The organism is Pseudomonas sp. GW823-FHT06B06, assembly GCF_058795195.1.
Genome location: NZ_JBXAHO010000023.1, coordinates 1 through 55,405 on the forward strand (window position 1 = coordinate 1; position 55,405 = coordinate 55,405).

52 protein-coding genes, 1 other RNA gene, 1 pseudogene and 1 riboswitch (1 of these 55 cut by a window edge) are annotated in these 55,405 nt (G+C 60.2%); of the genes and pseudogenes, 14 read left to right on the plus strand and 40 right to left on the minus strand.

What is annotated here, in order from left to right; genetic code table 11:
- Positions 1-249 (minus strand): annotated as a pseudogene (locus tag AC1Q8Q_RS20325) (hypothetical protein); the annotation flags it as partial.
- An 82-nt stretch (positions 250-331) separates the two neighbouring features.
- Between AC1Q8Q_RS20325 and AC1Q8Q_RS20330 the strand changes: the two are divergent.
- The 3 genes from AC1Q8Q_RS20330 (at position 332) to AC1Q8Q_RS20340 (ending at position 3,712) form a co-directional block, all read left to right on the plus strand.
- Positions 332-553, plus strand: coding sequence for a hypothetical protein (locus AC1Q8Q_RS20330; protein ID WP_042955887.1), 222 nt, complete (start codon positions 332-334; stop codon positions 551-553).
- Positions 554-802: 249 nt separating this feature from the next.
- Positions 803-2,071: an OprD family porin gene (locus AC1Q8Q_RS20335; protein ID WP_093935845.1), complete on the plus strand. Its 1,269-nt coding sequence runs from the start codon at positions 803-805 to the stop codon at positions 2,069-2,071.
- Positions 2,072-2,218: 147 nt separating this feature from the next.
- Positions 2,219-3,712 (plus strand): sensor domain-containing diguanylate cyclase, encoded by a 1,494-nt coding sequence (locus AC1Q8Q_RS20340; RefSeq protein WP_033040313.1) that lies wholly within the window; start codon positions 2,219-2,221, stop codon positions 3,710-3,712.
- Between the two features lie 77 nt (positions 3,713-3,789).
- Here AC1Q8Q_RS20340 and lpxC read toward each other — a convergent pair whose 3' ends face one another.
- The 18 genes from lpxC to rsmI form a co-directional block, all read right to left on the minus strand.
- Positions 3,790-4,701 (minus strand): UDP-3-O-acyl-N-acetylglucosamine deacetylase, encoded by a 912-nt coding sequence (lpxC, locus tag AC1Q8Q_RS20345; RefSeq protein ID WP_008060300.1) that lies wholly within the window; start codon positions 4,699-4,701, stop codon positions 3,790-3,792.
- Positions 4,702-4,813: 112 nt separating this feature from the next.
- Positions 4,814-6,007, minus strand: coding sequence for a cell division protein FtsZ (gene ftsZ, locus AC1Q8Q_RS20350; protein ID WP_020800853.1), 1,194 nt, complete (start codon positions 6,005-6,007; stop codon positions 4,814-4,816).
- Positions 6,008-6,085: 78 nt separating this feature from the next.
- Positions 6,086-7,345 carry a cell division protein FtsA gene (ftsA, locus tag AC1Q8Q_RS20355; RefSeq protein WP_033040311.1) on the minus strand — a complete coding sequence of 420 codons (1,260 nt, stop codon included), beginning with the start codon at positions 7,343-7,345 and terminating at the stop codon, positions 6,086-6,088.
- 15 nt (positions 7,346-7,360) lie between these two features.
- A complete protein-coding gene (locus tag AC1Q8Q_RS20360) occupies positions 7,361-8,227 on the minus strand; it encodes a cell division protein FtsQ/DivIB (protein ID WP_033040309.1) in 867 nt (288 codons plus the stop codon).
- Positions 8,228-8,231: 4 nt separating this feature from the next.
- A complete protein-coding gene (locus AC1Q8Q_RS20365) occupies positions 8,232-9,197 on the minus strand; it encodes a D-alanine--D-alanine ligase (protein WP_020800851.1) in 966 nt (321 codons plus the stop codon).
- The gene (gene murC, locus AC1Q8Q_RS20370; protein WP_020800850.1) at positions 9,194-10,654 is read right to left on the minus strand and encodes a UDP-N-acetylmuramate--L-alanine ligase; all 1,461 of its coding nucleotides are present in this window, start codon (positions 10,652-10,654) and stop codon (positions 9,194-9,196) included. The genes AC1Q8Q_RS20365 and murC overlap by 4 nt, the downstream gene beginning before the upstream one ends.
- Positions 10,647-11,717 carry an undecaprenyldiphospho-muramoylpentapeptide beta-N-acetylglucosaminyltransferase gene (murG, locus tag AC1Q8Q_RS20375; RefSeq protein WP_020800849.1) on the minus strand — a complete coding sequence of 357 codons (1,071 nt, stop codon included), beginning with the start codon at positions 11,715-11,717 and terminating at the stop codon, positions 10,647-10,649. Before murG ends, murC begins: the two co-directional genes overlap by 8 nt.
- Positions 11,707-12,924, minus strand: coding sequence for a putative lipid II flippase FtsW (gene ftsW, locus AC1Q8Q_RS20380; protein ID WP_020800848.1), 1,218 nt, complete (start codon positions 12,922-12,924; stop codon positions 11,707-11,709). The genes murG and ftsW overlap by 11 nt, the downstream gene beginning before the upstream one ends.
- On the minus strand, positions 12,921-14,267 hold the full coding sequence (gene murD, locus AC1Q8Q_RS20385) for a UDP-N-acetylmuramoyl-L-alanine--D-glutamate ligase (RefSeq protein WP_492615448.1): 1,347 nt from the start codon (positions 14,265-14,267) through the stop codon (positions 12,921-12,923). The genes ftsW and murD overlap by 4 nt, the downstream gene beginning before the upstream one ends.
- A gap of 6 nt (positions 14,268-14,273) precedes the next feature.
- Positions 14,274-15,356: a phospho-N-acetylmuramoyl-pentapeptide-transferase gene (gene mraY, locus AC1Q8Q_RS20390; protein WP_008016698.1), complete on the minus strand. Its 1,083-nt coding sequence runs from the start codon at positions 15,354-15,356 to the stop codon at positions 14,274-14,276.
- A complete protein-coding gene (locus AC1Q8Q_RS20395) occupies positions 15,356-16,723 on the minus strand; it encodes a UDP-N-acetylmuramoyl-tripeptide--D-alanyl-D-alanine ligase (RefSeq protein WP_083349737.1) in 1,368 nt (455 codons plus the stop codon). Before AC1Q8Q_RS20395 ends, mraY begins: the two co-directional genes overlap by 1 nt.
- On the minus strand, positions 16,716-18,179 hold the full coding sequence (locus tag AC1Q8Q_RS20400; protein ID WP_168758932.1) for a UDP-N-acetylmuramoyl-L-alanyl-D-glutamate--2,6-diaminopimelate ligase: 1,464 nt from the start codon (positions 18,177-18,179) through the stop codon (positions 16,716-16,718). The genes AC1Q8Q_RS20395 and AC1Q8Q_RS20400 overlap by 8 nt, the downstream gene beginning before the upstream one ends.
- Entirely contained in the window at positions 18,179-19,918 is a 1,740-nt protein-coding gene (locus tag AC1Q8Q_RS20405) for a peptidoglycan D,D-transpeptidase FtsI family protein (RefSeq protein ID WP_173667183.1), read from the minus strand. Before AC1Q8Q_RS20405 ends, AC1Q8Q_RS20400 begins: the two co-directional genes overlap by 1 nt.
- Positions 19,918-20,211 carry a cell division protein FtsL gene (gene ftsL / locus AC1Q8Q_RS20410; protein WP_020800843.1) on the minus strand — a complete coding sequence of 98 codons (294 nt, stop codon included), beginning with the start codon at positions 20,209-20,211 and terminating at the stop codon, positions 19,918-19,920. The genes AC1Q8Q_RS20405 and ftsL overlap by 1 nt, the downstream gene beginning before the upstream one ends.
- On the minus strand, positions 20,208-21,155 hold the full coding sequence (gene rsmH, locus AC1Q8Q_RS20415; protein WP_008060265.1) for a 16S rRNA (cytosine(1402)-N(4))-methyltransferase RsmH: 948 nt from the start codon (positions 21,153-21,155) through the stop codon (positions 20,208-20,210). The genes ftsL and rsmH overlap by 4 nt, the downstream gene beginning before the upstream one ends.
- Positions 21,152-21,607, minus strand: a complete 456-nt coding sequence (mraZ, locus tag AC1Q8Q_RS20420; protein WP_033040298.1) for a division/cell wall cluster transcriptional repressor MraZ — start codon at positions 21,605-21,607, stop codon at positions 21,152-21,154. Before mraZ ends, rsmH begins: the two co-directional genes overlap by 4 nt.
- A gap of 356 nt (positions 21,608-21,963) precedes the next feature.
- An RNA gene (gene rnpB / locus AC1Q8Q_RS20425) (RNase P RNA component class A) lies at positions 21,964-22,317 on the minus strand.
- A 74-nt stretch (positions 22,318-22,391) separates the two neighbouring features.
- Positions 22,392-23,264, minus strand: a complete 873-nt coding sequence (gene rsmI, locus AC1Q8Q_RS20430) for a 16S rRNA (cytidine(1402)-2'-O)-methyltransferase (RefSeq protein WP_042955884.1) — start codon at positions 23,262-23,264, stop codon at positions 22,392-22,394.
- Positions 23,265-23,472: 208 nt separating this feature from the next.
- On the opposite strand from rsmI, the gene AC1Q8Q_RS20435 reads away from it, so the two are divergent.
- The 4 genes from AC1Q8Q_RS20435 to AC1Q8Q_RS20450 all read left to right on the plus strand — a co-directional run bounded on the left by AC1Q8Q_RS20435 (position 23,473) and on the right by AC1Q8Q_RS20450 (position 26,919).
- Positions 23,473-25,284 (plus strand): penicillin-binding protein activator, encoded by a 1,812-nt coding sequence (locus tag AC1Q8Q_RS20435; protein WP_020800839.1) that lies wholly within the window; start codon positions 23,473-23,475, stop codon positions 25,282-25,284.
- Complete coding sequence (locus AC1Q8Q_RS20440) at positions 25,284-25,646, plus strand: YraN family protein (protein WP_020800838.1); 363 nt, start codon at positions 25,284-25,286, stop codon at positions 25,644-25,646. The genes AC1Q8Q_RS20435 and AC1Q8Q_RS20440 overlap by 1 nt, the downstream gene beginning before the upstream one ends.
- 104 nt (positions 25,647-25,750) lie before the next feature.
- Entirely contained in the window at positions 25,751-26,344 is a 594-nt protein-coding gene (locus AC1Q8Q_RS20445; protein WP_007972584.1) for a phosphoheptose isomerase, read from the plus strand.
- The gene (locus tag AC1Q8Q_RS20450) at positions 26,341-26,919 is read left to right on the plus strand and encodes a BON domain-containing protein (protein ID WP_008147477.1); all 579 of its coding nucleotides are present in this window, start codon (positions 26,341-26,343) and stop codon (positions 26,917-26,919) included. The genes AC1Q8Q_RS20445 and AC1Q8Q_RS20450 overlap by 4 nt, the downstream gene beginning before the upstream one ends.
- Positions 26,920-27,068: 149 nt before the next feature.
- Here the strand turns inward: AC1Q8Q_RS20450 and AC1Q8Q_RS20455 are convergent, their stop codons facing one another.
- The 7 genes from AC1Q8Q_RS20455 to rplM all read right to left on the minus strand — a co-directional run bounded on the left by AC1Q8Q_RS20455 (position 27,069) and on the right by rplM (position 31,963).
- Positions 27,069-27,482 (minus strand): ClpXP protease specificity-enhancing factor, encoded by a 414-nt coding sequence (locus AC1Q8Q_RS20455; RefSeq protein ID WP_007943725.1) that lies wholly within the window; start codon positions 27,480-27,482, stop codon positions 27,069-27,071.
- Positions 27,483-27,498: 16 nt separating this feature from the next.
- Positions 27,499-28,116: a glutathione S-transferase N-terminal domain-containing protein gene (locus AC1Q8Q_RS20460; RefSeq protein ID WP_007972581.1), complete on the minus strand. Its 618-nt coding sequence runs from the start codon at positions 28,114-28,116 to the stop codon at positions 27,499-27,501.
- A gap of 155 nt (positions 28,117-28,271) precedes the next feature.
- Positions 28,272-29,054 carry a cytochrome c1 gene (locus AC1Q8Q_RS20465; RefSeq protein ID WP_020800905.1) on the minus strand — a complete coding sequence of 261 codons (783 nt, stop codon included), beginning with the start codon at positions 29,052-29,054 and terminating at the stop codon, positions 28,272-28,274.
- Complete coding sequence (locus AC1Q8Q_RS20470; protein ID WP_007943720.1) at positions 29,054-30,265, minus strand: cytochrome b; 1,212 nt, start codon at positions 30,263-30,265, stop codon at positions 29,054-29,056. Before AC1Q8Q_RS20470 ends, AC1Q8Q_RS20465 begins: the two co-directional genes overlap by 1 nt.
- Positions 30,265-30,858 carry a ubiquinol-cytochrome c reductase iron-sulfur subunit gene (gene petA, locus AC1Q8Q_RS20475; protein ID WP_008060255.1) on the minus strand — a complete coding sequence of 198 codons (594 nt, stop codon included), beginning with the start codon at positions 30,856-30,858 and terminating at the stop codon, positions 30,265-30,267. The genes AC1Q8Q_RS20470 and petA overlap by 1 nt, the downstream gene beginning before the upstream one ends.
- 269 nt (positions 30,859-31,127) lie before the next feature.
- Entirely contained in the window at positions 31,128-31,520 is a 393-nt protein-coding gene (gene rpsI / locus AC1Q8Q_RS20480) for a 30S ribosomal protein S9 (protein ID WP_003228056.1), read from the minus strand.
- A gap of 14 nt (positions 31,521-31,534) precedes the next feature.
- Entirely contained in the window at positions 31,535-31,963 is a 429-nt protein-coding gene (rplM, locus tag AC1Q8Q_RS20485) for a 50S ribosomal protein L13 (RefSeq protein ID WP_003228062.1), read from the minus strand.
- 246 nt (positions 31,964-32,209) lie between these two features.
- On the opposite strand from rplM, the gene AC1Q8Q_RS20490 reads away from it, so the two are divergent.
- Positions 32,210-33,250 carry an NADP(H)-dependent aldo-keto reductase gene (locus tag AC1Q8Q_RS20490; RefSeq protein ID WP_083349739.1) on the plus strand — a complete coding sequence of 347 codons (1,041 nt, stop codon included), beginning with the start codon at positions 32,210-32,212 and terminating at the stop codon, positions 33,248-33,250.
- A gap of 130 nt (positions 33,251-33,380) precedes the next feature.
- Here the strand turns inward: AC1Q8Q_RS20490 and AC1Q8Q_RS20495 are convergent, their stop codons facing one another.
- Positions 33,381-34,517 (minus strand): acyl-CoA dehydrogenase family protein, encoded by a 1,137-nt coding sequence (locus AC1Q8Q_RS20495; RefSeq protein ID WP_168758934.1) that lies wholly within the window; start codon positions 34,515-34,517, stop codon positions 33,381-33,383.
- A gap of 220 nt (positions 34,518-34,737) precedes the next feature.
- On the opposite strand from AC1Q8Q_RS20495, the gene AC1Q8Q_RS20500 reads away from it, so the two are divergent.
- A complete protein-coding gene (locus tag AC1Q8Q_RS20500; protein WP_177326158.1) occupies positions 34,738-35,658 on the plus strand; it encodes a GlxA family transcriptional regulator in 921 nt (306 codons plus the stop codon).
- 155 nt (positions 35,659-35,813) lie between these two features.
- Here the strand turns inward: AC1Q8Q_RS20500 and zapE are convergent, their stop codons facing one another.
- From zapE to AC1Q8Q_RS20515, 3 genes are all read right to left on the minus strand, one after another.
- The gene (gene zapE, locus AC1Q8Q_RS20505) at positions 35,814-36,908 is read right to left on the minus strand and encodes a cell division protein ZapE (protein WP_020799783.1); all 1,095 of its coding nucleotides are present in this window, start codon (positions 36,906-36,908) and stop codon (positions 35,814-35,816) included.
- A 90-nt stretch (positions 36,909-36,998) separates the two neighbouring features.
- Positions 36,999-38,354 carry a tryptophan--tRNA ligase gene (locus tag AC1Q8Q_RS20510; RefSeq protein WP_492615449.1) on the minus strand — a complete coding sequence of 452 codons (1,356 nt, stop codon included), beginning with the start codon at positions 38,352-38,354 and terminating at the stop codon, positions 36,999-37,001.
- Positions 38,355-38,378: 24 nt separating this feature from the next.
- Positions 38,379-39,008, minus strand: a complete 630-nt coding sequence (locus AC1Q8Q_RS20515; protein WP_033045646.1) for an alpha/beta hydrolase — start codon at positions 39,006-39,008, stop codon at positions 38,379-38,381.
- A gap of 144 nt (positions 39,009-39,152) precedes the next feature.
- Between AC1Q8Q_RS20515 and AC1Q8Q_RS20520 the strand changes: the two genes are divergently transcribed.
- Positions 39,153-39,587 carry a Z-ring associated ZapG family protein gene (locus AC1Q8Q_RS20520; RefSeq protein ID WP_033045648.1) on the plus strand — a complete coding sequence of 145 codons (435 nt, stop codon included), beginning with the start codon at positions 39,153-39,155 and terminating at the stop codon, positions 39,585-39,587.
- Positions 39,588-39,828: 241 nt separating this feature from the next.
- On the opposite strand, the gene AC1Q8Q_RS20525 is transcribed toward AC1Q8Q_RS20520, so the two are convergent.
- The 7 genes from AC1Q8Q_RS20525 to AC1Q8Q_RS20555 all read right to left on the minus strand — a co-directional run bounded on the left by AC1Q8Q_RS20525 (position 39,829) and on the right by AC1Q8Q_RS20555 (position 50,480).
- Positions 39,829-40,533, minus strand: a complete 705-nt coding sequence (locus AC1Q8Q_RS20525) for a YiaD family glycine zipper/OmpA-like lipoprotein (RefSeq protein ID WP_033045649.1) — start codon at positions 40,531-40,533, stop codon at positions 39,829-39,831.
- A gap of 104 nt (positions 40,534-40,637) precedes the next feature.
- Positions 40,638-41,282, minus strand: a complete 645-nt coding sequence (locus AC1Q8Q_RS20530) for an MBL fold metallo-hydrolase (RefSeq protein ID WP_020799778.1) — start codon at positions 41,280-41,282, stop codon at positions 40,638-40,640.
- Between the two features lie 75 nt (positions 41,283-41,357).
- Entirely contained in the window at positions 41,358-44,096 is a 2,739-nt protein-coding gene (locus AC1Q8Q_RS20535) for a winged helix-turn-helix domain-containing protein (RefSeq protein ID WP_492615450.1), read from the minus strand.
- 304 nt (positions 44,097-44,400) lie between these two features.
- Positions 44,401-45,765 carry a DUF1329 domain-containing protein gene (locus tag AC1Q8Q_RS20540; protein ID WP_020799776.1) on the minus strand — a complete coding sequence of 455 codons (1,365 nt, stop codon included), beginning with the start codon at positions 45,763-45,765 and terminating at the stop codon, positions 44,401-44,403.
- Positions 45,766-45,791: 26 nt separating this feature from the next.
- Positions 45,792-47,678: a DUF1302 domain-containing protein gene (locus AC1Q8Q_RS20545; protein WP_033045495.1), complete on the minus strand. Its 1,887-nt coding sequence runs from the start codon at positions 47,676-47,678 to the stop codon at positions 45,792-45,794.
- Positions 47,679-48,015: 337 nt separating this feature from the next.
- Positions 48,016-49,698 (minus strand): fatty acid--CoA ligase, encoded by a 1,683-nt coding sequence (locus AC1Q8Q_RS20550; RefSeq protein ID WP_432668572.1) that lies wholly within the window; start codon positions 49,696-49,698, stop codon positions 48,016-48,018.
- Positions 49,699-49,850: 152 nt separating this feature from the next.
- Positions 49,851-50,480 (minus strand): LysE family translocator, encoded by a 630-nt coding sequence (locus AC1Q8Q_RS20555; protein ID WP_020799773.1) that lies wholly within the window; start codon positions 50,478-50,480, stop codon positions 49,851-49,853.
- 91 nt (positions 50,481-50,571) lie between these two features.
- Between AC1Q8Q_RS20555 and AC1Q8Q_RS20560 the strand changes: the two genes are divergently transcribed.
- From AC1Q8Q_RS20560 to AC1Q8Q_RS20570, 3 genes are all read left to right on the plus strand, one after another.
- On the plus strand, positions 50,572-51,537 hold the full coding sequence (locus AC1Q8Q_RS20560; protein WP_432668573.1) for a 2-hydroxyacid dehydrogenase: 966 nt from the start codon (positions 50,572-50,574) through the stop codon (positions 51,535-51,537).
- A gap of 33 nt (positions 51,538-51,570) precedes the next feature.
- Positions 51,571-52,569 carry a methyltransferase gene (locus AC1Q8Q_RS20565; protein ID WP_083349743.1) on the plus strand — a complete coding sequence of 333 codons (999 nt, stop codon included), beginning with the start codon at positions 51,571-51,573 and terminating at the stop codon, positions 52,567-52,569.
- 39 nt (positions 52,570-52,608) lie between these two features.
- Positions 52,609-52,733: riboswitch (yybP-ykoY riboswitch) on the plus strand.
- Between the two features lie 89 nt (positions 52,734-52,822).
- Positions 52,823-53,407: a TMEM165/GDT1 family protein gene (locus AC1Q8Q_RS20570; protein WP_020799770.1), complete on the plus strand. Its 585-nt coding sequence runs from the start codon at positions 52,823-52,825 to the stop codon at positions 53,405-53,407.
- Positions 53,408-53,543: 136 nt separating this feature from the next.
- On the opposite strand, the gene AC1Q8Q_RS20575 is transcribed toward AC1Q8Q_RS20570, so the two are convergent.
- Entirely contained in the window at positions 53,544-54,362 is an 819-nt protein-coding gene (locus tag AC1Q8Q_RS20575; protein WP_033044000.1) for a M48 family metallopeptidase, read from the minus strand.
- An 11-nt stretch (positions 54,363-54,373) separates the two neighbouring features.
- Here AC1Q8Q_RS20575 and AC1Q8Q_RS20580 point away from each other — a divergent pair, with 11 nt between their 5' ends.
- On the plus strand, positions 54,374-54,541 hold the full coding sequence (locus AC1Q8Q_RS20580) for a hypothetical protein (RefSeq protein ID WP_160171752.1): 168 nt from the start codon (positions 54,374-54,376) through the stop codon (positions 54,539-54,541).
- Here the strand turns inward: AC1Q8Q_RS20580 and AC1Q8Q_RS20585 are convergent.
- Both AC1Q8Q_RS20585 and AC1Q8Q_RS20590 read right to left on the minus strand, forming a co-directional pair.
- Positions 54,528-55,151 carry an SOS response-associated peptidase gene (locus AC1Q8Q_RS20585; protein WP_020799768.1) on the minus strand — a complete coding sequence of 208 codons (624 nt, stop codon included), beginning with the start codon at positions 55,149-55,151 and terminating at the stop codon, positions 54,528-54,530. The two genes, AC1Q8Q_RS20580 and AC1Q8Q_RS20585, sit on opposite strands and share 14 nt — an antisense overlap.
- Before the next feature lie 35 nt (positions 55,152-55,186).
- On the minus strand, positions 55,187-55,405 hold the 3' portion of the coding sequence (locus tag AC1Q8Q_RS20590) for a putative signal transducing protein (protein ID WP_020799767.1). Its footprint extends 42 nt past the window's final position; 219 of the gene's 261 nt are visible here — the last part of the coding sequence; its start codon lies off the right edge, out of view; its stop codon occupies positions 55,187-55,189.

Genomic DNA, 55,405 nt, shown 5'->3' on the forward strand with positions numbered 1-55,405 from the left:
CGAGGCACCGAACGCCAGGGGCAAGAGCCCTTGGTTACTTAGGGCCGGGCGGCGTTCCGTTTTTCCAAGTGACTCGCCGTAAGGGCGAAACCATAGGTGGCCGTTACCGCAGAATTGGATATGTACACCTGAAAGATTAGCTCCAGCTGTCAGGACGCCTTCGCCGGCAAACCTGGCTCCTACAAAAAATCTTTCCCGCGCGTTGTGTCGGAAGCTCGATCTTTGCTCTTTAGGTAACAGTCCTTTCATGAATCCGCTCTTTTTCCTTTCCCTCAAGCCCCTTATCTTTGCCCGCACCAAACAGCACTTGCCAAGCAAGAAGGTTTAAAAGATGTCCAACAGTATGGGTATTGCCAGCGCTTTCGTTCTGTCTTCTCTGTTCCTGTCTCCGTTCGCCATGGCCGAAGAGTCACAGGCCTTCGTCGCACAAAATACCGCCCGGGCGGCAGCCTACGAAGAGCACCAGATCGAGATGACCGCCAAAGCCCAGGAGGCCACCCAAGCCCCACAAGCGTCGAGCGTCCAGGCCAAGCAGGCTGAGAAAGACAGCTGATCGCCGCTCACCGCTCCAGTTTCCCTCGACACTTTTCAACGGCTCTTCCCATTGAAAAGTTGTCTTCAAAGCCGCTGCTGTCAGCGGCTTTTTTTCGTTGTGGTTTTTGCCACCCGCCGCGTCCTTTTTTCGCCAACAAGACACCTCTGCGACTGCAAGAAAAGTGCTGTTCCCCGCTGACCCAGGAGCTTTACCCCCGTGCGTATCCCACTCAGTTCACCTGCGCTGTTCGTTGCAATCGCTGCAACGATGACGGCCAATGCTCACGCCACTGACAATTCAGCTGCCCAAGGTTTCGCCGAAGACGCCAGCCTCACCCTCAACGCGCGCAACTACTACATGAACCGCAATCGCCAGCAGCAGGCCGATGACAATATTGAATGGGGCCAGGGTTTCCTGGGCATCTTCGAATCGGGCTTCACTGAAGGCAGCGTCGGGTTCGGCTTCGACGCACATGCCATGCTTGGGCTCAAGCTCGACGGTGGCGGTGGCACGGACAATTCGAGCATCCTGCCGGTCAGCGATGGCAACGGCAAGGCACCGGGCTCTTTCTCCACCGCAGGCGGCACCCTGAAAATGCGTGCCTTCGATACCGAATTGAAGGCCGGTGACCTGTTTCTCGCCAATCCGGTGATTGCCGGCGGTGAGACCCGCATGTTGCCGCAGACCTTTCGCGGGGTCAGCCTGACCAACCACAGCTTCGACGGCTGGCTGATAGAGGGTGGGCAAGCGAGCTTCACCAAGCCGTATAACCAAAGTGGCCATACCCGTATCGGCACGTCCTACGGCACCTTGGCCGAAGGTGACGAGAGCCGGCATCTCAACTGGGCAGGCGTGGCCTGGAGCGGTCTGCCCGGCTTGAGCAGCAGCCTGTATGCCGCCGAGCTCAAGGACATTTGGAACCAGTACTACTACGACCTCGATTACACCTATGCGCTCAACGAGGTGGTCAGCCTCAACCCAGGCCTGCACTTCTATCACACGCAAGACACCGGTGACGCGCTGCTCGGCCACATCGACAACAACACCTACAGCCTGCATTTCACCCTCGGCATCGGCAATCACAGCGTCACCACTGCTTACCAGCGAGTCAATGGCAACACCCCATTCGACTACATCAGCCAGGGCGATAGCGTCTTCCTCGACAACTCCCAGCAATACTCGGACTTCAACGGCCCCAACGAACGCTCATGGAAACTCAAGTACGCCTATGACTTTGTCGGACTCGGCCTGCCGGGACTGACCTCCGCGTTGTCCTACTCCCGAGGCAAGCTGGACCTGACCAAAGTCGATCCAGACAGCCCAGGGTACAGCGCTTGGTATAGCGCCGACGGCAAAAACGCCAGGCACTGGGAGCGCGACATCGAACTCAAGTACGTGGTCCAGGCTGGCCAGGCGAAAAACCTTGCCCTACGCCTGCAATGGGCAACGAACCGGGGTGGCAACGGTTATGGCGCACTGGATCAGGACACTGACGAATACCGGGTGATTTTCGACTACCCGCTCAATGTCTTCTAAGCTTCAGTAAACAAAAGGCCGGCACGTTTTGCTGGCCTTTTTTTATCCGGAGTGCGCAGGGAGGCGGTGGATATGACGGGTGTCCGGAACGCTGCCCGATTCTTGTAAAAGAATGTTCCCGACGCCTAGACAGCAGAAGCCAGAACCATGAGCGAGCGCAGCGCGACATTTCACCCCACAACCCCATCCACGCGTTCCGAGCGATTGGTGATTGTCGGCAGCGTCTTGATGGTGATTGCCATCCTCGGCATCGTGGCGTTCCTGCTGGTGCGTGAACGCGCCAATGCCGAACTGTCAGCCAGTCGCTCCGCGGCCAACATTGTGCAATTGATCGAAGCCGACGTCCTGCGCAACATCGAGCTCTATGACGTCTCCTTGCTCGGCTTGATCGCGGCCTCGCGTCGTGAAGACCTCATGCACGTTTCCCCGCAGATCCGTCACCTGGCCTTGTTCGATCGCGCCACCGCGGCACCGTACAAGGGTGACATCCTGTTGCTCGACCAGCAGGGCAACGTAGTCGCCGACTCGGCTTCGCGAGAACCGAGGAAAGGTAACTTTGCCGACCGCGAGTACTTCCAGTCCCACGTGAACAACAGCGACCCGGGCATGTTCATCAGCCGTCCTTTTCGGTCCCGGTTGGCCAACAACGAATGGCGTATCAGCTTCAGCCGCCGGATCAGTGGCGCCCAGGGCGAGTTCCTTGGAGTCGCCGAAGCGGCCATGCGCCTGAGCTACTTCGAACAGCTGTTCAACAGCCTGAACATCGGTCCTGACAGCTCGATCAGCCTGATCAACAAGGATGGAATTCTCCTAGCCCAAGTCCCTCGCCTGGGCGAAGACCTGACCGGCTCGGACTTCAGCAGTCGCCCCAACTTCCAGCGCATCGTCAAGGAAGGCAACGGCAGCTTCAGCAGTGTCTCGAGTCGCCACCAGGATCAACGGCTCTACACCTTTTCCCAGGTTGGCAATCTGCCGCTGATTGTCATCGTGGCGCTGTCGGGCGCGGAAGTGTTTGCTTCGTGGCAACGCACGGCGCTGGTGGTCAGCCTGGCCACGATTGCGCTGTGTGCGTGCCTGCTGTGGCTGACCTGGTTGCTCTGCCGCGAACTGCGCCTGCGCCACCATGCCGAACTGGAACTGGCGCAACTGGCCGCCACCGACGCCTTGACCGGTCTGGCGAACCGCCGCACGCTGGACCAGACGTTGCGTCATGAGTGGTTTCGCGCCCAGCGTTCCGGCAAGCCATTGTCGCTGCTGATGATCGACGCCGATCACTTCAAGGCCTTCAACGATCGTCACGGCCATCAAGCCGGCGATGAGGCCTTGCGCGCAGTGGCCAATGTGTTGCGCACCCACGTAAGGCGGCCTGCCGACCTGGTCGCGCGCTACGGAGGCGAGGAGTTTTCGGTGGTCCTGCCGGAAACCGATATGGCGGGCGCGCAACAGATCGCCGAGCGCATTCGAGAGGCCGTCGAGCAGCTACCGCCGATCGACGGGACCGACTCGCCAATTACCGTGAGCATTGGCATCAGCACCTGGAACGCCTGCTCCGACATCAACCTGGAGGTGCTGATGTTCGCCGCGGACAAAGCGTTGTATCAAGCCAAGGAGACCGGGCGCAATCGGGTAGTAGCCTTGTAGTGGATGGCGATGAACATTCGCACACATAAAAAAAGGCCACCCGAAGGCAGCCTTTAAAAACTAGAGAGGTTTTTTACTTACACGGCCGCTACAGGGCGCATGTAAGAGATCGGTGCGGTGCTGGCGTCTTCGAACGTCACGACTTCCCAGGCATCTGTCTGCTCAATCAACTTGCGCAGCAGCTGGTTGTTCAGTGCGTGGCCGGACTTGAAGCCCTTGAACTCACCAATCAGGCTATTGCCCAGCAGGTAGAGGTCACCAATTGCATCGAGGATCTTGTGTTTCACGAATTCGTCTTCGTAGCGAAGGCCGTCTTCGTTCAATACACCATCAGCGTCGACCACAATAGCGTTTTCAACACTGCCGCCGAGTGCGAGGTTGTGCTTGCGCAGGTACTCGATGTCACTCATGAAACCAAAGGTACGGGCGCGGCTGACTTCTTTTACGAACGAAGTGCTGGAAAAATCCACGCTTGCACTTTGTGTGCGGTCACGGAAAACCGGGTGATCGAAATCGATCTCGAAACTCACCTTGAAACCTTCGAAAGGGACGAAAGTGGCGCGCTTGTCGCCGTCTTCCACAGTCACTTCACGCAGGATGCGGATGAACTTCTTGGCGGCGTCCTGCTCTTCCAGGCCAGCCGACTGAATCAGGAATACGAAAGGTCCAGCGCTGCCATCCATGATCGGGACTTCGGACGCGGAGAGCTCGACGTAGGCGTTATCGATGCCCAGGCCAGCCATGGCCGAGAGCAAGTGCTCCACCGTATCCACTTTGACGTCACCGTTGACCAGTGTGGTCGACATGGTGGTTTCGCCAACGTTTTCTGCGCGTGCAGGGATCTGCACCACGGGATCGAGGTCGGCACGACAAAACACAATGCCGGTGTCGATCGGCGCAGGCTTGAGGGTCAGGTATACCTTCTCCCCGGAGTGCAGACCTACACCTGTGGCACGGATAATATTTTTCAGTGTGCGTTGTTTAATCATGGCTTGGGCCGCTTCAGCGCAAATTGCGAACTGGTATCAACAAAGGCTGGCGATGATAGCAGACCACGCCTTTGCTGAACACCAATCACCTTCATAGCCCTGATACATTTCATCAATCGGCCTGACGACGCAGGAATGCCGGGATGTCCAGGTAGTCCAGATCATCTTGCGGATTCATCTTCGCGGCAGTCGCAGCACCGGCCTGGGCCTGGTTGCGCATGACGGTCGGACGGTCCAGGTCACGGTAGTTCACCGCTGGAGCGTCCTGACGAACAGGGGCCTGTTGTTGCGGCTGGGAAGCCATCGACGTGTGGACGGTATTGTCGATGATCTTCACCGGCTTCTCGATTTTAGCGCCCAAACCGGTCGCAACGACAGTCACGTGCAGCTCGTCGCGCATGTCTGGATCGATAACGGTACCGACCTTGACCATGGCGTGCTCGGAAGCGAAGGCTTCGATGATGCTACCCACGTCGGAGTACTCACCCAGGGACAGGTCAGGACCGGCGGTGATGTTCACCAGGATGCCGCGTGCACCTTGCAGGTTCACGTCTTCGAGCAACGGGTTGCGAATGGCCGCTTCGGTAGCCTCGCGTGCACGGTTCGGACCGCTGGCGCAGCCAGTGCCCATCATCGCCATGCCCATTTCGCTCATCACGGTACGTACGTCGGCAAAGTCGACGTTGATCATGCCCGGACGCTTGATGATGTCGGAGATACCGCGAACGGCACCGGCCAGTACATCGTCAGCCTTGGCGAAAGCCGACAAGAGGCTGGCGTCCTTACCGAGGATGGTCAGCAGCTTCTCGTTCGGAATGGTGATCAACGAGTCGACGCTTTCCGACAGCAGGCGGATGCCTTCATCGGCAATCTGCATGCGCTTGCGACCTTCGAACGGGAACGGACGAGTCACCACCGCAACGGTGAGAATCCCCATTTCCTTGGCCACTTCGGCAATGATTGGCGCAGCACCGGTACCGGTACCACCGCCCATGCCAGTGGTGATGAACACCATGTTGGTGCCCTGCAGGACTTCGGCAATGCGCTCACGATCTTCGAGAGCGGCCTGACGACCTACTTCAGGGTTGGCACCCGCGCCCAGGCCTTTGGTCACGCCGGTACCCAGTTGCAGGATGGTCCGCGCGCCAATGCTCTTGAGCGCCTGGGCATCAGTGTTGGCGCAGATGAACTCAACGCCTTCAATGTTGCTCTTGACCATGTGATTCACGGCGTTGCCACCGCCACCGCCGACACCGATAACTTTAATAACCGGGCTTGCGGGGATGTTGTCTACGAGTTCGAACATTTTCCCTCTCCTTTACGTTCTCTAGTTTTTTCGCCTACTGCCTGTATCTACAACGGTGTTGCGGTGCTGCGGTAAATCTTAGAAATTGCCCTGGACCCAGCTCTTGATGCGATCGAGCAAGGCACCTTTGGGTTCTTCGTTGCTGAAGCTGTCGCGGCTGCCGATACCCGAGAACGAGATGCCGTCGGATTGCTTCTGCAGGCCGTACATCAACAGGCCAACGCCCGTGGAATAGATCGGGTTGCGCACCACGTCATCCAGGCCCTTGACGCCGTGGGGCACGCCCAGGCGCACCGGCATGTGGAAGATTTCCTCGGCCAGTTCAGTGGCGCCTTCCATCTTCGCGGTACCGCCAGTCAGCACGATGCCGGCCGGGATCAGGTCTTCGTAGCCACTGCGACGCAGCTCAGCCTGGATCAGCGTGAACAGTTCGTCGTAACGCGGCTCGACCACTTCGGCCAGGGCCTGGCGGGACAGCTCGCGCGGCGGACGGTCGCCGACGCTCGGGACCTTGATGGTTTCACCGGCGCCCGCCAGTTTGGCCAGGGCACAGGCGTAGCGGATCTTGATTTCTTCGGCGTACTGGGTCGGAGTGCGCAACGCCATCGCGATGTCGTTGGTCACCTGGTCGCCCGCAATCGGGATCACCGCGGTGTGACGGATCGCGCCTTCGGTGAAGATCGCGATGTCGGTGGTGCCGCCACCGATGTCCACCAGGCACACGCCCAGCTCTTTCTCGTCGTCGGTCAGCACGGAATAAGCCGAAGCGAGTTGCTCGAGGATGATGTCGTCGATTTCCAGGCCGCAGCGACGCACACATTTTTCAATGTTCTGTGCGGCGTTGACGGCGCAGGTGACCACGTGGACCTTGGCTTCCAGGCGCACACCGGACATGCCCAGTGGCTCGCGGACGCCTTCCTGGTTATCGATCACGTAATCCTGCGGCAAGGTGTGCAGCACCCGCTGGTCAGCCGGGATCGCCACGGCCTGGGCGGCGTCGAGTACGCGCTCAAGGTCGGCGGAGCTGACTTCGCGATCACGAATTGCCACGATGCCGTGGGAGTTCAGGCTGCGGATATGGTTGCCCGCCACGCCGACAAACGCCGAGTGGATACGGCAGCCAGCCATCAGCTGCGCTTCTTCGATGGCGCGCTGGATCGACTGCACGGTGGACTCGATGTTCACCACCACGCCTTTCTTCAGGCCTCGGGACGGATGGGTGCCGATCCCGACGATTTCCAGCGTGCCGTCGTCCGAGACCTCGCCGACCAGCGCCACCACCTTGGAGGTGCCGATATCGAGACCGACGATCATTTTGCCGCTTTGCACGTTTGCCATGGGGTCCTGCCTCTCTTAATTCTTCGCGACAGCGGGTTGGGCTGTCGTCGGCGCTACTGGTTCCCGCCAGCCAACAGCGAGGCCGTTGGCGTAGCGCAGATCGATGCGCGCAATGTTCGTAATCTGCTCTTTGAGCGTCTTGTCATAGATGGCAATGAAACGGCGCATCTTTTCCACCAGGTTGCCGCGTCCCAGCAGCAGTTCGATCCCGGGGCCGGCACTGCCAGGGCCGGTCGTCAGGAACCAGCTGCCTCGTTCACGCAACTCCAGGCGCGCAATCGAGAAGCCCAATGGCCTGAGCAACTGGCTCAGTACCTGATATTGCTGCATCACCTGCTGTTGGGCCCGCTGCGGACCAAACAACTGCGGCAAGTGTTCGTAGTTGGCCAGCTCGCGCGGGGTGAACGCCTGCCCCTGGTTATTCAGCAGCGATTCGTCGCCCCAACGGGCCACCGGCAGTTGTTCTTCCAGGCGAATCACCACCTGATCCGGCCACACCCTGCGCACTTCGGCGTGGGCAATCCATGGCATCGTTTCAAGCTCGGTGCGCATGCTCTCAAGGTCGATGGTGAAGAAGCTCGCCGCAACGAACGGGGCGATTCGCTGCTGCACCGCTTGCTGGCTGATGTAGCTCAGGTCGCCCTGTACCGCGATCTTGGTGATCGGTCGATCGGCATACGGCAATAAACGCTGCGCGCCTTCATAAGTACCGAACCCCAACGCCACCAGCAGGACTGGCCAGAACAGCGCTTTGACAAAGCCAAAGTTGGCTTTCGGCAGGCGCGCGGACATCGGCTCTTTGGCCACCATTCGGCTGGCACCCCGCGGCACCGGCTTGCGACCGGGTGCGGTAGGCTGATGTCTCAACTGTGCGCCTTGCATGGTCTTAACCTCGCGGCTCTTGCTTGCCGAAGCTCTCGGCCAGAATGGCCAGAACCAGTTGCTGGAAATCCAGGCCGGCAGCACGGGCCGCCATCGGCACCAGGCTGTGATCGGTCATGCCCGGTGCCGTGTTGACTTCCAGGAACCAGAACTGCCCCTCGGCGTCCTGCATCACATCCGCCCTGCCCCAACCGGCGATACCCAAGGCTTCACAGGCTTTCGCCGTGAGGTCCATGAGTTCCTTTTCCTTGGCGCTGTCCAGGCCGCACGGAATACGGTACTGGGTATCGTTGGCGATGTACTTGGCGTCGTAGTCGTAGAAACTGTGCGTCGTGCCCAGGGCGATTGGAGGCAACACCTGGTCACGCAGGGTGGCGATGGTGAACTCCGGACCGTGAATCCATTGCTCGACCAACACTTGCGAATCGTAGGTACTGGCCGCTTTCCAGGCGTCGATCAATTCAGACGCGGAACTCACTTTGGCCATACCGATACTTGAACCTTCATGGGCCGGTTTGACGATCAAAGGGAAGCCCAGTTCCGTCGCCGCCGAAATACAATCGGCTTCGCTGCTCAGTACCGCGTGACGTGGCGTCGGAATCCCCAGGCTGTGCCAGACCTGCTTGGTGCGCAGCTTGTCCATGGCCAGCGCCGAGGCGAGGATGCCGCTGCCGGTGTAGGGAATCCCCAGGCACTCGAGCAGGCCCTGCATGCTGCCGTCTTCACCGCCACGGCCGTGGAGGATGATGAAGGCGCGGTCGATCTTTTCGTTCAGCAGACGCTGCAACAGGTCATCGCCGACGTCGAGGCCGAACGCGTCCACACCTGCACTGAGCAACGCATCGAGAACGGCGTTACCCGACTTCAGGGACACTTCGCGTTCGGCACTCTTGCCGCCGAACAGCACGGCGACGCGGCCGAAGTCTTTCGGCGCGACGGTGCTGGCGAGGTTGGCGTAGGCAGCAGTCATTTCAACTTCCCCTCCACCGATGCAACAACAGCACCGGCGAACAACTCACTTTTCAACAGTTTCGGTGCGAGACCGCCGATATCACCGGCGCCCTGGCACAGCAGGATGTCACCGGCACGCAACAGCGGCTTGACCAGCGGCGCGAGGTCGACACCGCGCTCGATGTAGATCGGGTCGAGCTGGCCGCGCTGGCGGATGCTGTTGCACAGCTTGCGGCTGTCGGCACCGGGGATCGGCTCTTCACCGGCCGGATAGACTTCCATCAGCAGCAGGACGTTGGCGTCGGCCAGCACATTGACGAAGTCGTCGTACAGGTCGCGCGTACGGCTGTAACGGTGCGGCTGGTAGACCATCACCAGGCGACGCTCCGGCCAACCACCGCGCACGGCCTTGATCACCGCGGCGACTTCGGTCGGGTGGTGACCGTAGTCGTCCACCAGCATCACCTGGCCACCGTCCACCGGCAGTTCGCCGTAGACCTGGAAGCGTCGGCCAACGCCCTGGAACCCGGACAGGCCCTGGACGATGGCTTCATCGCTGACGCCTTCGTCGGTGGCGATGCAGATGGTTGCCAGGGCGTTCAATACGTTGTGGTTGCCCGGCATGTTCACCGACACATCCAGTGGTTCACGGTCAGGGCGCAGCACGGTGAAGAACGTCTGCATGCCTTGCTGGCGCACATTGATGGCGCGCACGTCGCAGTCTTCGCCGAAGCCGTAGGTAACGGTCGGACGCTTGACCTGCGGGAGGATTTCACGCACCACCGGATCGTCCAGGCACACCACCGCCAGGCCGTAGAAAGGCAGGTTATGCAGGAACTCGACGAAGGTTTTCTTCAGTTTGTTGAAGTCACCGTCGTAGGTCGCCATGTGGTCGGCGTCGATGTTGGTGACCACGGCCACCAGCGGCTGCAAGTGCAGGAAGCTGGCGTCACTTTCGTCGGCTTCGGCGATCAGGTAGCGGCTGGTGCCAAGCTGGGCATTGGTGCCAGCTGCATTCAGGCGGCCACCGATGACGAACGTCGGGTCCAGGCCGCCGGCGGCGAAGACCGAGGCGATCAGGCTGGTGGTGGTGGTCTTGCCGTGGGTACCGGCAACGGCGATGCCGTGGCGATAACGCATCAGCTCGGCCAGCATTTCCGCCCGAGGCACGACCGGGATGCGACGTTCCAGCGCGGTGGCGACTTCCGGGTTGGAGGTGTTCACGGCGCTGGACACCACCAGCACGTCGGCAGCGGCAGCGTTCTCGGCGCGGTGACCGATGAAAATCTGCGCGCCGAAGGATTCCAGGCGCTCGGTGACGGGCGAAGCCTTGAGGTCGGAACCGGACACTTCGTAACCCAGGTTCAGCAACACCTCGGCAATCCCGCACATGCCCACGCCGCCGATCCCGACGAAGTGGATGCGACGGATGCGGCGCATTTCCGGTTGCGGCATGGCTTTCTGATTCTCAACCATGGGCCACCTCCAGGCAGGTATCGACCACGTTACGGGTGGCATCGGGTTTGGCCAGGCGGCGGGCCGCAGTGGCCATATCGTTGAGTCGTTGTGGTTGCATCAGGACCTCTGTCAGGCGCGCGGCAAGATCCGCTGCACCGGTCGTTCTTTGCGGCATCAGGAAGGCAGCGCCTTCACGGGCCAAATAATCGGCGTTGCGGGTCTGGTGATCGTCGATCGCGTGGGGCAACGGCACCAGCATCGAGGGCAGACCGGCGGCAGCCAGTTCACTGATGGTCAGCGCACCTGCGCGACATACCACCAGGTCGGCCCAGCCATAGGCTTGGGCCATGTCTTTGATGAACGGCTGCACTTGCGCCTCGACGCCAGCCGCGAGGTAGCGCTGCGCAGTCACTTCATCGTGGTTTTTGCCGGCCTGATGGAACACGTCCGGGCGCAGGTCGACGGGGACTTGCGACAGGGCTTCAGGCAGCAGCTTGTTCAACGGTTCTGCGCCCAGGCTTCCACCCAGGATCAGCAAACGCGCCTTGCGACCGGCCAGGGCTGGTCGCGGTGTTTCGAGGAACAGCTCGGTGCGCACCGGGTTACCGGTGGTCCGTCGGCTGCTCGACAGGGTAAAGGTGTCGGGGAACGCTTCACAGACCCGGGCGGCCAACGGCACGAGCAACCGATTGGCGGTACCGGCCACGGCGTTCTGTTCGTGAACGATCACCGGCACGCCGGCCAGTTTGGCTGCGACACCGCCGGGACCGGTCACATAACCACCAAAACCCACCACGCAAGCCGGTTGCAAACGACGAATGATCGCCCGCGCCTGCCACACCGACTTGAGCAACATGAACGGCGCCTTGAGCAGGGACAACTTGCCCTTGCCGCGCAAACCGCTGGCGTTGATCCGATGCAGTTCGATGCCGGCCGCCGGAACCAGTTCGTTCTCGATGCCGCGCGGCGTGCCCAGCCAGTGCACGGTGTAGCCGCGGGACTGGAATTCGCGGGCACAGGCCAAGGCCGGGAACACATGGCCCCCGGTGCCACCGGCCATGATCAATACGTTAGCGCCCATGGTTCGGCTCCTCGGCGAAGTCGCTCTCATGGAATTCCATCTCTTCGCTGCCCAGGTGGGTTCGACTCTCCCACTCGATGCGCAGCAACAAACCCAGACAGGCACAGCAGATCACCAACGAACTGCCGCCATAGCTGAGGAACGGCAGTGTCAGGCCCTTGGTCGGCAGCAGGCCGACGTTCACGCCGATGTTGATCAGGAACTGACCGATCCACAGGAACGACAGACCGTAGGCGACATAGGCGGCGAAGAACTGCTTGGCCTTCTCGGCCCACAAGCCGATGTACATGCCGCGAATACAGACGAAGACGAACAGCGCCACCGTGCACAAGGAACCCACGGCACCCAGCTCTTCGGCCAGGACCGAGAACACGAAGTCGGTGTGGGCTTCCGGCAGGTAGAACTGTTTCTGCACGCTGTTGCCCAGGCCGACGCCCAGCCACTCGCCGCGACCGAAAGCGATCAACGCCTGGGACAGCTGATAACCGGCACCGAACTGGTCGGCCCATGGGTCGGCAAAGTTGGTCAGGCGCGCCATTCGATACGGCTGCATCTGGATCAGCAACACCACCGCCCCGACCGCCAGGACCACCATCAGGGAAAACCGGAACAGCCCGACCCCGCCGAGGAACAGCATCGCCGCCGCCGCGCCCATCATCACGACGGTGGCACCGAAGTCCGGTTCCATCAGCAGCAGGCCCGCCATCGGCAGTAACACGATGAATGGCTTGAAGAAACCCATCCAGCTTTCACGCACTTCTTTCTGGCGACGCACCAGATAACCGGCGAGGTAGATCACCACGAACACCTTGGCGATCTCGGAAGGCTGGACGTTGAAAAAACTGAAGCCGATCCAGCGCATCGAACCGTTCACCTCACGGCCGATCCCCGGGATGATCACCATCACCAGCAAACCGAATGCCCCCAACAGCATCAGCCAGCCCAGGCGTTGCCAGGTGGCGATCGGGATCATCATGGTGACGATGCAGGCACCCAGGCCCAGCACCACGTAGATAAGGTGGCGAATCATGTAGTACAGGGCGCTGCCCGACTGGACCGCCGCCACTTCGGTGGAGGCCGATGCAATCATGACCAGCCCCAGGCCCAGCAACGTCAGGCAACCGACGAGCATCGGAAAGTCGAGGTCGATACCGCGCCCGGTGATCAGTGGCGATGGGTACGGCTTGATGATGCCTCGAAGACTCATGCCAGTTCCTCCACGGCTTGGACGAATTGGTGACCACGATCTTCGTAGTTCTTGAACATGTCGAAACTGGCGCACGCTGGCGACAGCAGCACCACGTCGCCCGTTTGAGCAGTGGCGCGGCATTGCTCGACGGCTTCGACCAGGGAGCCCGCACGAATCAGCGGTACGGCATCGCCGATGGCCTGGCCGATCTTGTCGCTGTCGCGGCCCATGAGGATCACGGCGCGGCAGTTGGCCGCCACCGGATCACGCAGGTCCTTGAATTCGGCGCCCTTGCCATCGCCACCTGCGATCAGCACGACTTTGCCGTCGATGTCCGCGCCCAGGCCTTCGATGGCCGCCAGCGCGGCGCCGACATTGGTGGCTTTGGAATCGTTGTAATAGCCCACGCCATCCAAGTCACGGACCCATTGGCAACGATGCTCCAGCCCGGCGAAATTGCGCAGGGCCGACAGCATGGCGTCGAACGGCAAGCCGACGGCGTGGCCGAGTGCCAAGGCCGCCAGGGCGTTGGACTGGTTATGGGCGCCGCGAACTTTCAATTCGCGCACTGGCATCAGGTTCTGGAATTCAAAAGCCAGGTATTTCTCGCCGCCTTCTTCGCGGAGCCCGAAAGCCTTGAAGTCAGGCTTGTTCAGGCCGAAAGTCCAGCATGGCTGACCCTCGCCGATCAGTGGCCGGCTCAGGGCGTCCTGGCGGTTGACCACGAACTGCCTGGCACCGCGGAATATCCGGTGCTTGGCCAGGTGATAGGCCGGCAGGCCGCTGTAGCGGTCCATGTGGTCTTCGCTGATGTTGAGCACGGTCGCCACTTCGGCGTTGAGTTGATCGGTGGTTTCCAGTTGGAAACTCGACAGCTCCATCACGTACAACTCGATGTCGTCGCTGAGCAAATCCAGCGCTGGCGTACCCAGGTTGCCACCGACGGCCACACGCTTGCCCGCCGCAGCGGCCATCTCGCCGACCAGGGTGGTCACGGTGCTTTTCGCATTGGAACCGGTGATGGCCACGATCGGCGCCTTCGCGTTACGCGCGAACAGCTCGATGTCGCCGGACAATTTCACGCCACGGGCAGCGGCGGCCTGCAGGGCCGGGGTAGCCAGTGCCAGGCCGGGGCTCACGTAGAGCTCGTCGGCACGGCACAGGAACTCGACGTCCAACTCGCCACAACGCACTTCCACCTGCGGGTAGTCACGCTTGAGCGTGGCCAGTTCCGGTGGATTTTCCCGCGTATCGGCCACTGCAAACGCCACGCCCCGGTTCGCCAGGAAGCGAACCAGGGACATGCCGCTCTTGCCGAGGCCGACAACGATGCGGAAGTGGTCAGACGCGATCAGGGACACGAGTTTCTACCTCAATTTCAGGGTGGCAAGGCCAATCAGCACGAGAATCACGGTGATGATCCAGAAACGGACAATCACGCGTGGCTCGGGCCAACCCTTGAGTTCAAAGTGGTGGTGAATCGGTGCCATGCGGAACACACGGCGACCGGTCAGCTTAAAGGAAGCAACCTGAATGACGACTGACAGGGTTTCCATCACGAACACGCCGCCCATGATGAACAAGACGATTTCCTGGCGAACGATTACCGCGATGGTGCCCAGGGCCGCGCCCAACGCCAATGCGCCGACGTCACCCATGAAGACTTGTGCCGGGTAGGTGTTGAACCACAGGAAGCCCAGGCCAGCGCCGATCAGCGCGCCGCAGAATACGATCAGCTCACCCGCGCCCGGTACATAAGGGATCAGCAGGTATTCGGCGAATTTCACGTTACCCGACAGGTAGCAGAAGATCCCCAGGCCGCCGCCGACCATCACGGTCGGCATGATCGCCAGGCCGTCGAGGCCGTCGGTCAGGTTGACCGCGTTGCTCGAACCCACGATCACGAAATAGGTCAGGACGATGAAGCCTGCGCCCAGCGGGATGCTGTAGTCCTTGAGCATCGGCAGGATCAGTGTGGTTTCCACCGGGGTGGCGGCAGTCATATAAAGGAAGATCGCCGCGCCCAGGCCGAACACCGACTGCCAGAAATACTTCCAGCGACTGGGCAAGCCACGGGAATTCTTTTCGATCACTTTGCGGTAGTCGTCGACCCAACCGATGGCACCGAACAACAGGGTCACCAACAGGACAACCCAGACATAACGGTTGGTCAGGTCGGCCCACAACAGGGTGCTGACACCAATCGACGATAGAATCAGCGCGCCACCCATGGTTGGGGTGCCGGATTTGGACAAGTGCGATTGCGGGCCGTCGTTGCGAACGGACTGGCCGATCTGACGGTTCTGCAGGGTGCGGATCATCCACGGGCCATAGCACAGCGACAAGACCAGCGCGGTCAGCACACCGAGTATCCCGCGCAGGGTCAGGTACTGGAAGACCGCGAAGCCTTTGTAGAACTGTTGCAGATACTCCGCTAGCAGCAGCAGCATTAATGTTTCTCCGGACTGGACCCGCACAAAGCGGCAACGATGTTTTCCATCGCAGCGCTGCGCGAGCCCTTGATCAAAATGGTGGTGTTTGTGTCTTGCTCGGCGCCCAGCGCCTTGATCAGTTCAGCCTGAGTGCTGAAGTGAAAGGCTTGGGGTCCGAAGGCGTTGACGGCGTGAACCATCATCGGTCCGACGGCGTACAGCGCAGAAACCTTGCCACGGGCGTACTCGCCCACATCGCGGTGCCCCTGCTCTGCCCAATCGCCCAACTCGCCGATATCCCCGAGCACCAGAACGGTGCGACCGGAAAAGCCGGCCAGTATATCAACGGCAGCGCACATGGAGGTGGGGTTCGCGTTATAAGTGTCATCAATCACGCGCATGCCATTGCTGGCCAGTTGCGCGACGGTACGACCCTTGACCGGTTGCACCGCACCGAGGCCGGTGGCGATGCCGAACAGCGACACACCCAGGGCGTGGGCGGCAGCCGCAGCGGCCATGGCATTGGCAACGTTATGGGTGCCGAGCAGGTTCAGTTGAACGCGCTCCTCACCTTCAGGACTGTGCAGGTTGAACGCCGGGCAACCACGCGCATCGGTAGCCAGGTCACTGGCGTAGAAATCGGCACTGACATTGCTCAGGGCGAAGGTCAGCACCTTGCGCTCGCCAGCGCGGGTCTTCCAGATGCCGAACGCCTTGTCGTCGAGATTGAGTACGGCGACGCCATTGGCATCGAGCCCATCAATGATCTCGCCCTTGGCTTCGACGATTTTTTCCGGCCCGCCGAATTCGCCGACATGGGCGGTTCCGGCATTGTTGAGGATGGCCACATGAGGTTTGGTCAGGCCCACGGTATAAGCAATTTCACCCAGACGCGAAGCACCGAGCTCGATCACGGCGGCGCTGTGTTCCGGTGCCAGTTCGAGCAGGGTCAACGGAGCACCGAGGTCGTTGTTCAGGTTGCCGCGGGTTGCCAGCACCGGACCGCGAGTGCGCAGGATGCTCGCGAGCATTTCCTTGACCGTGGTCTTGCCACTGGAACCGGTGATGGCGGCGACTGGCTGGGTGAATGCCGCGCGATTGAGCGCGCCCAGTTGACCCAATGCCTGGCGGGTATCGCTCACCAGCAATTGCGGCAGCGTGCTGTCGGCGACTTCACGCTCGACCAAGGCTGCCACGGCACCTTTGGCTGCGACTTCATTGAGATAGTCATGGCCATCGAAGCGCGGACCGGCCAAGGCGATGAACAGCTGGCCCGGCTTGATTGCACGACTGTCAATGCTGACCCCGTCGAAGCTCGCATCAGCGGCGATCAACCGCCCATTCAGCGCGCCGGTGAGTTCGCTCAGTTTCAAGGCTTTAAGCATGGGCCACCTCCCACGCGGTCAAGGCGTGATCGGCCTCGACCAGATCGGAAAAGGCATGGCGCTCGCCATTGATTTCCTGATAGTCCTCATGACCTTTACCGGCCAGGACAATCACGTCATCGGCCGACGCACCCGCGATCAACTGCGCAATCGCCTGGCCACGGCCGGCAACGAAGGTCACTTTATCCACAGCGGTGAAGCCTGCACGGATGTCATCGAAAATCACCGATGGATCTTCGGTACGCGGGTTGTCGTCGGTGACCAGCACACCATCGGCCAGACGCTCGACCACTTCGGCCATCAGCGGACGCTTGCCGCGATCGCGATCGCCGCCACAGCCGAACAGGCACAGCAGCCGACCTTTGACGTGAGGACGCAGGGCCGTCAGGACTTTTTCCAGCGCATCCGGGGTGTGGGCGTAATCGACCACCACCAACGGCTGGGTACCACCGCCCAGGCGTTGCATGCGTCCGGCCGGGCCTTCAAGTTTCGGCAGCACCTTGAGGATTTCGTCCAGGGCGTAATCCAGACCGAGCAAGGCGCCAATCGCCGCCAGCACGTTGCTCAAGTTGAAACGACCCAGCAATGTACTGCGCAGGTGGTGTTCGCCCTGGGGCGTGACCAGCGTGGCACGCACGCCTTCGTCGTCGAACTGCGCCTGGCGGCAATAAAGATAAGCGCTGCTGTCGAGCAGGCTGTAGGTGATCAGCCGCGATTCGCGCTTGTCGGCGGCCAGTTGCCGGCCGAAGTCATCGTCGAGGTTGATTACCCGGCATTTCAGATCGTTCCAGGCAAACAGCCTGGCCTTGGCTTCGCCATAGGCCTGCATGGTGCCGTGGTAATCCAGGTGGTCGCGGGACAGGTTCGTCATCACGGCCACATCGAATGCCAGCGCGGTGACACGGCCCTGGTCCAGACCGTGGGACGAGACCTCCATGGCAACCGCCTTGGCCCCGGCTTTTTTCAGGTCGCCCAGGGTCGCTTGCACTGCAATCGGGTTGGGCGTGGTGTGCAGGCCGCTTTCCAGCGCGCCATGAAAACCACAGCCAAGGGTGCCGACAATGCCGCAGTGCTGGCCCAGAAGGTCCAGCGCCTGGGCCACCAGTTGGGTCACGCTGGTCTTGCCGTTGGTGCCGGTCACGCCCACCAGTTTAAGGTGATGGCTCGGCTCGCCATAAAAGCGCCCGGCGATGTCCGACAACTGCGCCGCCAGCCCCTTGACCGGAATCAGCGGCACGTCAGTGATTGGCAGCACCGTGGCGCCTTCCACTTCATAAGCTACGGCCGACGCGCCGCGCGCAAGCGCATCGGCAATGTGCGCACGGCCATCGAACTTGCCGCCCGGCACCGCGAGGAACAAGTCACCGGCGCGTACATTGCGGCTGTCGAGCGCCAATTCACGGATCAACAGATCGTGGCCGGCGTGGGGGAAAATCTTGTTCAGGCTCAGAGACATCAGCCGCGCCCTCCATTGGCTTTCAGTGGAACGACCGGCGCTGCGTTCGCTTGTTGGGTAGGTGGCAGGTTGTCCGGGGTGATGTTCATCAGACGCAGGGTGCCGGACATCACGCGGCTGAACACCGGCGCAGAGACCAGGCCACCGAAGTAACCAGCCTTGGTCGGCTCGTCGATCACCACCACGATGGCGTAGCGTGGATCGCTCATCGGGCCGAAACCGGCGAACAGCGAGCGGTAGGAGTTCTCGGCGTAGCCTTTGGTACCGACCGACGTTTTACGCGCGGTACCTGACTTGCCGCCCACGTGATAGGCCGGCACCTGTGCACGGAATACACCGCGTGGCGCTTCAATCACTTGCTGCAGCATGCCTTGCATGGTCTTCGCGACGGCTTCCGGGAGTACCTGGGTGGTCTGTGGCGCCTTGTCGGTCTTGATCAGTGTCAGTGGCGCCAGGCGACCGTTGTTGGCCAACGCCGAGAACGCGTGAACCAACTGGATCGCCGTCACGGAAACACCGTAGCCGTAGGACAGCGTGGCGGTTTCAGCCTTGCGCCACTCGCGGTAGTTCGGCAGGTTGCCGACACGCTCGCCCGGGAAGCCGAGGCCGGTATCCTGGCCCAGACCGACTTTCTGAGCGAGACGGAAAATCGTCTCGCCACCGATATCGAACGCGATCTTGCTCATGCCGACGTTACTGGAATTGATCAGGATGCCAGCCAGGTCGAGCACCGGCCCTTCGGACTTGGATACGTCCTTGATGGTGTACTTGCCGATCTGCAAGGAGCCCGGATACACCTCGACGGTATCGCTCGGTTTCCAGCGCCCGGTTTCGATCGCGGCGCTCATGGAGATCGCCTTCATGGTCGAACCCGGTTCGAACACGTCGATCATCGCGCGGTTACGCATCATCGCCGGTTGCAGGTTGCGGCGGTTGTTCGGGTTGTAGGTCGGCTGGTTGACCATGGCGAGGATTTCGCCGGTCTTCACGTCCATGATCACCAGGCTGCCGGCCTTGGCGCCGTTCTCGATGATCGCGTTGCGCAACTCGCGGTTGGCCAGGTACTGCAGGCGCAGGTCAATGGACAACGCCAAGGGCTTTCCGGCCTTGGCGTTTTTGGTAACCTGGACATCCTTGATCAACCGGCCGCGCCGGTCCTTGATCACCTGCCGTTTGCCGGGGACCCCGGCCAGCCATTCATCGTAGGCCAGCTCGACACCTTCGCGTCCGTGGTCATCAATGTCGGTAAAGCCGACCATATGGGCCGTGACCTCACCAGCCGGGTAGAAACGGCGGAACTCTTCGATCCCATAGACACCCGGCACTTTCAGGTCGAGTACGGCCTGGCCTTGCTCAGGCGTCAGCCCGCGCACCAGATAAATGAACTCCTTGTTGGCCTGTGCCTCTAGGCGCTCGGCCAGGGCCTTGGGGTCTTGCCCCAGCGCGGCAGCCAGTGCCGGCCATTTTTCCTTGGCCAGCTGCATTTCCTTGGCATTGGCCCACAGGGTGGTGACCGGCGTACTCACGGCCAAAGGTTCGCCATTTCGGTCGGTGATCAGGCCACGGTGAGCCGGGATCGGAATATGCCGAACGCTGCGCGCATCGCCCTGGCCTTTGAGAAAGGCACGGTCGACCACTTGCAGGTCAATGATGCGCCAGGCGATCGCCGCCACCATGACGCCGAGCAGACCCAGCACCAGGCGGAAGCGCCATGGAAAAAGAGCACCTTCGAGTTTCATCATGGCGCCACCATCTGCACTTCGGCGGCACCGGGAATGCGCATTTTCAGTTGTTCAGTGGCCAACACTTCGATACGGCTATGGGCGGTCCAGGTGCTTTGTTCGAGAATCAAGCGCCCCCATTCGGCCTGCGCCTTATCGCGCACGCTCAACTCGCTGTACAACGCGTTCAGCAACTGACGGTTCCAGTGTGCGCTGTAGGACACGCCTATGGCCGACACGAGCACGCCAACGAACAACAGCAGCATGAAAAAGCTTCCGCCGGGCAGTGGCTTGGCGAAAAGCTTGCTCACCGCAGCTTCTCCGCCACACGCATGACAGCACTGCGCGAACGTGGGTTGGCCTTCAGCTCGGCATCGGAGGCCGTCTGCGCTTTGCCATGGATCTTGATTTTCGGTTCGAAGGCGACGTGCCGAACCGGCAGGTTGCGTGGCAGGTTGTCGGCTTCGCCTTTAACCAGCTTGCGCATGAACAGCTTGACGATGCGATCTTCCAGCGAATGGAAGCTGATGACCACCAGGCGACCGCCCACTTCCAGGCTCTCCAGCGCCGCTTCAAGGCCGGCTTCCAGATCGCCCAGTTCGTTGTTGACGTGAATGCGCAGGCCCTGGAATGCACGGGTTGCCGGGTTCTTGCCCTTTTCCCAGGCAGGATTCGCCACTTTCAGGACTTCAGCCAGATCGGCAGTGCGCTCGAACGGCTTGATATCGCGACGTTCGGCGACGGCACGGGCCATGCGCCCGGAAAACCGCTCTTCGCCGTATTCCTTGAACACTCGGGCGATTTCTTCCACGGGCGCGGTGTTGACGAATTCGGCCGCGCTGATCCCGCGGGACGGGTCCATGCGCATGTCCAGCGGACCATCGTTGAGAAAACTGAAACCGCGCTCCGGGTCATCCAGCTGTGGCGAAGAGACGCCTAGGTCGAGCAATACACCGCTGACCTTGCCGTTCATGCCGCGCGCGGCGACTTCCGCACCCAGCTCGGCAAAGCTGCGCTGCACAACGACAAAGCGGCCGTCTTCGGCCGCTAGCGTCTGCCCGGTGGCAATCGCTTGAGGGTCTTTGTCGAACCCTAGCAACCGACCATCGGGACCGAGCCGGCTGAGGATCAACCGGCTGTGTCCGCCGCGTCCGAACGTGCCGTCCAGATAGCAGCCATCAGGACGTACGGCGAGAGCCTCGACGGCTTCGTCAAGCAGTACGGTGATGTGGTTAAAGCCGCTATCTATAGTCACAGGATCAATTCACGCAGTTCGTCAGGCATCGCGCCCGGTTCTTGAATAGCAGCCAGGTCAGCGGCAGCAACCGCATCCCAGGCATCCTCGTCCCACAATTGGAACTTGTTCAGTTGGCCTACCAGCATCGCGCGCTTATCCAACTTGGCATATTCACGAAGACGCGGCGGAACCAGAAAACGACCACTGCCATCGAGCTCGAGGTCGACGGCATTACCAATCAGTAAACGTTGCAGACGACGGTTCGCTTCATGAAGCGAAGGCAGTGCGCGCAGTTTGGTTTCAATAATTTCCCACTCATCGAGGGGGTAAACACACAAACACGGATCAACGGCATCAATTGTGACAATTAACTGCCCGGAACTTCGCGAAACCAGCTCGTCACGGTACCGGCTCGGCATGGCGAGACGGCCCTTTGCATCGAGACTGATAGCGTTGGCTCCGCGAAACACGTCAGCGTTTCTCCAAATTCTAGCGTTTCTAGCTCAAAAAACCCACTTCATGCCACTTTCCGCCACTTGCGCACACTATAGGAATGCGCCCACCGCACCGTCAAGGCGCGCTTTAAAGGAAAACCCTTACAGAACTGAGATTTAGGAGCATATAGAGGGGAGCAAGCAGGATCAGGCAGATGAAAACGCCCAATAACTTGAATCAGCACAAGGGGCTGCGCTCGGAAGTTAAAGTGATTTATTAAGAGTAAGATTTTTTTGGTATTACGAAAGTGATAATGCGGACGTTTGGGAAAGGAGGGTAATTGCCATCATCAGGCCCCTGCTCAATGAGTTAAGCAGAGGGGAGAAAAAAGGTGGAGAGTCGATCTGTAAGCCGGGTTCTGTCTTGAACAGTCATTCGTCTACGATGGCCATCACTGGACACCTTTAGCAACCTACCCGGTCCCAGCGCGGGCCACGCCTTGGGACCCTATTTGGTCTTGCTCCAAGTGGGGTTTACCTAGCCACGAACTGTTGCCAGACGTGCGGTGCGCTCTTACCGCACCTTTTCACCCTTACCGGCGCCGAAGCGCTTAGGCGGTTATTTTCTGTGGCACTTTCCGTAGGCTCACGCCTCCCAGGCATTACCTGGCACTTCGCCCTATGGAGCCCGGACTTTCCTCCCCCCCCTAATTTTCATAGAGGGCAGCGACTGTCCGATCGACTCTCCGCCGCGAAGGTTAACGGCAGAGCGACCGAAGAACAAGTGATAAACGCCTCCGGCCACGCCAGCGCGTCGGTTTTACTCGCCTTTCTGTTTATCCAGCGCGACCTGATAGAGAACATTCTTGCGCTCGCCGGTAATTTGCGCGGCCAACGCCGCTGCACGCTTGAGCGGCATCTCTTCAAGCAACAGATCGAGGATCCGCATCGCCTCACTGCTGACAGCGCCTTCTTCCTCGGGAGCCGTCCACCCCGCCACCAGCACCACGCACTCACCCCGCTGCTGATTACTGTCCGACTCGACGAACTCGCGTAACTGGGCGAGCGGCAAGCCCTTGAGCGTTTCGAACGTCTTGGTCAACTCCCGCGCCAGCAAAGCCGGGCGTTCGGCACCGAACACCTGTTCCATGTCCTGCAGGCATTCGAGGATACGGTGCGGCGCCTCATAGAAAATCAGCGTGCGCGATTCCTCCTTGATGAGCTCCAGGCGCGCACGACGCCCCACTGCCTTGGCCGGCAGGAAGCCTTCGAAGATGAAGCGGTCCGACGGCAAACCCGCCGCCGACAGCGCCGCAATCAACGCACAAGCCCCCGGCACCGGCACCACGTTGATACCCGCCGCACGCGCCTGACGAACCAGGTGATAGCCAGGATCGGAAATCAGCGGCGTGCCGGCATCGGAAATCAATGCGACATCGTCACCCGCGAGCAAGCGGGTAATAAAGCGGCTACCTTCATCACGCTCGTTATGCTCATGACAGGCAGCCAGGGGCGTGGGAATGCCGAAATGCTGCATCAGGCGCTGGGAGTGACGGGTGTCCTCGGCGGCAATCAAGGCGACCTCACGCAGAATCTTCAGCGCCCGGGCACTGATATCGTCCAGGTTGCCGATGGGCGTCGCCACCACATAGAGCGAGCCAGCAGCGGAATTCAAAGCACCTGGAGCAGTCAAAGCGCACACCTCATGATCGGTAAAACGGCCATTGTAACGCGTAGCGACGCTCGCGATACGGGCAAGCGACACCCGCTTTTGCGGCCTTTTGTGGCGCACAGCAACATTTACACCCGCTAAATTGGTCGATTCGCACGACCGACATCGCGCCCCGGCCAGTGCTTGGGTACAATTCCACGCTAATTTGATCGAGTATCAGGAACACTACATGATCGCTTGCCTGCGGCTGTTCTCTGCCCTATGCCTCGCTGCCTTGCTGGCGGCTTGCGCCAGCTCGCCCTCCTCCAGCCTTGGCGAACTTCCACGGACCCCGGATGCCAGCATCGAGCAACTGCTCGAAAAGGCCACCCAAAGCAAATCGCCGGAAGACGCGGCGCTGCTGCGCCTGAGCGCAGCCGACCTGGCCTATCGCCAGGGCAATGCCGGCCAGTCCGCGCAGATCCTGCAACAGGTCCCAGTGGAAACACTCAAGCCGGGCCAGCAGATCTTCGCCAACACCCTGGCGGCCGAACTGGCCATGACGCGCAACCAACCGAAAGCCGCGCTAACCGCCTTGAGCCATCCAAGCCTGCAGCGCCTCGGTGAAATGCCGGAAGAGCAACAGGTGCGCACCGGCACCGTTCGCGCCCGCGCCCTTGAAGCCGATGGCCAAACCCTCGCCGCCGCACGGGAACGCATCTTCATCGCCCCACTGCTCAGCGGTGAAGCCGCCAGCAAGAACCACGAGGCGATCTGGGTCTTGATCGCTTCGCTGCCGACCGACCAATTGCAGCCAACCACCACCGACGATCTTGGCGGCTGGATGGCCCTGGCGCTGGCAGTGAAATCTGCCGGCACCCTGGAGCAGCAGCAGGCGGCGATCGACAACTGGCGCGCCCAGAATCCGAAACACCCGGCCGCCAAACAGCTTCCACTGCCGCTGACCAACCTCAAGGACCTGGCCAGCCAGCCCCTGAGCAAGATCGCCCTGCTCCTGCCGCAGGACGGCCCGCTGGCATCGGTTGGCAAAGCATTGCGCGAAGGCTTCATGGCCGCCCACTACCAGGCACAACAAGCCGGGCAGAAACCGCCAGCCATCGAGTTCTATGACAGCTCGCGCCTGACCTCGCTCGACGAGTTCTATCGCAAGGCCCAGGCCGATGGCGTGCAACTGGTGGTAGGCCCGCTGGAAAAACCACTGGTCAAACAGCTCAGCGCCCGACCACAACTGCCTATCACCACGTTGGCGCTGAACTACAGCGAAGGCGCACAAGGACCCGCCCAGCTGTTCCAGTTCGGCCTGGCCGCTGAAGACGAAGCCCGCGAAGTATCGCGCCGCGCTCGCGCCGATGGCTTGCATCGCGCCGCCATCATGGTCCCCAAGGGCGAGTGGGGCGACCGCGTACTCAAGGCGTTCAGCCAGGACTGGCAAGCCAATGGTGGCAGCATCGTCGCCACCGAGCGTGTCGACCAGCCGGTACAACTGGCCCAGCAGATTGCCGACATGTTCCAGCTGCGCCAGAGTGAAGGTCGCGCCAAGAGCTTGCAATCCACTGTTGGCTCGCAGGTAGCCGCCCAGCCGTCGCGTCGCCAGGACATCGAGTTCATTTTCCTCGCCGCAACGCCCCAACAGGCGCAGCAGATCAAGCCGACCTTGAACTTCCAGTACGCGGGTGACGTTCCGGTCTACGCCACGTCCCACGTCTTCAGCGCCAGCGGTGACGTCAACCAGTACAACGACATGAATGGCGTGCGCTTTTGCGAAACCCCATGGCTGCTGGACGCCAATGACCCTCTGCGTCGCCAGGTCACCGCGCAATGGCCGCAAGCGGCCGGCAGCCTGGGTCGCCTGTACGCCATGGGCGTGGACGCCTATCGCCTGGCGCCACGCCTGGGCCAGCTCAAGGCCCTGCCGGACAGCCGCATCGAAGGTCAATCGGGCAGCCTGAGCATGACCCAGAACCAGCGAGTGGTGCGTGAGTTGCCATGGGCGGAGTTCGTCAATGGTCAGGTGCAACGCTTGCCGAACACCCCGCGCTGATGCCTGAAAGGTCTCGCCAGCAATGCGGTAAAGATGCCGAGCGCCATGCGCTCGAGCATCTTCAGCAACACGGCCTGCAGCTACTGGCGCAGAACTGGTTGTGTAAACGCGGCGAGCTTGATCTGGTCATGCTGGAGGGCGATACAGTAGTATTCGTTGAAGTTCGCTACAGAAAGAACACTCAATGGGGTGGCGCGCTCGATAGCATCGATGAGCGCAAACGGCAAAAACTGATTTTTGCCGCGCAGTATTTTCTCCAGCGAGAGTCGCGCTGGGCAAACTCCCCTTGCCGCTTCGACGTGGTTGCGATCGACAGCAACCTCGATCAGTTGAACTGGTTGCAAAATGCCTTCGACAGCTGATTGCCTACGCCCCGAACCGGACACTACCACTCAACACTTTTGCTCTTTGCTTTGCGGGCTGCACATTCACGTGCCGGACAGCCGCGCTCATTAAGGTCACACAGATGGACATGCAATCCCGAATTCGCCAGCTTTTTCAGGCCAGTATCGACACCAAGCAACAGGCGATGGAAGTACTTGCACCGCACATCGAGCAAGCCAGCCAGGTGATGGTCAACGCCTTGCTCAACGAGGGGAAGATGCTTTCCTGCGGCAATGGTGGTTCCGCTGGCGACGCCCAACACTTTTCGTCCGAGCTGCTCAACCGCTTCGAGCGCGAACGCCCGAGCCTGCCAGCCATTGCGCTGACGACGGACAGCTCGACGATCACCTCGATCGCCAACGACTACAGCTACAACGAAATTTTCTCCAAACAGATCCGTGCTCTTGGCCAGCCGGGCGATGTGCTGCTGGCAATTTCCACCAGCGGCAACTCGGCAAACATAATTCAAGCGATCCAGGCCGCACATGATCGCGAAATGATTGTCGTAGCATTGACCGGTCGCGATGGCGGCGGCATGGCGTCGCTGCTTTTGCCTGAGGACGTAGAGATTCGCGTACCGGCCAACGTTACCGCACGTATCCAGGAAGTCCACCTGCTGGCGATCCACTGCCTTTGCGACTTGATCGACAGCCAACTGTTCGGGAGTGAAGAATGACCCCTAATCGCCTCGGCCTACTGGCCCTGACCCTGTGCCTCGGCATCAGCGGCTGCACCTCGGTGGTTAATGCCAGCCGTGAAGCGCCGATTGAAGATGATCGCGGCACCCGCACTTTCGGCAGCAAGATCGACGACTCATTGATCGACACCAAGGTCGGCGTCAACATCGCCAAGGCCGATCCGGCCCTGGACAACGATTCGCACATTGTCGTCACCAGCTTCAACGGCGTCGTGCTGCTCGCCGGGCAAACCCCGCGTGCCGACCTCAAGGCCAAGGCCGAACAGGCCGCTGCCGCCGTCCAGCGGGTGAAGACGGTCCACAACGAACTGCAGGTCCTGCCACCCTCTGGCTTCCTTGCCCGCCAGAACGACACCTGGCTGACCTCCAAGATCAAGACCCAGATGCTCACCGATCCGAACATCCCCGGCTCGCGCATCAAGGTGGTCACCGAGAACGGCATCGTTTACCTGCTGGGCTTGCTGACCAAGCAGGAAGCCGCCCAGGCGACGAACCTGGTGCAAGGGGTTTCCGGTGTGCAGAAGATTGTGAAGCTGTTTGAGTACATCGACTGACCCCACTCCTGTAGGAACTGCCGCAGGCTGCGATCTTTTGATCTTAAAAGACAAAATCAAAAGATCGCAGCCTCGTTTCACTCGACAGCTTCTACGCTTGAAGGTGGTGAAGTAATAAAAAAGGCGATCCTTTCGGATCGCCTTTTTTATTACTTCACCACCTTCAAACTTGGCCGCCCGCTGGGTCGCGGTGGCTCGCTGTCCGGAGGCGGAATATCATCATCCGGCTCGATCTCTTCCTCGTCCTCCATGGGCGACTCCAGATCGAACACCATGCCCTGGCCATTCTCCCGGGCGTAGATGCCCAGGATCGATGCGATAGGCACGTACAGGGTATGCGGCACCCCACCAAAGCGGCCTTCGAAGCTCACCGCCTCGTTGTCCATGTGCAAATGACGCACGGCCTGTGGCGATACGTTCAGGACGATCTGGCCATCACTGGCAAAGCCTTGCGGCACCTGCACCGAGGGATACTCGGAATTAACCAGCATGTGCGGGGTACAATCGTTATCAACAATCCACTCGTAGAGCGCGCGGACCAGATAAGGTCGACTGGAGTTCATATCGGCTCCTTAAGCCTTAGCGCATGTCGCGTTCGACACCAGACAGACTCGCCTGGAAAGCCTCACGCGCAAACTGGCGCTCCATATAATCAAGCAGCGGCTTGGCTGGCCGCGGCAGTTCTATACCCAGAATCGGCAATCGCCAGAGTATTGGCAATAGGCAGCAATCCACCAGGCTTTGTTCCTCACTGAGGAAAAATGGCTTGTCGGCAAACAGCGGCGAAACGCCTGTCAGGCTCTCGCGCAACTCTTTACGCGCCACTGCACGCGCCGCTTCCTTGGTCCGCGAATCCAGGATCAGATCCACCAGACCACACCAGTCACGCTGAATACGATGAATCAGCAAACGACTGTTGGCGCGCGCCACCGGATAGACCGGCAACAGCGGCGGATGTGGGTAACGCTCATCCAGATATTCCATCACCACCGTAGATTCCCACAGCGCCAGGTCACGATCGACCAGCGTCGGCAAGCTGCCGTAAGGGTTCACTTCGATCAGTTTAGGCGGCTGGCGACCAGCCTCCACATAAATGATCTCGGCGCTGACACCTTTCTCTGCCAGTACGATTCGCACTCGGTGGGAATAGTGGTCGGCGGGGTCGGAGTAACAGGCCAACCGATTGGTCACGCCCATGGCGATCCTCCTCGCTTGTTGAAATGATCGGAAGCGGAAAAACGAGCGCGCCCAGAGGGCGCCTCCCGTAACGCAGTACCTGGCTCACCAGGCTCGTTACCCTTTCAGAGGCGCCCTTGGGCGCGCGCGATTAACAGCAATTGCTTGAAGCTTTATCAGTGCACATCTTTCCAGTATTCGCGCTTGAGCAAGTAAGCGAATACGAAGAAGAACGCCAGGTACAGCAATACGTACGTACCGATGCGCTGATGTTGCAGCTTAACCGGGTTAGCCGAGTAAGCCAGGAAGGTTACCAGATTCTTGACCTTCTCATCGAACTGCTCTTCGGTCAGGGCACCACTCTTCGGCACAATGGTCAGCTGATCGCACGCTTCATGAGTCAGCGCCGTACCGGTCAGCGGATCATATTGCTTCTTGCCGTCCTCGACGATCTGAACCTGTTTGCAACCGACAACCTGGCGCCCCTGCAGGCCGACCAGCACGTTAGGCATGCCCACGTTCGGGAAGACCTTGTTGTTCACACCCCACGGGCGCGACGGATCTTCATAGAACGACTTCAGGTAGTTGTAGAGCCAGTCGGTACCACGCACACGAGCGACCAGGGTCAGGTCAGGCGGTGCCGCACCGAACCAGGCCTTGGCGTCAGCTGGCTGCATGCCGATGTTCATGTGATCGCCGATCTTGGCGCCGGTGAACACCAGCTTGTCGAGCATCAGCTCATGGGGGATGCCGAGGTCATCGGCAACACGCTCATAACGCTGGAACTTGGCGCTGTGGCAGCCCATGCAATAGTTGGCGAACGTACGTGCGCCATCCTGCATGGCAGCCTTGTCGGAAACGTCGATATCGACCTTTTCCAGCTCCGGGCCACTCGATGTCGATGCGAAAGACAGTACAGGCATCGCCGCAAGAATCAGTACAGCAAATAGTTTTTTCATCAGCCAGTCACCCTTTCCGGAACCGGTTTGGTCTTCTCGAGCCTGGTATAGAACGGCATCAGGATGAAGTAGGCGAAGTACAGGAAGGTACATACCTGCGACAGCAACGTACGGCCCGGAGTCGGCGCCAGGACACCCAGCACACCCAGGATCACGAACGAAATGCAGAACACCCAGAGCCAGATCTTGCTCAGCCAGCCCTTGTAGCGCATCGACTTGACCGGACTACGGTCCAGCCACGGCAGGACGAACAGCACGGCGATGGCCGCACCCATGGCGATCACACCCAGGAGCTTGTCCGGAACCGCACGCAAGATCGCGTAGAACGGCGTGAAGTACCAGACCGGAGCGATGTGCTCTGGGGTCTTGAAGGCGTTCGCCACTTCAAAGTTCGGCTTCTCGAGGAAATAGCCGCCCATTTCCGGGAAGAAGAACACGATCGAACAGAAGATGAACAGGAACACCACCACGCCGACGATATCTTTCACGGTGTAGTACGGGTGGAAGGCAATGCCGTCCAGCGGTACGCCGTTTTCGTCTTTGTATTTCTTGATGTCCACGCCATCCGGGTTGTTCGAACCGACTTCGTGCAACGCCAGGACGTGCAGCACTACCAGGCCGAGAATAACGATGGGCAGCGCCACCACATGCAAGGCGAAGAAGCGGTTCAGGGTGATGCCGGAAATCAGGTAGTCACCACGAATCCACTGGGTCAGGTCGTTGCCGATGACCGGGATCGCACCGAACAGCGAGATGATCACCTGGGCACCCCAGTAGGACATCTGGCCCCACGGCAGCAGGTAACCCATGAAGGCTTCAGCCATCAGCGCCAGGTAGATCAGCATGCCGAAGACCCACACCAGCTCACGCGGCTTCTGGTACGAGCCGTAGAGCAAACCACGGAACATGTGCAGATAGACCACGATGAAGAACGCCGAGGCGCCGGTGGAGTGCAGCAGACGCAGGATCGAGCCGTACTCGACGTCGCGCATGATGTACTCGACGGAAGCAAAGGCCTCTTCCGCCGACGGGGTGTAGCTCATGGTCAGCCAGACACCGGTCACGATCTGGTTGACCAGAACGAGCAGTGCCAGGGAGCCAAAGAAATAGAAGAAGTTGAAGTTCTTCGGGGCGTAGTACTTGCTGAGATGGTCTTCCCACATTTTGGTCGCGGGAAAGCGCGCATCAACCCAATCCATGAACTTGCTCATCACGCTTTCTCCGTATCGACGCCAACGACAATGATGTCATCGGTCTCATAGGAATGCGGGGGAACTGGCAGGTTCAAAGGCGCAGGTTGCGACTTGTAGACGCGGCCAGCCAGGTCGTAGTGGGAGCCGTGGCAAGGACAGAAATAGCCACCTACCCAGTCCTTGCCCAAGTCCGCGGGAGCGACTTCGGGACGGAAGGTCGGCGAGCAGCCCAGGTGCGTGCAGATGCCGATCAGCAGCAAAACTTCAGGCTTGATCGACCGCGTTTCGGGGTCGACATAGGTCGGTTGTGTCGAGTTCTTGGAGGTCGGGTCAGAAAGCTGGCCCTCGATCTTTTTCAGATTCCCCAGGATTTCCTCGGTACGGCGGACGATGAACACCGGCTGGCCGCGCCACTCAGCAATCATCTGCTGGCCTGGCTCGATCTTGCTGACATTCACCTTCACCGGTGCACCTGCGGCTTTCGCCTTGGCACTGGGAAACCATGACCCCACGAACGGGACCGCAGCCCCCACCGCTCCTGCAGCACCCACCACGGATGTGGCTGCTACCAAGAAGCGACGCCGGCCTGCATTCACGCCGTCATTGCTCATTCAGTCCTCTCCCATCAGCTTTGTGGCCTGTTAAATCAGGCATCTACTAAGTAAAACTCTGTACTTATAAAAATTTTGCCGAATGGTAATGAAAAGCCCCAATTCTGACAAGGTAATTACCCTGGGGCACCACTGCCAAGCCTTGTAGTATAGGGCCTCTGCTGATGTGGCAAGTTGTCACAGCGCAATTCTTCAAGAAAATTACACGCACAAAAAAACGCCCAGCTCCGTGAGGAAACTGGGCGTTCTTTTTTGAACGTGGAAGCGAATTAACGCTTCGAGTACTGCGGACGCTTACGCGCTTTACGCAGACCAACTTTCTTACGTTCAACTTCACGTGCATCGCGGGTTACGAAGCCGGCTTTACGCAGGGCGCTGCGCAGAGTCTCGTCGTAGTCCATCAGAGCGCGGGTGATGCCGTGGCGGATTGCGCCAGCTTGACCACTCACACCACCGCCGATCACGGTGACGTAGATGTCGAACTTCTCGACAGTCTCAGTCAATTCCAGCGGCTGACGAACTACCATGCGGGCAGTTTCGCGGCCGAAGAAATTATCCAGCGAACGATTGTTGATGGAGATGTTACCAGTACCCGGACGCAGGAAAACGCGTGCGGTTGCGGTCTTGCGACGGCCAGTGCCGTAATTTTGAGTCGCCGACATAATGAACTATTCCGTTAAATCTTCAGTTCTTGGGGCTGCTGAGCAGTATGAGGGTGTGCAGCGCCCGCATAGACTTTCAGCTTACGGTACATGTCGCGACCCAGCGGGTTCTTAGGCAGCATGCCTTTGACCGCGGTCTCGATCACGCGCTCAGGGGCCTTGGCGATCAGCTTTTCAAAGTTGATCGACTTGATGCCGCCCGGGAAACCGGAGTGGGAGTAGTACATTTTGTCAGTGGTTTTAGCGCCGGTAACACGGATCTGCTCGGCGTTGATTACGACGATGTAGTCGCCGGTGTCAACGTGAGGAGTGTACTCAGGCTTGTGCTTGCCACGCAGACGGCTCGCGATTTCGGTGGCCAGACGACCCAGGGTCTGACCAGCAGCGTCGACGACAAACCAGTCGCGCTTTACTGTTTCCGGTTTAGCAGTAAAAGTTTTCATTCTTTATAGCCTCAGGGGCCGCCCTGTAAATTAGACGGCGGATCTTACTGAATAGTGCGTACTTTGACAAGTCAAAGGCAGCCGGATACAGACGCTTTCGGGGGCTCGGGTCGGCGCGTCCGTTCAACGGCAAGATTCTTCGGCGGCGGCGCATCACTTCCACTGCAGAAAGAGGTGCGCAATTATGCAGATTGCGAAAAATAATTCAACCTGCTTTTATGATTGTTTTGCCCAAGGAGCTACCCGATGGAGTATCGCCAGCTAGGCCGAACCAACCTGAACGTGAGCGCAATCTGCCTCGGAACCATGACCTGGGGCGAGCAAAACAGCGAGGCAGACGCCTTCGCCCAGATCGAGCGAGCCAAGGACGCCGGGATCAACTTCATCGATACCGCTGAAATGTACCCGGTGCCGCCCAAGGCCGAAACCTATGCCAGCACCGAACGCTACATCGGCAATTACTTCAAGAGCCGTGGCGATCGCAGCGACTGGATCCTCGCCAGCAAGATCGCCGGCCCCGGCAATACCATCGACTACATCCGCGACAAGAACCTGCGCCACAATCGCCAGCACATCACCGAAGCCGTGGACGCCAGCCTCCAGCGCCTGCAAACCGATTATATCGACCTGTACCAGTTGCACTGGCCGGAGCGCAGCACCAACTTCTTCGGCCAATTGGGCTACAAGCACAAGATCGAAGCCAACCTGACCCCCCTTGAAGACACCCTCGAAGCGCTGGACGAACAGGTCAAGGCCGGCAAGATCCGCCATATCGGCCTGTCCAACGAAACGCCGTGGGGCACCATGCGCTTCCTGGCCCTGGCCGAAGCCCGTGGCTGGCCGCGCGCGGTGTCGATCCAGAACCCGTACAACCTGCTCAACCGCAGTTTCGAGGTCGGCCTGGCGGAAATCGCCATCCGCGAACAATGCGGCCTGCTCGCCTATTCGCCGCTGGCATTCGGTTTCCTGTCAGGCAAGTACGAAGGTGGGGCCCGCCCGCCAAAAGGTCGGCTGAGCCTCTACAGCCGCTTCAGTCGGTATTTCAACCCGCAGTCGGAAGCGGCCTGCAGCCGCTACGTTGCACTGGCCCGCGAGCACGGCCTGGACCCGGCGCAAATGGCCCTGGCATTCGTCACGCAACAGCCGTTCGTGACCAGCAACATCATTGGCGCCACGACACTGGAGCAACTGGACAGCAACATTGCCAGTTTTGATCTGAAGTTGTCGGATGAAGTGCTGGAAGGGATCGAGGCGATCCACAAGGATCATCCGAATCCCGCCCCTTGATTGATCAATAAATCGCCATCGCGGGCAAGCCCGCTCCCACAGTGAGCAGGGTGTTCACAAATGCTGTGTACAGCTCAAAACCTGTGGGAGCGGGCTTGCCCGCGATGGCGCCCTAGCAGTCGCCGCAAGATCAAAGCGACCGCGCAATAATCTCCTTCATGATTTCATTGGTCCCGGCATAGATCCGCTGCACCCGCGCATCCGCCCACGCCCGGGCGATCGGGTATTCCCACATGAACCCGTAACCGCCATGCAATTGCACGCACTCGTCGAGCACCTTGCACTGCAGGTCCGTGCCCCAATACTTCGCCATCGCCGCCGTCGGTACGTCGAGCTTGCCTTGCAGGTGCAACTCCAGGCAGCGGTCGACAAAGACCCGGCCGATCTGAATCTCGGTCGCCATCTCGGCGAGTTTGAAACGAGTGTTCTGGAAGTCGGCAATCGCCTGGCCGAAGGCTTTGCGCTCTCGGGTGTACTCCAGGGTCCATTGCAACGCCGCTTCAGCCGAAGCCAGCCCGCCGATGGCCACGGTGAGGCGCTCCTGCGGCAGTTCCTGCATCAGATAGGCGAACCCCATCCCGGCCTGGCCCAGCAGGTTTTCCCTGGGCACTCGCACGTCCTGGAAAAACAGCTCCGAGGTGTCCTGGGCCTTCATTCCGACCTTTTCCAGCCGCTTGCCCTTGTCGAAACCCGGCGTATTGGCTTCCACCAGAAACAGACTGGTGCCCTTCGCGCCCGCCTTGGGATCAGTCTTGGCCACGACGATCACCAGGTCGGCGAGGAAACCGTTGGTGATGAACGTCTTCGAGCCGTTGATTACATACTCGTCGCCGTCCAGCACGGCAGTGGTCTTCACGCCTTGCAAGTCGGAGCCCGCACCCGGCTCGGTCATCGCAATGGCACTGACCATCTCCCCGGAAACCAGTTTGGGCAGGTATTTGTGTTTCAACGTTTCACTGCCGTAATGCAGGATATAGGGCGCAACGATGTCCGAATGCAGGGAAAAACCGATACCGGTCAATCCGAGGCGCCCTATCTCTTCGATAACCACCGCGCTGTATAGAAAGTCCGCCCCCAACCCGCCGTACTGCTCCGGCAGATGCGAGCACAACATCCCCGCCTCCCCCGCCTTGTTCCAGAGTTGACGGTCGATATAGCCCTGTTTTTCCCATTGCCCATGGAACGGCACCGCTTCTTTCTCGAGGAACGTTCGCACACTGTCGCGAAAAAGTTCGTGCTCGGAGCTGAACAAGGTTCTCGGAATCATGCGGCACCTTATCTTTGTTTTTAAAGGAATGGACCTTCAGAGACTAAGCCTGGCGCCCGATACAGGACACTGGACACATCCGACAAAAAATAAGACGATCCAGCCGTCTGGTGACCACTTTCCCCTATAAGAATAAAGTTGAATTATGTCTAACCAAGCCTCCACGCCCTTGCGGCGCGTCAGCATCCTGGCCATTGACCGGGTTTTCGCTTCCACCCTCATGCAGGCCAAGGACTTCTTCCACCTCGCCAGCCTGCGTTACGGCAAACAACTGGGCCATGGCCTGACGCCAGCGTTCGAAACCCGACTGGTCAGCCCCGATGGCAAACCGGTCAACACCTTCAGCGACGTAGTGATCCCGGTGGACGGCGGCCTGGAAAATGCCGACATCATCGTCATTCCCGCGTTCTGGGACGATTTCGAAACCCTGAGCAAACGTCATCCCGAGGTCCTGTCCTGGCTGCGCCAGCAACATGCGCGCGGCGCTGTACTCTGTGGCGAGGCCACCGGCGTGTTCTGGCTCGCCGAAGCCGGCCTGCTCGATGGCAAGGAGGCGACCACCTACTGGCGCTTCTTCAATGCCTTTGCAGAACGCTTCCCGAAGGTGCAACTCAATCAGGACAAGCACCTCACCGACGCCGACAACCTGTATTGCGCGGGCGGCACTACCTCGGCATGCGACCTGTACGTCTACCTGATCGAGCGCTTCTGCGGCGCCAACGTTTCCCAGGCCGTAGCACGAGACATCCTCTATGAGGTGCAACGCAGCTACTCGCCGGGAAGAATCGGCTTCGGCGGGCAAAAGCTGCATCAGGACGTGATCATCCTGCAGATCCAGCACTGGCTCGAAGAACACTTCGCTGACAAATTCCGTTTCGAAGACGTCGCCCGCGAACATGGCATGAGCATCCGCAACTTCATGCGCCGCTTCCAGACCGCCACCGGCGACAAACCCCTGCATTACCTGCAGCGCCTGCGCATCGAAACCGCCAAAGGCTTGCTGTCCGGCAGCCGCAAGAGCATCAAGACCATCAGTTACGAAGTTGGTTACGACGATGCGAGCTTCTTCGCACGACTGTTCCGCCAACACACGGAGTTGTCGCCGAACCAGTATCGGCAGCAGTTCCAGCAAGCGGCCTGAACCTCAAGGCATTCGCAAAACACTGAGCTGCCGCAGGCTGCGATCTTTTGATTTTTAAGATCAAAAGATCGCAGCCTGCGGCAGCTCCTACAGGGGATATTCAGCGCATAAAAAAAGGCCTGCAAATGCAGGCCCTTTTTATTTTTCGAATCGTCCTACGGCTTGTGCGCCCGGGCCAGGAATTCGTGGGACTGCATTTCGAGCAAGCGACTCAGGGTTCGCTGGAACTCAAAGTTCAGGCGACCACCGGTGTAGAGGTCCTTGAGTTCGACTTCGGCAGAAATGATCAGCTTGACGTTGCGATCGTAGAATTCGTCGACCATGTTGATGAACCGTCGGGCGATGTCGTCGGTCGTGACGCTCATCTGCTCGACACCGCTGAGCAACACGGCGTGGAAGATCTTGCCCAGTTCGATGTAGTCGTTCTGGCTGCGCGGGCCGTCGCAGAGTTCGCGGAAGTCGAACCACGCCACGTCGTCACAGGTGCGAAGGGCACGAATTTCGCGGTTCTCGATCATCAGCACGTCGTTTTCGATCGCTGCGGTGCATTCCGGCGTCAGCGCGCGGAAGCTCTTGCGCAGGCTTTCGTGGGAGGCTTCGTCGAGCGGGAAGTGGAACAGCTCCGCTTGTTCGAGGTGACGCAGGCGATAGTCGACGCCGCTGTCGACGTTGACGATCTCGGTGTTTTGCTTGATCAGCGCGATGGCCGGCAGGAAGCGCGCGCGTTGCAAGCCGTCCTTGTACAGGCCGTCCGGCACGATGTTCGACGTCGCGACCAGGGTGACACCGTTCTTGAACAGTTCTTCCATCAAGGTGCCGAGGATCATGGCGTCGGTGATGTCGGAGACGAAGAATTCATCGAAGCAGATCACCCGGGCTTCGGTGGCGAAGCGCTTGGCAATGATGGTCAGCGGGTTTTTCTCGCCGCCCAGGGTCTTCATCTCTTCGTGCACGCGCTTCATGAAGCGGTGGAAGTGAGTCCGGGACTTTTCCTTGAACGGCAGCGCTTCGAAGAAGGTGTCGACCAGGTAAGTCTTGCCGCGACCCACGCCGCCCCAGAAGTACAGGCCCTTGACCGGCGCCTGATCCTTCTTGCCAAACAGTTTGCCCAGCAGGCCCGGCTTGTTCTGCTCGGCCGCGACCAGATCGTCGTACAGGCGCTGCAGATGACGCACGGCAGTTTCCTGCGCGGCATCATGGAAGAATTCCGGGCGTTTCAGATCAGCTTGATATCGTTCTAGGGGCGTCATAATTCGTTAGCAAGGCAACAAAAACGGGCCGTCACTGTAGCGATGGCCCGTGGGAATGGCAATCAGCCCTTGGTCGGGCCGAGCCGTTGATTATTCCTGGACTGGCGTCAGGGCGATCCGCAAAGCCTCGATCGCCGCATCACGCGCGCCGCTGTCAGCGAACGCCGGGCTGTCACCCACGCACTGATCTTCAAGCCAGACGCTGAAGCCCAGGGCTTCGCTGCGCACGTCCAATGGCTGGCCCGACTGCAGCTGTTTGGTCACCTGCCCGGCGGTTTTACCGTCGGCGAAGTTGCGCGACAGCAACAGTTGCTCGCCATCGGCCGCCAGCAAACGGAAGCGGAAACTGCCGTCATCTTCACGGAAGCTGACAAAACGCGCAGCCTTCGCGGCTTTCTTCTTGGTGGTCGTTGCCACTTGAGCCTGGGCAACGAACGAACGCAGGCCTACCGCTTCGCGCAATTCGTTGAGGAAAGGAGTCGCGACTGTCCGCGCCTTTTTCGCCCCGTGCTGCAGGATGTCTTCAAGATCCGCCGGGCGCTCGATCAGTTGGTTGTAACGCTCGCGGGACTCGCCCAGCTCGCTGTCCAGCAGTTGGAACAGGCGGTTCTTCGCCTCGCCCCAACCCAGCCCCTGCAGCAGGTCGCTGCGGAATTCGTCAGCTTGCGCGGGGGTGGTGAACGCCTGGAACAAGGTGAACAGGTGCGAATTGTCCGGATCTTTTGCCTCACCCGGTGCACGGGAGTCGGTGACGATACGGGAAATCGCATCCTTCATTTCTTTGGCGCTGCTGAACAACGGAATGGTGTTGTCGTAGCTCTTGGACATCTTGCGGCCGTCCAGGCCCGGCAGCGTGGCCACGCTTTCCTCGATCAACGCCTCAGGCATGGTGAAGAATTCCTTGCCCTGGCCGAACAGGTGGTTGAAGCGCTGGCCGATGTCCCGGGCCATCTCCACGTGCTGGATCTGGTCGCGACCGACCGGCACCTTGTGCGCGTTGAACATCAGGATGTCCGCGGCCATCAGCACCGGGTAGCTGTACAGGCCCATGGTGATGCCGGCGTCCGGGTCTTCACCGGTCTCGATGTTCTTGTCCACCGAGGCCTTGTAGGCATGGGCGCGATTGAGCAGGCCCTTGGCGGCGACGCAGGTCAGCAGCCAGGTCAGCTCGGGGATTTCCGGAATGTCGGACTGACGGTAGAAGGTCACGCGGTCCACATCCAGGCCACCGGCCAGCCAGGTCGCGGCGATCTCCAGGCGCGAGCGCTGGATGCGCAGCGGGTCATCGCACTTGATCAGGGCGTGGTAGTCGGCCAGGAAATAGAACGAATCGGCATTGCTGTCACGGCTGGCAAGGATCGCCGGGCGGATGGCGCCTGCGTAGTTGCCCAGGTGCGGCGTGCCGGTGGTGGTGATGCCGGTGAGGATACGGGTACGAGTCGTCATGGGTAATCGCTTGTCAGACTGCAATCAATTCGAGAGACGCGGCAGGATCAGATCCTTGAGATCGGTCAGCTTGCCATGAAAAAAGTGTCCGCATTCTGCCACTTTCAGCAGCTCATGGGGACGTTCGAGCTTGTCGGACCATTGGTAAACCAGCTGCGGATCGATCACTTCGTCGGTTTCCGGCTGGATCAACGTCAATTCGCCCTGCTGCGGCAGTTGATCTTCAGCGCCCAGACGCATGACCGCCGGTGCGACCATGAAAAGATGCTTGAGCTTCTCGCCCTTGGCCTCGAGGCGCCCGCCGAGACTTGCTGCAACAAAGCCGCCGAAGGAAAAACCGAACAGGGTCAGCGGCAATTCCGGGTGTCGGGCCCGAAACCATTCGGCGACGGCCTGGGCATCGTCGACTTCGCCGGTGCCCATGTCGTGGGTGCCTTCGCTGGCACCGACGCCCCGATAGTTGAAGCGCAGGGTGATCAGTCCGGCGTCGCGCGCAGTGCGCTGCAACGTCGAGACCACTTTGTTGAGCATGGTGCCACCTTGCACCGGGTTCGGATGACAGATGAGCGCCAGGCCACGCGACTGCTCGTTGTCCAGGTACAGTGCTTCCAGTTGGCCGACAGGGCCATCAATCACTACAGGTGTTTCGCGCATAAGCAAGGAAGGAACTCCGTGACCTCGAATCGGGTCGACTCGTCTAGCAAATTGTCTGTGGCTGTCTATTGCGAGTGAATCGCGGTATACAGCGCAGGTTCGAGCCGTTAACGTAAAGCAAAGCCGTTTATAGAGGAAGGACTCGTGGAACACTCGCTCTTAGTTTGGTTGTTACCGACTCTTGCCCTGGTTGTGGGTGTCGCCATTGGGTTTCTGATCGCTCGCCTTGCGCCGAATGCCGCGCCTAGCAGCACGCAACGTCAGCTGGACGATATTCAGGAACGTTTCGACAATTATCAGAACGAAGTGGTGACCCACTTCAACAGCACAGCGACACTGGTCAAGAAACTGACTCAAAGCTATCAGGAAGTGCAGGATCATCTCGCCGAGGGTGCCAACCGCCTGGCCCTGGACGAACAGACTCGTCAACGCCTGCTGGCTTCCCTGCACGCCGATGCAACGCAGGCTCCACGGGAACGCCTGACGCCGCCGCGCAATCAGGAACCACCGCGCGACTACGCACCGAAAGCCCCGAACGCGCCGGGCATGCTCGATGAGCATTACGGCCTGAAGAAGTAATCAGGTTTCAGGTGTGAAAAAGCCCTCGGACATGTGAATGTTCGAGGGCTTTTTGTTTCTGAATGCCTCTTTGCCTGTGCCGGCCCCTTCGCGAGCAGGCTCGCTCCCACAGGAATATGCGCTTCAAATGTGGGAGCGAGCCTGCTCGCGATGGGGCCCGTTGTGGCAACACAAAAAAACCGCCCGGTCTGTTTAAGATCGGGCGGTTTTTATGCCTGGGGTTCAGTCAGGCGACGTTGCCTTATTGCTGAGCACCGTACTGCTGGCCTGGAATCGCCTTCAGGTTGACCTCTACCCGGCGATTCTGCGCCCGACCATTGGCATCGGCGTTGCTGGCGACCGGGTTATCCGGGCCGGCGCCGCGGGCGCTCAGGTTGGCGCCGCTCACGCCTTGCGAGGTCAGGTAGGTCGCCACGCTCTGGGCACGACGCTGGGACAGGTCCATGTTGTGCTGGCGGCTGCCGGTGCTGTCGGTGTAACCGACGATTTCGATCTGGTTCTGGTTGAACTCTTTCAGCGAGCCGGCCAGGTTGTTCAGCGGCTGGTAGAAGCTCGAAGCGATGTTCGCCGAATCGGTGGCGAACGTGATATTGCCCGGCATGATCAGCTTGATCTGATCACCCTCACGCTGCACTTCGACACCGGTGTTGGCCATGCTGGCACGCAGTTTTTTCTCCTGCTGGTCGGCGTAGTAGCCGTAACCCGCGGCGGAAGCACCCACTACAGCAGCACCAATGAGCGCGCCCTTGCCACGGTTGTCGTGGTTGATGGCAGCACCGGCCACTGCACCTGCCAGAGCCCCAAGGCCACCGTACTTGGCGGTTTTGCTCATGCCCGTGGAGCCGCTATCGGCCTGGCCCTGGTTGTCGTAGGGGTTGGGCGATGCGCAACCGGCCAACAAAGCCACGGCAGTAGCGACAATAATCAAACGAGGCGTGGTGAACATGTAGAGCTCCTACTTTTTTGCATTCTGTGGTGCAACGGTTTCAAGCATCGAACCATTGCCGGCGTTGGATCATTTCCCGAGGTAAAAATTCCACTCGTTACAAATCAGGCGCGAACAAAAGGGTTCTCGCGCATTTCATCACCCAAGCGCGTATCCGGACCATGTCCGGCCACGACCGTCGCCTCTTCGTCGAGGGTATACAAGCGCTGCTTGATCGAACGCACGATGGTCGCCTGATCGCCGCCCCATAGATCCGTGCGCCCTACCCCGCGCCGGAACAAGGTATCCCCGGCGATCAGCAGCTTCGCGTCGGCGAACCAGAAGCTCATGGAGCCTGGGGTGTGACCCGGTGTGTGCAAAGCCACACCACAACCACACGCCAACTCTTCATCGTCTGCCAGCCAGCGGTCCGGTGACGGTACCGGCGTGTAGGGCACGCCGAACATCTGGCATTGCATCTCCAGGTTGTCCCAAAGAAATTGATCTTCCTTGTGCAGATGCAGGGTGGCGCCGGTTTTTTCCTTCAACTGGCCAGAGGCCAGGAAGTGATCGAGGTGCGCGTGGGTGTGAATGATACTGACCACCTTCAAGCCCAAAGCATCGAGCCGCGCGAGGATCAGTTCGTGATTGCCGCCCGGGTCGACCACGATGGCTTTTTTCGTGATCGGGTCGCCGATGATCGTGCAGTTGCACTGCAACGGGCCGACAGGGAAGGTTTCGCGGATCAGCGCAGGTTTGGCAGCGTCCATGGGTGTTCCTGGGAAAAATGGATGGCCTATTCTGGCACAGGCATGTCCGATTGCGGGGACGTGAGGGACCCAACGCTACACCAACACCCCCAATTCCTTCGCCCGCGCCACCGCCTGCGTGCGCCGCTCTACCCCCAGCTTGCTGTTGATATGGCTGGCATGGGTTTTCACCGTATGCAGCGAAATGAACAGCTGGTCGCTGATTTCCTGATTCGAGCAGCCTTGGGCGATCAGGCGCAGGACGGCCATTTCCCGGGTGCTGAGTTGTTCTGACGCGGGGATGGGCTCCAGCGTCGGGCGAGAGGTCATGGCTGGAAGTTTGTCTGCAAGTTCCTGGGTAACCGGGGTCGGCGCACAGAGTTGAAGCTGCCCACGCAGCCAGTCCGGATGCTCGGCCAATAGCTTTTCAAAGGGTTGCAATACGCCGCCGGCTGCGGCGTCCAATGCCTGGACCAGCGCCTTGCGGGCCTCGGGTTCGCGCCCGCTGGCCAGCAACAGCGAAACTTTTTGCGTCAGCGCCATTGCACTGAGCATCTGCCGACCGGTTTGCTGACCATGTTCGAGCAGCGCGTTCAATCGCCCTTCGGCCAGCATCGGCTGGTTCTGGATGACCTCCAGCAACGCTTGCTGCAGTTCGATGTGCAGCGGCAGTTGCGGATGGAACTCCGGTGGCGCGGCGGGTTGCTCGCCGTTGTAGGTCTGCCCCAAGCGCGCCAGCCAGGCTTGCGCCAGGTCGGTACGCCCCTGGGCCAGCCAGAGTTCGCATTTGACCAGGGTAATCATTGCCAGGTAGTAGATCGGCGGCACGTCCCAGATGTGCATCAGCCGCTCGGCTTCGGCGAGCTCGGCAAAGGCCTTGGCGAACTCACCGCTGTTGCCTTCAAGCCGGGCGATCACGCAATGGCCGATCAGCACGCTGATATCACGACAGGCGCGGGCTTCACCTAAACCGGCCTGCAAGCGTAGCCGCGCCGCTTGAGGTTGCAGGCGCAAGGCCAACAGGAAGCCCTCATACAACGTCAGTCGGGCACGTACGGCAAAGAGCCGCTGCGCCGGTAGCCCCTGCAAGCGTTGCAGCCCTTGGCGGACTTCATCCAGTGCTCGCAGTATTTCGCCCCGCGCCTGCAACACACGAGCGCGGTCGTAGTGGGCCAGCGCCTCGAACAGCGGATTGCCAACCCGTTGCGCAAGTTCCAGGGAGTCACGGTTCAACGCCCTGGCACGCCACATGTCGCCATCGGCAATCGCCAGGTTGGACAGGGTCGAAAGGCACATCAATCGCTGGCCATAGCGCTTGCACGGAAGACTCTCCAGCGCTTCGGTGCAGTAACGTAGGGTCAGCTCGCGGTTACCGCGCCCGCGCGCGATGATCCCGCTCAGGGCCAGCCATTGCGCCAGCATCGACTTCTGCGCGGTGGCCGACGGCGCTGGCAGGAAGCGGCTCAGGTGGCTGGCCAGTTCCTCGGCAGCGTCCAGCTGGCAGGCCAGGCCCAACGCCCAGCTGTAGAGCACGATCAGGCGAGGCGTGCTGATCAGCAGGCTATCGGGCAAGTCCATTTTCCAGCGCAGCAACATGCCGACGTTCTGTTCGGCCAGCAGTTGTTCTTCGGAAAGGTTTTGCACCAGGTTTGCCGCAACGTCCAGGTGCCCGGCTCGCAACGCTTGCTCGACCGCTTCATCGAGCAAGCCTTGGGCGTTGAACCAGCGACAGGCACGCAGGTGCAGGCTGGCGGCCGGCACCATCGATTGCGCGCCCGGCCGGGTGCGTAGCAGGTCGGAAAACAGATGGTGATAGCGATACCAGTGGCCGTGTTCGTCCAGCGGCACCAGGAACACTTGGTGGGCAGCCAGGAAGCGCAGGATTTCGGCGCTGTCATGGGCGTCGCGAATGGCGTCGCACAGTTCGCTGCAAAAACGTTCCTGGTGGGCGGTGTCGTAGAGGAAGGCTTGTACCTCGGCGGGCAGGCAATCAATCACCTCCTCCAGCAGGTAATCGCGGATCAATCCTTCCCCACCGTGCAGTGCCTGGGGCATTGCCCCCTGATTGCCTGCCTCGGAGGCGGCCAGCAACCAGAAGCGCAACCCGGCAACCCAGCCTTCGCTGCGCTGGATCAGGTTTTCCAGCGCCTCGCCACGCAACGAACTGCTGTGCCGATCGAGCAGGCTCAAGGCTTCATCGTGGGTCAGGCGCAAATCCTGCTCATGCAACTCCAGCAGTTGGCGCGACAGGCGCAACCGCGCCAGGTGCCAGTCCGGACGCTGCCGACTGGTGACCATCACCAGCAAGCCATCAGGAAGGTGGTTGAGGAAAAACTGCAGGCAGCGATCGAGCACCGGCCCCTGGGCCAGGTGATAGTCATCGAGCACCAGCAACAGGGGGCTCGCCGTCGATAGATGCACGGCCAGCTCGTCGAGCAGCCCGTCCAGCCATTCTTCGAAGGCGAACGGCTGATGACGCTGGCGCATCTTCAATAATCCGAGGGACTGCCTGCCCAGTTGCGGAAAAAAATCCTGCAGGCCTTCGAGCAACCGCTCGAGGAACCGGCCCGGGTCGTTGTCACGCGGACTCAGACCCAGCCAGAGACTTTGCCAGTGCGGCGGCAGTGCCTGACAGAACTCCACCGCCAACGAACTCTTGCCGAACCCGGCCGGTGCGCTGACCAGCAGCAACCTGCCACCGAGACCGGCGCTCAGGCGCTCGCACAAGCGTGGACGCAGCACATGGCCGTCCGGCAATGGCGGCCTGAAAAAGCGCCCGTCCAGCGCGGCGACAGCGATGCTTGCAGGACCTGGTGGTGGGGACAGATCAGTCATGGCCGGCTCTTGTTAGTGTTGCGGGTGGCGGCGTTGCAGATGTCCGCAGACTAGCGGTAAACGAGGACGGAATGAAGGTTATTGCTACAAATGGCTACAAAAAGTCTACACACACTGTAGGAGCGAGCCTGCTCCGGGCGGCGTTCCGACGATGGTCGTGAACGATAGCGCGTGAAGTCTGGCACCACGCGGTGCTCTCTGGTTTTTCGCGAGCATGCTCGCTCCTACAGTGAAAACGCAAAAAAAAACGCCCCGAACCAGTCGGGGCGTTTTTCCGGAGGATGCGGCCTCAGGTCATTGCACGTTAGCGAACACCATCCTGGCGCAATGCCGCCGGGGTGAAGTCGCTGGTGGTGGCAGTGAAGCCGAAGTCATACGCCGACTTCTCTTCGTTCTTCATGCCCAGTGCCAGGTAACGACCCGATTGCAGGTCGTACAGAGCCTCCAGGGTGTACCACGGCACCTGGACGTTGTAATAGTTCTGGGCATGAGCTTCCGCCACGCGCCAGAGTTGATTACGACCGTCGTAGTGGTCGATCACAGCCGCCTGCCAGGTGTCTTCATCGATGTAGAAGTCACGCTTGGCGTAGATGTGGCGCTGACCTTCCTTCAAGGTTGCCACCACATGCCATACCCGGCGCAGCTCGTAGCGAGCCAGGTCCTGGTTGATGTGGCCGGCCTTGATGATGTCGCTGTACTTGAGCTTCGGATCATCGAGCTTGTAGGCGTCGGAAGCGATGTACATCTCTTTCTTGCCTTCGAGCTTCCAGTCGTAACGATCCGGCGCGCCGTTGTACATGTCCAGGTTGTCGGAGGTACGCAGGCCGTCTGCCGCGGTACCCGGTCCGTCATAGGACACTTGTGGCGCACGACGCACGCGACGTTGACCGGCGTTGTAGACCCATGCCGAACGCGGTTCCGCCACTTGGTCGAGGGTCTCGTGCACCAGCAGCACACCACCGGCCAGACGTGCCGGCGCGGTCACTTTCTGCTTGAAGTAGAACAGGATGTTGCCCGGGTTCGCCGGATCGTAGTCCTTCATCTTGTCACGGAATACGAACTGGTCCTGGAAGTACACCAGGCTGAACGAACCGTTCGGCTGTGGCGTGGCTTGGGTGACCAGTCGGGTTACGCTGCCGCCGCGATAACGGGTGATGTGGTTCCAGATGACTTCCACGCCGCTTTTCGGAATCGGGAACGGTATCGCGGTTTCAAAGTTTTTCAGCCCGTTACCGCCTGATACCAGCTCGGTGGTGGTGGCGTTCTTCTTGATGGAGGCGAACACCTCATCCGGCACGGTGGCACCGCGATGGGACGGGTAAACCGGCATCTTGTAGGTTTCAGGGTAGCGTTTGAACATCGCGTATTGGCCCGGAGCGAGCTTGGCCTTGTACTGGTCGACGTTCTGCGCGGTGATGGTAAACAGCGGTTTTTCGCTGGCGTACGGATCGGACAGGAAACCCTTGCTGTCGACGCTGCCGGCATTTTTCGGCATCGGTTTCCAGGCCGGGATCGAACCGTCGGCATTGCCCGCCATTTCGGCGCCCATCGGGGTCAGGCTCTTGCCCAGCTTGTCCGCTTCTGCCGCCGGGACCGCTGCCATTACGCTGGTCGCCAGCAACGACAGTCCCAGGACACCGGCGTGGAACAGACTCTTGGTTATTTTCATGTGTGTACTCGTCCTGAAAATAGTGCTTAGAAGTTCACGCCAAAGCTGAGCGCAACGAAGTCGCGGTCATCCACGGTGGTGTACTTGCCGTCGAAGAAGTTGGTGTACGCCAGGCTTGCGGTGTAGGTGTTCTGGTACTCGGCATCGACACCCAGGCTGACCGCCTTGCGACCTTCCTCGAAGTTGCCGCCTGGGCCAGGGGAGTAACCTTCCACGTCGTGGGACCAGGCCACGTTCGGCTTGAGGTTCACACCGGCGAATACGTCGTTGTATTCCCAGATGGCGCGACCGCGATAGCCCCATGAAGTCGCCGTGGTGAAGCCTTCGTTGTTGCAATTGCGGCTGAGGTTGTTGGTCGGCGTACCCGGACCGGCACCGTTGATCGTGCTCTGGTTGAGGGCGATACAGGTATTCTGGCCACCGGTTGCAGGCAGTTCGCCAGGACCGTAGACCGGGTCACGGCCGTAGCGCACGTCGGAGGTGCTTTCCAGACCGCCGACATGGGTCACGCCGACTTCACCCACCAGAGTCAGACGGCTGGCGCCCATGACCTGATCGAAGAAGTGCGTCAGGGTTGTTTGGAACTGGGTCACTTCCTTGCGGCGGTAGCCGTGCAGGTCCGAGCCTGGTGGGGCCGAAAGCAGCGAAGCGTTGGTCAATGCACCGCCCAATGGGCGCACACCGGCGAACAGGATATCGGTGGAGTTGAGCTGCACCGGAGCGTTCGGACGGTAGCTGATCTCACCGCTCCACGCCGTACCGGTAGGCAGGGTGGTGGAGAAGCTCAAGCCGTAGAGGCGGATGTCTTCCGGATACTCGACGAAGTAGCTCGAGTTACCCGCAACGATGAGAGGCGCCAAAGCGCGCAATTGCGCTGGTAAGGCAGCTACACCGGCAAAAGTCGATGCCGGAGCACCAGTGGCGCTGAAGATTGGCGCACGGCTGTGATAATTCATGAAATAGGCACCGAATTCGGTGTCCAGCGGGTCGAACATGTACTTGAGGGATGCGCCCCACTGCCCGCTGTCCCGCGCATCGCGGTCCGGACCACGGCGCACCAGCACACCTTCGTTGTCGACGTCGACGCCCAGTCGCGTCAGTGTTGGCAGCGCGGCGGCCGGAATGGTCGAGCGCTTGTTCAGCACGCGCAGGTTGTTGTCGCAACCGTCGGCAATGATGTCGGGCTGAGAGAAAAACGTACCGCAGTTGTCGACGACAGTCTGGTCCCATTCGATCTGGTAGAAGGCTTCAGCCGAAAGATTGTCGGTGAGGCTCTGCGACACGTAGAACATGTTGACCGGGATCAGGCCTTCCTTGATCTCGGCACCGGGACGGCGGAATGCGGACACATCGATCGGGTTGATCGAGTTGATACCGCTGCCGATGAAGGTACTTTCACCCCAGCTCACCACTTGCTTGCCCAGGCGTACGGAACCCGGCTGATCGGCAATGGCGTAGTTGTGATAGACGAAGGCATCGAGGATTTGACCGCCAGCGGACTTGGCGCCTTCCTTGCGATTGTCGTCGCTGATGTCCTTGAACGGACGGCTTTCGTCCTTGAGTTCAAAGTCGTACCAGTATTTGCCACGGACAAAAATGCCGGTGTCGCCATACTTCAGCTCAAGGTCATGGATGCCCTTGAAGATTTTCGAGAAGGTTTCACCGCTCTTGAAGTTCAGGTGGCCGTCATCGGAAGTCTGGGACAGGCCACGACCGCCGTTGTTGACGCCGATGAGGTTTTTGTTGGCGCTTTCAGTAGACCAACTCGCGCCGATCGACAGGGAAGAGTCGAACTGACCTTCGATTTCACCGATGTTGAAACTGACGCCGAATGCAGGCCCGGCGAGCGTAGAGGCAAGGCTGACGGCCAACGGCAATTTCGCCCGGCGCCAGAACTGGTTTACTGATGTCATCGACGCTTCTCCATGTGCATTTTATTGTTATGGCAAATAGCACTTCTAAAAACGCTTGGATAACAGGGAGCCACGGCTTCCCAAAGTCATTCCAAAGTTGCATCGCCCCGGTTTGTGCGTTTGCTCCGTTCTTAAAAATCCTTGAGCGGACTATAGCCAGCAGGTAGTAGTGCTTGATCCCTCTAAAGTGTGATTTGCGCCTGCCAGGCACTCTGGACCAGTCCTTTGCCATGCCGACACCAGTCGGCCCGGCAAGAATGGCTGAAAATACGAATTTGACAAGCCAAGCGCTTGCTTGGTGGGGCTGGCGTGCCCTTTTGGGCACGCCAAGGGACGCTTAAAGCGTCGAGAGGAAGGTGCTGTTGTTGGCCTGCCACTCGGTGATGTCGACGCGAATTCGCTTCTTGTCGAGCTTACCGACACTGGTCTTGGGAATTTCAGTAACAATGGCGATCTGGCTTGGAATGGCCCACTTGCTCAGGTGCCCCAGTTCCACGAACGGCTTGAGATGCTCCTTGAGTTCCCGGGCTCCAATGGCATGGCCCTCGCGCAGCACCAGCAAGGCAAACGGCCGCTCGCCCCACTGCGGATCGGCAATCCCCACCACTGCTACTTCGCGTACCGCCGCATGGCGACTGATCAGGTCTTCGAGGTCCAGGGAGGAGATCCACTCGCCGCCGGTCTTGATCACATCCTTGATGCGGTCGCGGATATCGATCACGCCCATGCTGTCCAGGGTCGCCACGTCCCCGGTGTGCAGCCAGCCGCCGGCCCAGAGCTCGGCACCCTTCTGCGGCTCGTTGAAATAACCCTCGGTAAGCCACGGGGCGCGCAACACCAGTTCACCTTGGGTTTCACCATCGGCGGGCAGGAAATTGCCTTCGGTGTCGACGATTGCCGCCTCCACCAACGGCCCTGGCACACCGGCCTTGATCCGATAGGTGGTGCGTTCGTCCTCGGAGCCGGCCATCAATTCGTCATTGAGGTGAGCGCACGATACCAGTGGGCCGGTTTCCGACATGCCGTAGGCAGCGGTCAATTGAATGCCCTTGGCCTTGGCCGCGTCGTACAACGCATGATTGAGCGCACTGCCACCGATGACGATTTTCCAGCCTCCGAAGTCGGTGTCCTGGGCAGCCTTGGCATTGAGGACCATTTGCAGGATGGTCGGCACGCAATGCGAGAAGGAGACCTTTTCCTTGCGCCACAACTCCACCAGGTACTCCGGATCGTAGCGTCCCGGATACACCTGCTTGAGCCCGAGCATGGTCGCCACATAGGGCAGGCCCCAGGCATGTACGTGGAACATCGGCGTGATGGGCATGTACACGTCGTTGGTGCCCAGCAGGCGCACGCTGTCGATCGACCCCATGATCGTCGACACGCCCATGGTGTGCAGCACCAACTGCCGATGGGTGAAGTACACGCCCTTGGGATTGCCGGTGGTACCCGTGGTGTAGAACGTGGTCGCCACCGAATTTTCGTCGAAGTCCTGGAAGTCGTAGTGCGGGCTTGCCGCTGCCAGCAATTGCTCGTACTCACCGACGAGGTTTGGCAAGTCGGCCGTCTTTTCCGGGAGGTCGGTCAGGAGCAGGGTTTTCTCGACCGTGGTCAGGTGCCCGGCGATCGCGTTGTACAGTCCCACGAACTCGCTGTTGACCAGGACAAAGCGGTCCACGGCGTGATTCATGGTGTAGAGGATCTGCTCGGGCGACAGGCGCACGTTGATGGTGTGGATCACCGCGCCGATCATCGGAATGGCGAACATGCATTCCAGGTATCGGTGGCTGTCCCAATCCATCACCGCCACGGTATCCCCGGGCTTGACCCCGGCAGCCGTCAGCACGTTGGCCAGCCGTGCGACCCGTTCGATCAGGGTCGGATAGCTGTAGCGCAACTGGTCGCGGTAGACGATCTCACGGGTTTTCTCATAACGCGCACCGGACATCAGCAGCCGTTTGATCAGCAGCGGATACTGGTAAGCGCCTTCGGCTGGGGGGATAACGCGAGTCTGCAACATAAGAATCCCTTTTCTGACTACTCGGTCGTGGCTGTAGAGTGAGCACTGTAGTGCCCCTGATCGCCAGCCAAATCAGCCAAAGGAATGATTTGCAGAGCCGTACGAATACCGGCATTGCGCCAGCATTCGCCGGTAAACGTGGACCGTTAAGCTCAGTGCATCTCGGTCAACGCGAGTTTCACGCCAATGGCGATCAACACCGCGCCCATGGTCCGGTCGAACCAGTGCCCCATGCGGGCGAAACCGGCGCGCACGCGCTGCTGGCTGAACAACATGGCCACCAGGCAAAACCAGATCGCCGTCGCCACCGCCAGGTAAACCCCGTAACCGGCCTGCACGGCCAGCGGCGTATGCGGGTTGATTACTACGGTGAACAGCGACAGGAAAAACAGCGTGGCTTTCGGGTTCAGGCCGTTGGTCACGAACCCGGAAGTGAAGGCGCCACGCGCGGTGCGCTCGCCGGCTTCCTTGTGCAGGTCGTCTGTCACGGCCTTGGCCGGTTGCGCCCGCAGTGCCTTGAAGCCGATGTACAGCAGATAAGCGGCGGCGGCCCATTTCAACGCGTTGAACAGGACGATCGACTGCGACACGATCAGGCCGATGCCCAGCAGCGAGTAGCCGACGTGGAGAAAAATCGCCGAACCGACCCCAAGCGCCGTCCAGGTGCCGGCGCGACGACCATGGGTCACGCTTTCCCGTACCACCACGGCAAAGTCCGGGCCGGGGCTGGCCACGGCCAGCAGGTGAATCAGCGCAACGGTCAAGAACTCGGTCCAGTACATGAGGGCTCCTTCAGGCCAAGCGTAACTATTTATTTCATCTGGTAGGCTCGGCAGATTACGCCTTCAGTTCATTGCACAAAAGGTACAGTTGATGACGAACATTCACCGCGCTGTTTTCCTCGACCACCCGTCCCTGGACTTGGGCGATCTCGACCTCAGCCCCCTGCGCGAATGCTTTAGCGAACTGCAGCTGTTCGCCCAGACCCTGCCCGACCAGGTGGTCGAACACCTCAAGGGCGCCACCGTCGCCATCACCAACAAGATCCGGATCGACGCGGCCGCCATCGCGGCCAGCCCCGAACTCAAACTGATCCTGATCAGCGCCACCGGCACCAACAACGTCGACCTCGAGGCCGCCCGTGCCCACGGAATAACCGTGTGCAACTGCCAGGGTTACGGCACGCCATCGGTGGCACAACACACGATCATGCTGCTGCTCAACCTGGCAACGCGCCTGGCCGATTACCAGAAAGCCGTCGGTGAAGGGCGCTGGCAACAAGCCAAGCAGTTCTGCCTGCTGGATTACCCGATCGTTGAGCTGCAAGGCAAAACCCTCGGCTTGCTCGGTCACGGCGAATTGGGCGGCGCGGTCGCGCGCCTGGCCGAAGCGTTTGGCATGCGCGTGCTGCTGGGCCAGATTCCGGGTCGCCCTGCCCGGCCAGACCGCTTGCCGCTGGAACAGCTGCTGCCGCAAATCGATGCGCTGACCCTGCACTGTCCGCTCAACGAACACACCCGTCACTTCATCGGGGCCCGTGAACTGGCGTCGATGAAGGCCGGCGCGTTCGTGGTCAACACCGCCCGTGGCGGCCTGATCGACGAGCAGGCCCTGGCCAATGCCTTGCGCAACGGTCACCTGGGGGGTGCCGCCACTGACGTGCTGAGCGTGGAGCCGCCGGTGAATGGCAATCCACTGCTGGCCCAGGACATTCCACGCCTGATCGTCACCCCACACAACGCCTGGGGCAGTCGCGAAGCGCGGCAACGAATCGTCGGCCAGTTGACCGAAAACGCCCAGGGATACTTCAGCGCTAAGGCGCTGCGGGTCGTCAGTTGATAAACTGCGGCACTTTTTTCCACAGGAGCAGTTATGGATCCGCGCAGTGAAGTACTGCTTCGTCAGGCTGAATTATTCCAGGGTTCGGTGTTGTTGGCCGGTCTGCCCGCCGATGACTTGCTGGGCCGCCTGCCCGACGCCCATGGCTGGAGTTGGCACGCCGGCGATCAGGCCGCGCTGGATGCGCGCTTTGCCGAGCGCAGCCATTTCGGTGTTAATGCACCTGAGCGCGCATTCGATAGCGCCGTGGTGTTTCTGCCCAAGTCCAAGGACCTGACTGACTACATTCTCAACGCACTCGCCTCGCGGCTGGCCGGTCGCGAGCTGTACCTGGTCGGTGAGAAAAAAAGCGGCATCGAAGGCGCAGCCAAACAGCTGAACCCGTTTGGCAAACCACGCAAGCTCGACAGTGCGCGGCATTGCCAGCTGTGGCTGGTCACCGTGGCCAACGCACCCGACGCCAAACCGCTGGAAAGCTTGGCCCAGACCTATGAATTGCCGCTGGCCGAAGGCCCGTTGAAAGTCATCAGCCTGCCAGGCGTGTTCAGCCACGGTCGACTGGATCGCGGCAGTGCGCTGTTGCTGGAACACCTGGATAAACTGCCAAGCGGCCACTTGCTGGACTTCGGTTGCGGCGCAGGGGTGTTGGGCGCGGCGGTAAAACGTCGTTATCCCCACAACCAGGTCACCTTGCTGGATGTCGATGCCTTTGCCGCTGCCAGCAGTCGCCTGACCCTGGCGGCCAACGGCCTGGAAGCCGATGTGATTACCGGTGACGGCATCGATGCGGCGCCGATGGGATTGAGCGCCATCCTGAGCAACCCACCCTTCCATGTCGGGGTGCATACCGACTATTTCGCCACAGAGAACCTGCTGCGAAAAGCAGCCAAACATCTGAAAAACGGCGGCGAACTCCGGCTTGTAGCCAATAGCTTCCTCAAGTACCAACCGCTGATCGAAGAGCACCTGGGGGTTTGTGCCATCAAGGCCGAAGGACAGGGTTTCCGTATCTACCGTGCCAAACGCGGATAAAACTTTGTGCTTGCGCAATGGATTCTGCCTAGGCAGAATCCGCTCCGTCCTAGGGGAGTAGTCTCCCACGAGCGCCATGCTCGTCAGGCATGCGTCAACATACTTGGTCAACAGACCATGGCGCATGCGACCCAAGCGTCCGCTTCAGACGGATCGCAGGGTTTGACAAGACCTATGACACGAACACCTTACCCGGGGCGGGAAGGCTGTACGTGTCATAGCCGTGTCGACCCGCCCCTTAGGAAAACCCCTGATGCTGGATTCACTACTGGTACCCACCGCAATCGTTGCCTTGGCCGAAATCGGCGACAAGACGCAATTGCTCGCGCTCATTCTCGCCGCCCGCTTTCGCAAACCCTGGCCGATCATCGCCGGCATCGTCGCCGCGACCCTGGCCAACCATGCGGCGGCCGGCGCGGTAGGCGCCTGGGTCGGGAGCTTCTTCTCGGATACGATGCTGCACTGGATCCTCGCCGCCAGCTTTGCCGCGACGGCGCTGTGGACCCTGGTGCCGGACAAAATGGACGATGACGAAGCCAGCACCGCCCGCAAGTTCGGACCGTTCCTGACCACGTTGATTGCGTTTTTCCTCGCCGAAATCGGCGACAAGACCCAGATCGCGACCGTGATGCTCGCCGCGCAATACCCTGAACTGTGGCTGGTGATCATCGGCACCACCCTGGGCATGCTGATTGCCAACGTGCCGGTGGTTCTGGCGGGTAACTTTGCGGCGGACAAACTGCCATTGACGTTGATCCGTCGACTGGCTGCGTCGGCATTTTTCGTCCTGGCGATTGTCGCGGTGTACAAGGCGATGCAGAGCAGCGGGTGGGTTTGACGGTGTAGGGCGGTAGACCGCGTTATCGTTCTTCGTCGGAACGCCGCCCGGAGCAAGCTCGCTCCCACATTAGATCGAGCTCCAATGTGGGAGCGAGCCTGCTCGCGAAGGCGGCAGCGGCCCCACTGCATATTTATCAGTGATTCCTGGACCGCTCGTAAAGCGGCATGACCTTCGGAATCGCCGCCTGCAACGAAGAAATACGGCTCGACGAAGCCGGGTGAGTACTCATGAATTCCGGCGGCGAACCTTCCGACGCCTTGGCCATCTTGTTCCACAAGGTGATCGCAGCGTTCGGGTCGTAGCCGGCACGGGCGGCCAGCTCGAGACCGATCAGGTCGGCTTCGTTTTCATTGGACCGACTGTTCGGCAAGGTCATGCCGTAGTTGGCCACGGCATCCGCCAGAGCCAGGCTACCCTGGCCCAGGCCGAACAAGGCACCGGCGCCCTGCTTGGCCATTTCGATGCCATAGGCCTTGGACATCGCCTCTCGACCGTGCTCGCGCAGGGCGTGGGCGATTTCGTGACCCAGGATGGCGGCGATTTCGTCATCGGTCAGCTGCAGCTTGTCCATCAGGCCGGTATAGAAAATGATTTTGCCACCGGGCCCACAATTGGCGTTGAGCTCATCGCTTTTGATCAGATTGACTTCCCACTTCCACTGGGCCGAATCCGGACGGAAAACCGGAGCCTGGGCAATCAGCCGATCGGATATCAACTGGATGCGCTTGGCATCGCTGCTGGTCTTGTCCAGCACACCCTTGCTGTTCGCCTCGCCCACCGTATTCTGATAAGACTGGGCGTACATCTGATTGACCTCATCAGTGGACAGCATGCTGAACATGTATTGCTTGCGCTCAACACCCACGGCGCCACCGCTGGTGGTGTTGACCGACTGGCAGCCGGCGAGCAGCAGCGCCGCGCCGAGTGCACCTACAACCAAAATCTTGTTCATCGAAAGACTCCATGAAAACTGCCGCCTATCCTAGGCGTGGAAATGTATCGACGCCAGATACACTGGAATTAAGACGTTTTTTTCAGGCAAAGCTCTCACCGACGCAGGAAAAAATTCACAACACCCGCCCATCCAAAGCAGGAGCTGCCGCAGGCTGCGATCTTTTCAACCCGGCGTAAGACACTCCGGCCCATTGAGCTTCGGATCATTGACCATGTTGGCCAGCACCCGCTCACGCAACGCAGCAGGTTCGCTGGCGAGCAACGCTTGCAGGGCATGCAGCGGGGTTTCGGGATCGAGCCAGATTTGCTGCCCCACTTCATCGAGAATCAACGGTCGACGCTGACTCGCCGCCGGTTGCGTGATCACCGCCGTGCTCAGCCACACCTGTTCCTGCACCGGATAGGCCTCCCAGATGGCGGCGAAAAACAGCGATGAGCCCTCCCCCGGTGTCAGCCAGTACGGCCGCTTGCGAGTGGTGCCGCGCCATTCGTAGAAACCGTTGGCCGGCAACAGGCAGCGGCGCTCGCGCAAGGCCTGGCGAAACATCGGCTGTTCGGCGACGGTTTCGGCCCGCGCATGGGCCGGGGTGCGGGACAAATCGGTCAGCCACGGCGGGGTCAGGCCCCAGCGGGCACGAGCCAGTTCACGCTGCCCGTCCGGGCCTGCGCGCAGCATCAGTACCGAATCGTTGGGAGAAATGTTCCACTGGGCCTGCTGATCGGCCGGAAAACCTGGCAGGGTCGCGAAGTCGCGATTCCAGCGAAACAGGGCATAACGTCCACACATGGGGAAGCACGACTCTTGATCAAACGAACGCCAGCCTAACAGACCAGCGTGCCGGGAAAGCTGTCCGGTTCATCGCCGGACAGCGGCAGCGCAGCATTGTACGCAGTGATCAGCTCTCGGGCGTATTCAGCCTGGTCATTTTCCACCGCCAGTCCCAGCAAGCCGAAGATCGGCAATTCACCCGTGGCGCCCACCAGATCGCGCCCCACCAGGTGCGCCTCGACACCCTCGCTGGCGAGCATGCCCTGCAGCAA

Bases quoted from the DNA above. Each gene is read 5' to 3' on its own strand.
- AC1Q8Q_RS20500 (WP_177326158.1), top strand. From the start codon at position 34,738: ATGCAGGCCAAGGACTTCTTCCACCTCGCCAGCCTGCGTTACGGCAAA.
- AC1Q8Q_RS20570 (WP_020799770.1), top strand. From the start codon at position 52,823: ATGCTGGATTCACTACTGGTACCCACCGCAATCGTTGCCTTGGCCGAA.
- AC1Q8Q_RS20510 (WP_492615449.1), bottom strand. From the start codon at position 38,354: ATGACGACTCGTACCCGTATCCTCACCGGCATCACCACCACCGGCACG.
- AC1Q8Q_RS20340 (WP_033040313.1), top strand. From the start codon at position 2,219: ATGAGCGAGCGCAGCGCGACATTTCACCCCACAACCCCATCCACGCGT.
- AC1Q8Q_RS20465 (WP_020800905.1), bottom strand. From the start codon at position 29,054: ATGAAAAAACTATTTGCTGTACTGATTCTTGCGGCGATGCCTGTACTG.
- mraY (WP_008016698.1), bottom strand. From the start codon at position 15,356: ATGCTGCTGCTGCTAGCGGAGTATCTGCAACAGTTCTACAAAGGCTTC.
- AC1Q8Q_RS20395 (WP_083349737.1), bottom strand. From the start codon at position 16,723: ATGCTTAAAGCCTTGAAACTGAGCGAACTCACCGGCGCGCTGAATGGG.
- AC1Q8Q_RS20400 (WP_168758932.1), bottom strand. From the start codon at position 18,179: ATGTCTCTGAGCCTGAACAAGATTTTCCCCCACGCCGGCCACGATCTG.
- lpxC (WP_008060300.1), bottom strand. From the start codon at position 4,701: ATGATTAAACAACGCACACTGAAAAATATTATCCGTGCCACAGGTGTA.
- zapE (WP_020799783.1), bottom strand. From the start codon at position 36,908: ATGACGCCCCTAGAACGATATCAAGCTGATCTGAAACGCCCGGAATTC.
- AC1Q8Q_RS20360 (WP_033040309.1), bottom strand. From the start codon at position 8,227: ATGCAAGGCGCACAGTTGAGACATCAGCCTACCGCACCCGGTCGCAAG.
- petA (WP_008060255.1), bottom strand. From the start codon at position 30,858: ATGAGCAATGACGGCGTGAATGCAGGCCGGCGTCGCTTCTTGGTAGCA.
- AC1Q8Q_RS20515 (WP_033045646.1), bottom strand. From the start codon at position 39,008: ATGCGCGAAACACCTGTAGTGATTGATGGCCCTGTCGGCCAACTGGAA.
- AC1Q8Q_RS20470 (WP_007943720.1), bottom strand. From the start codon at position 30,265: ATGAGCAAGTTCATGGATTGGGTTGATGCGCGCTTTCCCGCGACCAAA.
- AC1Q8Q_RS20580 (WP_160171752.1), top strand. From the start codon at position 54,374: ATGAAAACTGCCGCCTATCCTAGGCGTGGAAATGTATCGACGCCAGAT.
- AC1Q8Q_RS20330 (WP_042955887.1), top strand. From the start codon at position 332: ATGTCCAACAGTATGGGTATTGCCAGCGCTTTCGTTCTGTCTTCTCTG.
- AC1Q8Q_RS20445 (WP_007972584.1), top strand. From the start codon at position 25,751: ATGGACATGCAATCCCGAATTCGCCAGCTTTTTCAGGCCAGTATCGAC.
- rpsI (WP_003228056.1), bottom strand. From the start codon at position 31,520: ATGTCGGCGACTCAAAATTACGGCACTGGCCGTCGCAAGACCGCAACC.
- AC1Q8Q_RS20535 (WP_492615450.1), bottom strand. From the start codon at position 44,096: ATGACTGATCTGTCCCCACCACCAGGTCCTGCAAGCATCGCTGTCGCC.
- AC1Q8Q_RS20490 (WP_083349739.1), top strand. From the start codon at position 32,210: ATGGAGTATCGCCAGCTAGGCCGAACCAACCTGAACGTGAGCGCAATC.
- AC1Q8Q_RS20585 (WP_020799768.1), bottom strand. From the start codon at position 55,151: ATGTGTGGACGTTATGCCCTGTTTCGCTGGAATCGCGACTTCGCGACC.
- AC1Q8Q_RS20575 (WP_033044000.1), bottom strand. From the start codon at position 54,362: ATGAACAAGATTTTGGTTGTAGGTGCACTCGGCGCGGCGCTGCTGCTC.
- ftsW (WP_020800848.1), bottom strand. From the start codon at position 12,924: ATGAGTCTTCGAGGCATCATCAAGCCGTACCCATCGCCACTGATCACC.
- AC1Q8Q_RS20555 (WP_020799773.1), bottom strand. From the start codon at position 50,480: ATGTACTGGACCGAGTTCTTGACCGTTGCGCTGATTCACCTGCTGGCC.
- AC1Q8Q_RS20440 (WP_020800838.1), top strand. From the start codon at position 25,284: ATGCCTGAAAGGTCTCGCCAGCAATGCGGTAAAGATGCCGAGCGCCAT.
- murG (WP_020800849.1), bottom strand. From the start codon at position 11,717: ATGGGCGCTAACGTATTGATCATGGCCGGTGGCACCGGGGGCCATGTG.
- AC1Q8Q_RS20560 (WP_432668573.1), top strand. From the start codon at position 50,572: ATGACGAACATTCACCGCGCTGTTTTCCTCGACCACCCGTCCCTGGAC.
- AC1Q8Q_RS20460 (WP_007972581.1), bottom strand. From the start codon at position 28,116: ATGGGCGTGACCAATCGGTTGGCCTGTTACTCCGACCCCGCCGACCAC.
- murC (WP_020800850.1), bottom strand. From the start codon at position 10,654: ATGGTTGAGAATCAGAAAGCCATGCCGCAACCGGAAATGCGCCGCATC.
- AC1Q8Q_RS20530 (WP_020799778.1), bottom strand. From the start codon at position 41,282: ATGGACGCTGCCAAACCTGCGCTGATCCGCGAAACCTTCCCTGTCGGC.
- AC1Q8Q_RS20545 (WP_033045495.1), bottom strand. From the start codon at position 47,678: ATGACATCAGTAAACCAGTTCTGGCGCCGGGCGAAATTGCCGTTGGCC.
- ftsZ (WP_020800853.1), bottom strand. From the start codon at position 6,007: ATGTTCGAACTCGTAGACAACATCCCCGCAAGCCCGGTTATTAAAGTT.
- AC1Q8Q_RS20335 (WP_093935845.1), top strand. From the start codon at position 803: ATGACGGCCAATGCTCACGCCACTGACAATTCAGCTGCCCAAGGTTTC.
- AC1Q8Q_RS20540 (WP_020799776.1), bottom strand. From the start codon at position 45,765: ATGAAAATAACCAAGAGTCTGTTCCACGCCGGTGTCCTGGGACTGTCG.
- AC1Q8Q_RS20450 (WP_008147477.1), top strand. From the start codon at position 26,341: ATGACCCCTAATCGCCTCGGCCTACTGGCCCTGACCCTGTGCCTCGGC.
- AC1Q8Q_RS20455 (WP_007943725.1), bottom strand. From the start codon at position 27,482: ATGAACTCCAGTCGACCTTATCTGGTCCGCGCGCTCTACGAGTGGATT.
- AC1Q8Q_RS20525 (WP_033045649.1), bottom strand. From the start codon at position 40,533: ATGTTCACCACGCCTCGTTTGATTATTGTCGCTACTGCCGTGGCTTTG.
- ftsA (WP_033040311.1), bottom strand. From the start codon at position 7,345: ATGGCAAACGTGCAAAGCGGCAAAATGATCGTCGGTCTCGATATCGGC.
- AC1Q8Q_RS20550 (WP_432668572.1), bottom strand. From the start codon at position 49,698: ATGTTGCAGACTCGCGTTATCCCCCCAGCCGAAGGCGCTTACCAGTAT.
- rplM (WP_003228062.1), bottom strand. From the start codon at position 31,963: ATGAAAACTTTTACTGCTAAACCGGAAACAGTAAAGCGCGACTGGTTT.
- AC1Q8Q_RS20435 (WP_020800839.1), top strand. From the start codon at position 23,473: ATGATCGCTTGCCTGCGGCTGTTCTCTGCCCTATGCCTCGCTGCCTTG.
- AC1Q8Q_RS20495 (WP_168758934.1), bottom strand. From the start codon at position 34,517: ATGATTCCGAGAACCTTGTTCAGCTCCGAGCACGAACTTTTTCGCGAC.
- AC1Q8Q_RS20405 (WP_173667183.1), bottom strand. From the start codon at position 19,918: ATGAAACTCGAAGGTGCTCTTTTTCCATGGCGCTTCCGCCTGGTGCTG.
- AC1Q8Q_RS20365 (WP_020800851.1), bottom strand. From the start codon at position 9,197: ATGACTGCTGCCTACGCCAACCTCGCCAGCACCGTCGCGCCGAAAGAC.
- AC1Q8Q_RS20565 (WP_083349743.1), top strand. From the start codon at position 51,571: ATGGATCCGCGCAGTGAAGTACTGCTTCGTCAGGCTGAATTATTCCAG.